The sequence below is a fragment of the Saccharothrix sabaoui genome (assembly GCF_051756985.1).
Taxonomy (GTDB): Bacteria; Actinomycetota; Actinomycetes; order Mycobacteriales; family Pseudonocardiaceae; genus Actinosynnema.
In genome coordinates, this window is sequence record NZ_JBPKJK010000029.1 from 1 (window position 1) to 57,337 (window position 57,337).

The following is a 57,337-nucleotide window of genomic DNA, read 5'->3' on the forward strand; positions in this document are numbered from 1 at the left end:
TCCCCGAGGGGACGCTTCATGCGAAGCGTCCCCTCGGGGCTTTTTTGCGTTGTCGTGGCTGCTTTACCGCCCGAGCCGGGCCGCGAGGGCCTCGCCGAGCAGGGTGCCGGACAGCCAGGCGGTCTCGACCTTCGGTGAGCCCCACGCGTCACCGGCGATGCCGACCAGGTCGTCGTCGAGGTGGAACGGGGCCGTGCCGGGGGCGGCGGGACGGGCGAACGTCCACCGGTGCACGTGGACGTTCACGGCGGCTTCCGGCAGGGAGAGCAGTTCGCGGACGGCGACCTCGACCTCGTCGGCCGCGGCGGGCGCGTCGGCCACGTACTGCCCGGCGAACGCGTCGTCGGTGTGCGCGACGAGCACGGGCGCGTCGTCGCCCCGGCGGCTGCCGTCGTCGAACAGCGTGGTGAGGACGGGGTGGTCGTTGACGAACGCCCCGTGGAACGGCGCCCAGCTCCGCGTCGGGTACTCCAGGGTCGCGACGAGGGACGGCAGCCAGTCTTGTACCCCGGCGGCGGTCCGGGTGCCGGCCAGGCGCGGGTCGAGCAGGCGCAGCGCCTGCGGTCCGGGCAGGGCCAGGACGACGGCGTCGGCGGGTTCGCCGTCGACGCGGGGGCCGGGTTCGACCCACTCGACGGTGTGCCCGGTCGTGACGTCCAGTCCGGACGCCACGTCCTCCACGAGGGACCGCAGTCCGCCGGGTGCGGCCCAGCGCATCGGGCCGGTGGTGTGCGAGACGCCGTCGGCGGAGTGCACGGCGAGCGTGTCCGTCCACTCGCGGGCCAGGCCGGCCCCCTGCCAGCGCGTCACGACGGCGGCGAAGCGGGCGTCCGACACGGTGAAGTACCCGGCGCCGATGTCCGCCCGCCGACCGTCGTAGCGCTTGCTCGCCATCCGGCCCCCGACGACCGGTGAGCGTTCGAGGACGCGCGTGTCGATCCCGGCGTCGGTCAGCGCTCGGGCGCAGGCCACCCCGGCGATGCCCGCACCGACCACGAGGACACCCACGGCGATCACATCCTTGACGAATCGTCACGTTCCGGCGAACGAGAGGGCTGACCGGGGGATGCCCCTGGCGCGTGCGGGTGACGCTGGGTCGGGTGCTTGTGGTCCTCCCTACGGTAGCGGCATGAACGGCGGCTAGCGGGGTGGGGAGGCAGCGGTGCCGTGGCGGTCGCGCAGGGGCAGACGCAGGGGCAGGCACGCCCGTGCCCGCCCGCCCACCGACCCGACGTGGGCCGCGGCGCTGTTCGCCCTGATCCTGCTGCTGTCCCTGTTCCTGCTGCTGCTGACCTACCTGTAGGTCATTCGACGGGTTCCAACGAGCTCGTGGGGAAGCGCCGCTCGTTGCGCTCGATCTTGGCGAACGCGGCCTCGACGAGGTCCACGTCGAGCTTGTCGGCCAGCCGCACGAGGTAGTGGACGACGTCGGCCAGTTCGTCGCGGACGTTCCAGGCCAGCTCGGGGTCCTCCATGGCGCGGGCGGCCTCCTCGGGGGTGAGCCACTGGAACAGGTCGGTCAGCTCGCCGACCTCGCCGGACAACGCCATGACGAGGTTCTTCGGCGTGTGGTACTGGTCCCAGTCGCGGGCGGCGGCGAAGCGGCGCAGCGCGTCACGCAGGGCGTCGAGGTTGTTCACGTTGTTCATGCCGCAGGGCTACCACACGGGAGCGGACAGGCCGAACACGCGTCGCGGGCGTTGAACGGGGCCGCGCACCGTCGTTCGAGGACTGCGTGACAGGTGGCTGTTCGCGGTGTCAGCGGCGGGGGACGGCGGTGAGGTGGCGCCCGCCCGGGAGGGCGGTGAGGACGAGGCCGAACAGCAGGCCGTTCAGCTCCTCCACGTCGAGGTGGAGGTGTCGTGCGACGTGGTGCGGGGTGGTGCCGCGGGCGCGCAGGGCGCCGAAGACCTTGGCGAGCAGCTGGGACGTCTCGTGCCGCCCGGGGTGGTGGTCGCGGGCCAGGTTGGCGCAGACCGTCGTGTGCTGGGTGGGGGTGAGCAGGCCGAGGTCGTGCAGGCGGTGGGCGAGGACGAGGGGGGTGACGCGCCAGGTGGCGGCGTGGGCGCGGACCTGCTCGGTGACCGGGTTGCGGGGTACCGCGGCGAGGAGCGCTGTTCTCGGCAGGAGGAAGGCGCGCGCGAACGCTTGCGGGTCACCGCTGCCGGTGAGGCGGCCGAGTTCGCGGGCGGCGTCGTCGCGGGCGTTCGCCGGGTCGAGGAACGCGAACGGCGTGCCGGCGTGGCGGAAGGAGAACGAGCCCGCGCCGGCGCAGTCGGGCGGCAGGGAGAAGACCCGCACGCCGTGCGCCTCCAGCAGGTGGACCATGGTGGGGGCCGGTCGGTGCGGCATGCCCCAGCGGGCGCGGAGCATCGTGGCCGCGGTCTCCGGGTCGGGGCGCTCCCAGGTCGGCACGTCCGGTTCGGGGAGCGCGAACTCCGCGTCGAGCCAGTCGGCGAAGCCGAGCGCGAGGCGTGCGGCGGCGGTGGCCCTCGTGCGGTCGGTCCGGGGGCCGGTGAAAGCCGGTTCGACGTGCGGGACGTCGTCTCCGCCGAGGAACGAGGGCGGGAACCCGAGCGCGGCGGCGAGCTTCAGCGTCGTCGCGGGCCTCGGGACCCGGCGGCCCCGCTCGTAGTCGGCGACGCCCGCCACGCCCGCCTTGCGCGCCAGCTCCGCCGCGGTGAGGCCGCGCCGGGTGCGGGCGAGGACGAGGCGGGAGGGCGTGAGCATGATCGGGTCATTCTCGCACCCTCACCGGGACGTCGACGTCGTGCGCCGTGTGGTCGGCCCTGGGTGTCGGCAGGGAGCCGAACTCCAGCGGCGGCAACGTGATCCGGTGGGCCCAGCGGTCGACGACCTGCCCCTGCGGGGTGGGTTCGGGCTGGGACACCTCGCGCAGGACGGTCGTCCGCTCGTCCTCCTGCACGACGTAGGTGACGAGGAACCACAGCTTCCACTCGTGCGCGTGGAACGAGTCGAACAGCGACAGCTGGTCGTGGTCGTTGCCGCGCATCATGGCCGCGATGGCCGGGCCCTTGGCGTAGTCGCTGCGCAGCGGGGCGTTGGCGTTGCCGGTGTTGCGGTTGCCCTGGAGCGTGCCCAGCACGACCGGCTTGGACGGGTGCTGCACGAGCCCCGCGTTCCACTTGTCGACCTTCGTCCACCCCTCGGCCACCAGCACCTCGCGCAGCCTGCCGACCCGGTGGACCCAGTCGAGCAGGCCGGCCCCGTTGGTGGGCCCGAGGGGCGGCGCGCTCAGCCTCGCGTCGACCCCGGCCCAGATCGCCTCGTCCAGGTGGTCGACGCGCAACCCCAACTCGGCGAGCCGCGCGTGGTGGTCCGCGGTGAGCTCCGTGGCGTTCGACATCGTCATACGTGCAGGTTAATCCCGGGCACCGACAATCCCGGCGGCCGTCGAGGGCGGCTCAGCGCGCGAGCTCCTCCAGGTACTCCTGGGTCTCGGCGTCGGTCGAGTAGACGCATACGCCGCGCATCCCGCGGGTCAGCAGCACCTTGTAGGTGTTCCTGATCAGGTTGTGGAAGTGCGCGCCCTCGGCCTTTTTCACCGCGGGGTCGTGGGAGTGCCCGGGGTGGGCCTCCCACCGGTCGCCCCGGCGGACGAAGTCGGGACCGAAGATCACTCCGGCCCAGTCGTACTCGAAGCCCTGCGCCGTGTAGACGCAGCCGACCTGGCCGAAGCCGCGCTCGTCGCTGGCCCAGTAGTGGGACTCGGGCGCGTCGGGCACCCGTTTGCCCGGCTTCGCGTTCCAGGGGCGCTGCCAGTCGCCGACGCGGACGTCCGGCACGAGCACCTTCGTGCCGTCCCGGGTGGTGGGGTCGCTCCACTTCCAGCAGTACCCGGCGGCGAGCCGGGCCGTCCCGCCGAACCGCGCCCGCTGCGCCAGGACCCATTCCTCGACCTCCGCCGGGGTGGCGGCGGCCCGGACGACGAAGTCCTTGTCGGCGCGGGTCACCAGGTCCGACCACGCGGTGGCGGGGCGTCGGCCGATGTCGAGCAGACCGGCGACCCAGGCGTCGAAGAACTCCGACCCGCCGCACCGGTACTGACCCGCCAGGTGCACGACTTCGACCTCGCACCCCAGTGCTCTGGCCGCGGCCTCGATTTCGCGCGTCGAGCCCATCTCGCCGGGCCGCACCACCTGGTGCTCGTCCAACAGGAAGACGGGAACCCAGGCCGCGTCGATCAACTCGGTCACCTGCCGCCGCGCCCGCTGCCGCGCTTCGGCCTTGGTGTAGCGGTTGACGCTGGTCTCCCGGATGCGGTGTGCCTCGTCGCAGATCAACACGTCCAGGCCGCGGGCCTCGGCGTCCATGAAGCTGTTGAAGTACTTGAACATGCTCTGTACGCGCGGTGCGCGTTTACCCGCCAGCTTGCGCAGCGTGCTGGTGAACGCGCTGGAGCCGGTGGCGTGGTAGGCGCGCCGGCCCAGCCGGGCCAGTTCGCCGAGCAGACTCAGCGCGATGACGCTCTTGCCCGAGCCCGGTCCGCCGAGCACGATCACCACAGTCTGCGTGCGGCTGGTGCGGGCGCGTTCGACGGCCTGCATGACAGCGCTGTAGGCCACCTGCTGCTCGTCGAGCAGCACGAACTGCTCCCGGTCCTGGATTTCGCGTGCCGCCAGGTCGAGCAGCGGCTTGGACGGCGCGTGTCGTGCGTTCAGCAGGTCCTCGGCGGCCCGCCCGGCCGCTTCTCTCGTCGCGGGGTCGGGGTCGAGCAGCGCCTTCAGGCGGTCGGTCATCAGCGACCGGGTGTCCATCGTGTACAGGCGGCCGTAGTCGTCCATCTCGTACCGGGACAGGCGCCAGACACCCGACTCCAGCGCGTTGTGCAGGTAGGCGAGGCCGTGGACCGCGCCAGGCTGCTCGGCCAGGGACGGGGTGGAGTCGACGAGGTACTCGCAGTACCGGCGCACCTGCTCCACGGGGTGCAGCACCGGCTCCGGGTAGTGCGGGACCTGTACCAGGTCGTCGCCCACCGGTTCGGCGCTGGACCACTGCTTCAACTCCACCAGCACGTAGGACGGGGTGCCGCGTCGGGGGTGGGTGCCGCACAGGACGACGTCGACCCGCTTGGGGTTGTGGGGCAGCTTGTGCTCCAGCAGCACTTCGACGTGCCCGAGGCCCGCGTCGACGACGTCGGTGAGGAACGCGGGCAGGCTGTTCCGCCACGACCGGACCTCGGCCTTGCCCACGCCCGAATCGAACTGGATGCGGGCCTGTTCTTCGAGCACGGTGTGCAGTCGGTCGGCCATGTCGAGCAGGTCCTGAGCGCTGCGGCGCACGAGAGCCACCGGTTGATCCCCCACCTGGGCACGCGGAATACACGTGCGGGTGGGGGCAACGACGAGCGTGCGCTCGGTGCCCGGCGGGCCGCAGGGGAGAGGTTAGCGCGCCCCGGTACGGCTACGTCACATCACCGCGATCGGGGTGACCGGGGCTTCACCGGGCGAGGGGTGTCAGCGGCCGCGCCAGACCGGGTGCATGTACCGACGGCGTTCGTCGGGGGCGGGTTCCGTGGTGAACAGGTTGTCGGCGTTCCGGTGGACGCAGTCGATGCCGAGTCGGTGCAGCAGGGCGACACCGTCGGCGCCGGGACGTTCCGGGAAGAGGGCCATCAGGCGGGTGACCGCGTCCGGGCTGTCCGCCGCGTAGTCGAGCAGTTGGGCGACCGCTTCCCGTACCTTGCTGTGCGTGGCCAGGCTCTTCGCCTCGATGACCACGACATCCGCGTCGTCGCGGTAGTACAGGTCGGCTCGCTTGCCACTCGGCGTGACGAAGCTGTGCATCTCGACGTCGGAGCGGAAATCCCGGTAGTGGGCGACCAGACGGGCTTCAACCCGTTCGTACGCGGTCTGCCGTTCCGCGATCCGGTGCCAGACGACGTCCACGTGGGTTCGTTCGACGGGGATCACGCGGGTGTCCAGCCCGATCCGGTCGGCGGTGGCGTTCAGCTTGGCGCTCAACTCCGCTTCCACGGTGCTTGGGGTGATGTCGAAAGCCGTGATCAGGCGGGACGACCTGGGCTCTTCGACGAGGCGTTGCCCGTACACGTAGTCGCCGGCGGTGAATCCTTCGATGCCCCAGAGATCGGTGATCGGGTAGTCGGTGAGCCGGACGTCGAGGACGCTGTACACGTTGGTGAAGCTCGAATCGTTGGCGTGCTGGTTCCAGAGCAGGTCGGCCAAGGGCTCGTTGCGGAACAGGTGTCCGATCTCGCCGGTGGCTTTGATTTTCTTCTCGCCGACGAACAGCACGACGCCGCCGGAGCGCAGCCGTTCCATGGGTTTGTCGTGCCGGGGGATCGCGCCCCAGAAGTGCGCCTCGCCGGAAGGGTACAACTCCTCCAATGGAACCCTCGATCGTGTCGTGGAAGCGCTTCCTCGTGTCGGGGTTGCCGTAGCAGAGGGCGAGAAGAGCGAGCGTCATGGACGGTCCCCACCGGTTGTCACCTGATCGTGTGGGGGTTGACCTTAGGTCCCGACGTGCTCTTCCGGTCGGCGGGAATCCGTCATGCGCGGATCAGCGGGAGAAAAGCGCACGTCCGGCGAAGAACAGGACACCGGCCAGGCCCGCCGGTGCGGTCACCAGCACCAGGTAGGCCCACGCGCCGACGGTGGAACCGGTCGGTATCAGGTCCTTGCTCACCCCGGCCACCAGTGCGGCCCAGGACAGCAGGGAGAACAAGGTCGAATTCAGCCAGCACACCGCCGATGCGGCCCTGGCCCGACGCGCGCCGGCGAGGTCGAGCTGCTCACCCCGGACGAAGGACCGTGACGAGATCAGGCTCAGGCAGGACAGCAGCAACCCCGACACCGAGCCGCACCCCGGGATCCACAGGACGGTCTCGAACGGGGGGTAGGTCGCGGGCAGGATCCCGCCGACGACCACGATCGCCAGTGCGAGGACCGCGCACACGGCCACACCCCCGACGCCAAGGCCGACGCACAGCCCGCGCACCTCCCGCACGCGCGTGGCCGGCATCCAGGCGTGGAGCGGTGGGGGTCCGACGGGCCTCACGGGCTGGGCCGCCGGTCCGAGCCGGCACCGTCCGCCGTGCTCGCGTCGGCCATGTCCCCGTTGTTCGGCATCGCCCACGTCGAGCCCAGGTCGCGGACCTTCTGCCGGATCGCGGCCTGTTCGACCTCGATCGTGTTGATGTGCGATTCCATCGCCACGATGGTCGCGCTGATGAGGCTGATCGTCACTCCCGCCGCGCCGATCAGCGCCACAACCGCCGCCGGGATACCCACGATCGTGACGGCGTGCCCACCGCGGTGAGGATGCGACCACGAACGTGGTCAGCGCGACCCCCATCGCGATCCAGAACGTGTCGGAGGTCCCGCAGCTTCTTGTGGAGCAGCGCCATGGCGCGTGCGATCGGGTCGACCAGGTGCTGCAACGGTGCGGGCGTCCAATTCATCGCGCTGTCGACCTCCCGCGTCCACTGGTCGGCCTCGCGGATGAGGGGGTTCACCGCTCACCGTCCCGCGCGTGGACGCCGTTCATGGCGCGCCGGCGCGCCGTCGGCTGCGAGGGAGGCGCGGAGGCCCACGAGGGTGGCTCCGGCATCCGGCTCATCGTGCCGCGGCCGGTGCGGCGGTCCGCTACACGGGGAACAGGCGCCTGCCGGTGACGACCGCCGCGGAGGTGGGGAGGATCGGGAGGACGTAGAGGGGGAGCAGGAGCCAGGCCGCGCCGGTGTCGCCGGTGGTCCTGACCAGGGCGTAGGTCTGGGCGAAGACGGCCAGCAGTGAGCCCAGGAGGCCGAACGCCCAGGAGAGGCCGATGGCGCTGCGGAGTTGGCGTGTTCGGCGCAGGACGAGGTGCGTGCCGTCCAGGGCTCGTCTGCCCAGCAGCACGGTGAGGCCGGCTGTCAGGACCGTGGCGACGGCGACGCCGTTCGACGTCCGGGCGAACTCGGCCAGGGGGCGGTAACCGCCCGCCAGCAGGGGGGACAGGGCCGTGGTGACCGCGCCGAGGACCAGGGCGGACGCTAAGAGGAGCCTGCCGCGGTTCAGGGAGCCGGTGGTGATCGCCTCGGCCTGCTCCTCGGTGACGGGGAGGTGCGTGGTCGGTTCGGGGGTGCGCGCGGTGGAGCGGGTGGTCACCGGGGATCGGTCCCTTTCACGTGCGGGTGGGAGGTCGATTCTGGACGAAGACGGCCCGCGAGTGGCCGTCTTCGCCCAGAATCGGGTCCTACGGCTCCCAGACCTGCACCGCCCGCACGACGAACGGGGCGTCGGGCACGTAGGTGCCCCGGCCCGGGTAGGTGGTGAAGTCGGACTCGGTCGAGCACGTCGCGCTCTGGAACACCGACGTGTCGCGGTTGAGGAGGTTGGCGAAGGAACGCGCCGTGAAGCCGTCCGGCAGGGGTATGCACTCGCGCGGGTTCGCGGTCTCCAGGTCCAGGCGGTGCGCCGTGCCGGTGTAGTCCTTCGCGGACCAGGCGCAGAACTCGCCGCGGTCGCAGGTCGGGCTGGCGGGCGCGGCGGCGGCGGTGCCGGTGGCGAGCAGGGACAGGGCGGCGGTGAGGGTGATGATCTTCATGTCACCCAGGTTGCACGCGGCTGGGCCGGTTGTCCCGGGCCGTCACCTGTTGGTGTGGTTCAACCGGCGCTGTTGGCCCGCCAGGTAGGGGCGGGCACGGCGTTGGCCGCCCCGGTCGGCGATGGCCTCGGCGAGGGAGTCGAGGACGCGCGCCACGCGGTCGGCGTCGGGGTGCCAGCCGCGGCGCTCGCACTCGGCCAGCCAGTCCACGGGGGACAGGTGGCCGCGTTCGCGGTTGCAGCGGCGGCAGGCGGCGACCTCGTTCTCCAGCCACGACGGGCCGCCCTTGACCTTGGGCACGAGGTGGTCGGTGGTGGGCGTGACGTGGCCGGTGAACGCCCGGCGGCACCACGTGCAGTCCGGGCCGTCGCGGGCGATGGCCAGGGCGAGGCGGGCGGCGCGGTCGAGGGCGGCGTCAGGCATGGGCCAGGCGGGCGGCGAGGCGGACCGCGTCGTGCGGGGCCGCCGCGTCGGTGTCGTTGTCGAAGTACGCGTACACGTCGTGGGTCGCCGACCACTCGCGGACGCGGTCCGCCCAGTGGTCGAGTTCGGCGTCGGTGTAGCTGCCCACGTAGAGGGCCTGGCTGCCGTGCAGGCGGAGGTAGGCGAAGTCGGCGGTGACGTCGTCGAGGTACGGGAACCGGCCGGCGCTGTGGGAGACGACCAGGGCGATGCCGTGCGCCCGCAGGAGGTCGTGGAACTCGTCGGTCAGGAACGTCTCGTGGCGGACCTCCAGGGCGTGCCGCAGGGGCAGGTCGACCTCGGTGGTCACGAGGGCGCGTTCGTCGGGCAGGCGTGCGTCGTGGTTCTCCGCGAGCTTGGCGGCTTCCCCGGTGGTGCGGGGGAGCAGGTCGAAGAACGTGGCCAGCCGGTCGGGGTCGTAGGTCATCCGCGGTGGCAGCTGCCACAGGAACGGGCCGAGCTTGTGCTCCAGCGCCAGCACGCCGGAGGCGAAGAAGTTCGCGAGCGGCACCTCCACGTCGCGCAGCTGCTTGAGGTGCGTGATGAACCGGCCGCCCTTGACCGCGAACACGAAGTCGTCGGGCGTCTGCTCGCCCCACGCCCGGTAGCTGGAGGGGCGTTGCAGCGAGTAGAACGAGCCGTTCAGCTCGACGGAGGTGGTCAGGCGCGAGATGTGCTCCAGCTCGCGGCGCTGCACGAGCCCCTCGGGGTAGAACGCGCCGCGCCGCCACGTCGGGTACACCCAGCCCGACGTGCCGATCCGCACCTGTCCCGCCATGGCCCCGGGGTACCCCTTCTTGACCTCCAGCGCACCTGAGGGTGGAAGGTGTCGACCATGGACGACCGCACGCTCGACGCCTACCTCGACCGCATCGGCGCGACCCGCGCCGATGGCGTCGTCGAACTGCACGAACGCCACCTGGCGACGGTGCCCTTCGAGAACCTGTCCATCCACCTCGGCGAGGAGATCAGCCTCGACGAGGACGCGCTGGTGGACAAGGTCGTGCACCGGCGGCGCGGCGGGTTCTGCTACGAGTTGAACGGGGCGTTCGCCGCGCTGCTCCGCGCGCTCGGGCACGACGTGGAGCTGCTGTCGGCGAAGGTGTTCACCGACGGCGCGTACGGTCCGCCGTTCGACCACCTGGCGCTGCGCGTCGGGAACCTGCTGGTCGACGTGGGGTTCGGCCGGTTCGCGCTGCGACCGCTGGACATCACGAGCCGGGAGGACCAGCACGACCCGACCGGGGTGTTCCGGCTCGTCGACACCCCCGAGGGCGACGTGGACGTGCTGTTCGACGGGGTGCCGCAGTACCGGTTCGAGCGGCGGCCCCGGGAGCTGGCGGAGTTCCGGGCCACGTGCTGGTACCAGCAGACGTGGCCGGGGTCGCCGTTCCGGCGCGGCGCGACCTGCTCGCTGCCCACCGCCGAGGGGCGGGTGACCGTCGCCGGCTCGAAGCTGATCACCACCAAGGGCGACGAGAGGCTCGTGGAGGACCTGGGCGACGACGCGCTGCTCGCCGCCTACGCGAAGCACTTCGGGATCGTGCTGGACCGGGTGCCTCAGTCGATCGCCAGCCGCTGAGCCAGGACCACGGCGTCGTGCGGCGCGGCGTTGTCCATGGTGTTGTCGAAGTAGACGTAGACGTCGCGGGTCTTCGACCACTCGCGGACGCGGGACGCCCACTTGTCCAGCGCCTCGTCGGAGTAGGCGCTCTTGTACAGCTCGCGGTCGCCGTGCAGGCGCACGTAGGCGAAGTCGGCGGTCGGCTCGACCGGTTCGGGGAAGCGGCCCGCCGACTCCGCCGCGCACAGCGCCACCCCGCGCTCGGTCAGCATCTCGACCAGCTCGGGGTTGTCCCAGGTGGGGTGGCGGATCTCCAGGGCGTGCCGGACGGGCGGGAGCTGGTCGAGGAACGCGGCCAGCCGCTCGGGCCGCCACGGCAGCATCGGCGGCAGCTGCCACAGCACGGGGCCGAGCTTGGGCCCCAGGTCCAGCACGCCGGAGTCGTAGAACTCGCGCAGCGCGTCCCCGACGTCGCGCAGGCGCTTGTGGTGGGTGACCTCGCGGTGGCCCTTCACGGCGAACACGAAGTCGTCGGGCGTGCGCTCGGACCACGACCGGTAGTCGGTCGGCTTGCGCAGGCCGTAGAACGAGCCGTTGACCTCCACGGTGCCGAACCGCCGGGACAGGAACTGGAGCTCCAGGCGCTGTTGCAGGCCGCGCGGGTAGAAGTCCCCGCGCCACTGCGGGTAGTGCCAGCCCGACGTGCCTATCCGGATCTCACCCACGGTGACCGAGTTGCCGCGAACCACACGCGTGAAACTCAGAACCCGGCGCCGTCGAGCGCCCCCCTGACGACGTGGTCCACGCGCGCCTGCTGCGGGTCGCGGGCCAGGGCCTCGGTGCACGGGCAGTGCGCCAGGTCGCTGCCGCACAGGTACACGCCGAGCACGCGCAGGCTGCGGGCGGTCTGGCGCAGGCGGGCGGCGCCGCGCAGCCTCACCTGGCCGTACACGGCCTTCGCGAGCTGGTAGGGGGCGCCGGGGCCGAGGTCGACGCACGCCTGGCTGTCGAGCTGCTCGGCGACGTGCGCGATGGGGCGGCACCCGCACGCGCGCACCGACCGCACGAGCCGCTGGTCGAGCCTGGCGACGAGGCGGCGGGCCACCTCGTCGCGCCAGCCCCGGTCGGACCGCAGGAACGCGACCAGCTCCTCCACCCGCACGGGGTCGGGGTGCGGTCGGCGGGCGCGGGCTCTTCGGCGTTGAGGGGTCATGCCACCAAGATCGGGTGCGGCGGCGGGTTCCGGCGCCCGCTCACCCGGCTGCGCGCCGGCGGTAACCGGGCGCAGCAACCGGCGACCACTCGGTGTCAGAGGCAGGTGGCCGGGGAGTCGCCGACCGGGCGTCGCGCGGTGACCGCCCACGCGACAGCGCACCCCCGCCACCCGGGAGGGCGACGGGGGTGCGCTGTGGTCAGGACCAGCCGGCCGGGACCAGGGCCGGGACCGGGGCTAGGCGGGGACGGAGGCGATGCCGGGGGCGAGGAAGCGCTTGCCCGTCACCTTCTCCGAGATGCCCGAGCGGTCCAGGTACGGGGTGATGCCGCCCAGCCAGAACGGCCAGCCCGCGCCCAGGACCATGCACAGGTCGATGTCCTGCGCCTCGGCCACCACGCCCTCGTCGAGCATGATGCGGATTTCCTCGGCCAGGGCCTCCAGGGCCCGGTTGAAGACCTCGTCGCCGGTGAGCGGCTTGTCGCCGAACTCCCACAGCGCCTGCACCTCGGGGTCCACGGTCTGCTTGCCGGTGGCGTCCCACTGCCAGACCGCGGTCTTGCCGGCCTCGACGAAGCGCTTCATGTTCTCCGACACGCCGAAGCGGTCGGGGAACGCGCCGTGCATCGTGCCGGCCACGTGCAGCGCCACGGCGGGGCCGACGAGCTGGAGCAGCACCAGCGGCGACATGGGCAGGCCCAGCGGCTCGGTGGCCTTGTCCGCCACCTCGAACGGGGTGCCCTCGTCGATGGACTTCACGACCTCGCCCATGAAGCGGGTCAGCAGCCGGTTCACCACGAACGCCGGGGCGTCCTTGACCAGCACCGACGACTTCTTCAGCTGCTTGCCCACGGCGAACGCGGTGGCCAGCGTCGCGTCGTCGGTGCGCTCGGCGCGCACGATCTCCAGCAGCGGCATGACCGCGACCGGGTTGAAGAAGTGGAAGCCGACGACCCGCTCGGGGTGCTTCAGGTCGGCCGCCATGTCGGTGATCGACAGCGACGACGTGTTGGTCGCCAGCACCGCCTCCGCCGAGACGTGCTCCTCGACCTCGGCGAACACCTTCTTCTTCACGCCGAGGTCCTCGAACACGGCCTCGATGACGAAGTCCGCGTCGGCGAACGCGGCCTTGTCCAGCGAGCCGGTGACCAGGGCCTTGAGCCGGTTCGCCTTGTCCGGCGACACGCGCTTCTTGCCGAGCAGCTTGTCGACCTCGGCGTGCACGTAGCCGACGCCCTTGTCCACGCGCGCCTGGTCGACGTCCGTCAGCACGACGGGCACCTCCAGCCGGCGGGCGAACAGCAGCGCCATCTGGGAGGCCATCAGGCCCGCGCCGACGATGCCGACCTTGGTGACCTTGCGCGCCAGGGACTTGTCCGGCGCGCCCGCCGGCCGCTTGGCCCGCTTCTGCACCAGGTTGAACGAGTACAGGCCGGCGCGCAGCTCGTCGCTCATCACGACGTCGGCCAGCGCCTCGGTCTCGGCCGCGTACCCGGCGTCGAGGTCGTTGGCGCGGGCCAGTTCCAGCAGCTCCAGCGCCTTGAGCGCACCGGGCGCCGCGCCCTTGGTCCTGCCCTCGACGATGGCGCGGGCCCGGGCGACGGCCGCGTCCCACGCCTCGCCGCGGTCGATCTCCCCGCGGTGGGGGACGACGTCGCCGCGCACCACGGACGCCAGCCACAGCAGCGACTGCTCCAGGTAGTCGGCCGAGTCGAACAGCACGTCGGCGATGCCCAGGTCGAGAGCCTGCTTGGGGTTGAGCATCTTGTTCTGGTTCAGCGCGTTCTCGAAGATCACGGTGACCGCGTCGTTCGCGCCGATCAGGTTCGGCAGCAGCTGCGTGCCGCCCCAGCCCGGGAACAGGCCGAGGAACACCTCGGGCAGCGCGATGGCCGCCGCGTTGGACGCCAGCGTCCGGTAGTGGCAGGACAGCGCCAGCTCCAGGCCGCCGCCCATGACCGCGCCGTTGACGAACGCGAAGGTCGGGACGGTCGACTCGGTGAACTTGCGGAACACGTCGTGCCCGAGCTGCCCGATGGTCACGGCCTGCTCGCGCCGCGACGCGCCCTCCACGGCGGTCAGGTCGGCGCCGACGGCGAACACGAACGGCTTGCCGGTGACCGCGATGGCCACCGGGTTCGCGGCCGCGGCCTCGTCGAACGCCGTGCCCAGGCTGACCAGCGACTGCGGGCCGAACGTGGACGGCCGGGTGTGGTCGTGGCCGTTGTCGATGGTGATCAGGGCGACCTGGCCGTCCACGCCGGGCACCTGGACGAACCGGGTGCGGGCGGTGGTGACGACCTCGTCGGGGAACAGGGCCTTCGCCTCGTCGGCGGTCAAAGCGGTCACTTGCTCTCCCCGTTCCAGTGCGGGTTCTCCCAGATGACGGTCCCGCCCATGCCGATGCCGATGCACATGGTGGTGATGCCGTAGCGCACGTCGGGGCGCTCGGCGAACTGCCGCGACAGCTGCGTCATCAGCCGCACGCCCGACGAGGCGAGCGGGTGGCCGGTGGCGATCGCGCCGCCCCACTGGTTGACGCGCGGGTCGTCGTCGGCGATGCCGAAGTGGTCGAGGAAGGCGAGCACCTGCACGGCGAACGCCTCGTTGATCTCGAACAGGCCGATGTCCTCGATGGACAGGCCGGCGCGCTTGAGGGCCTTCTCCGTCGCCGGGACCGGGCCGATGCCCATGACGTCGGGCTCGACGCCCAGGAACGAGTAGCCCACCATGCGCATGCCGACGGGCAGGCCCAGCTCGCGGGCGGTCTCCTCCTCGGCGAGGATGCAGCCGGTCGCGCCGTCGTTCAGGCCGGCCGCGTTGCCCGCGGTGACCCGGCCGTGCGGGCGGAACGGCGTCTTGAGCTTCGCCAGGTCCTCGACGGTGGTGCCGGGGCGGGGCGGCTCGTCGGCCGTGGCCAGGCCCCAGCCGTGCTCGGCGGAGCGGGTGGCGACCGGGACCAGCTCGGGGCCGATCTTGCCGTTCTTCACCGCGTCGGCGTACTTGGCCTGCGAGGCGGCCGCGTAGGCGTCGGTGCGCTCCTTGGTGATGTGCGGGAACCGGTCGTGCAGGTTCTCCGCCGTCGAGCCCATGACGAGCGCGGACGGGTCCACGATCCTGTCGGACAGGAACCGCGGGTTCGGGTCGACGCCCTCGCCCATCGGGTGACGGCCCATGTGCTCGACGCCGCCCGCGATGACCACGTCGTACGCGCCGAACGCGATGCCGCTGGCCGAGGTCGTCACGGCCGTCATGGCGCCCGCGCACATGCGGTCCACGGCGTAGCCGGGCACGGACTTCGGCAGGCCCGCGAGCAGCGCCGCGGTCCGGCCGATGGTCAGGCCCTGGTCGCCGATCTGCGTGGTGGCCGCGATGGCCACCTCGTCGACGCGCTCCGGGGGCAGCTCGGGGTGACGGCGCAGCAGCTCGCGGATGACCTTGACGACCAGGTCGTCGGCACGGGTCTCCGCGAAGATTCCCTTGGGGCCGGCCTTGCCGAACGGCGTGCGCACACCGTCCACGAAGACCACGTTGCGAACGCGTGCCGGCGCTACTGGTGCGGCCACGGCGTCTCCTCTCCTACCGATCGGTAACACAACTCTAGCCCCTGTTACTGACCGGTAACCACAGTGGTGCCCCTGTCGGCTCGGTCACAGGCGTACCTGATGGCGAGGAAGATCGCGAACCCGAAGGGGGAGAGGATGATCGTGAACACCAGCAGGGGGCCCATGAGCAGCGGGTGCAGGCCCAGTCGACGGCCCTCCCGGAACATCCACACCCCGACCAGCAGGTCCCACGCGAGGACCTGGGCCCAGATCGCCGCCGCACCCCACGACGAGCCGGCGAACTCGCGCAGCGAGCCCAGCTCGGGGCTGCTCATCGTGGCCCACAGCTCGGGCAGGTGCCCGGCGACCAGGGCCGTGTAGACCACCAGGGCCGGTACGGCGATCAGCGGCGATGACACGATCCGGTGAGTCCACGACCACTTCGGGGCGAACACCATCAACGCCCAGAACGGCGCGACCAACCAGAACGTGATCCCGAACAGGAACCCGGTCATGCCGGCACCGCCTCGCGCTCGGGCGTGGTCGGCACGGACTGGGCCGGCCGCCGGCGCAGGGCCCACGCCGTCGCGGCGCCCGTCCACACCAGCACGGCCAGCGTGCCCGCCAGCGTCGCCGCGTCCGGCCGCAGCAGCGGCTGACCGCGCAGCGCCTGCCACGTGACGAGGACCATCAACCCCGCGTAGCCGATCGCCGCGGCCCACACGAGGGCCGTGTTCGCGCGCCGGCGGAACAGCAGCACCACCAGCGGCAGCACCTGGAGGGCGTGGATGCCCACGAAGTGCGGCACGCGCAGGTCGCCGCCCGTCGTGCTCCAGCCCGTGGCCGCCATGTACGGGCCGCCGTCGGGCACGCCGACGCTGTGCGCGCCCACCACCCCGGCCGCCGGGTCCTGGCCGGGGGCCGGGCGCGTCATCAGGAAGCCCAGCGCGAGGCCGACCAGCGCCAGGCCCAGGCCGAGGCGGATCGCCAGGCCCGCGACGCGGTCCTCGAAGCGGGTGAGCAGCAGGGCGACCGCGATGACCGCGTGCAGCGCCCAGAGCGTCACGATCGTGCCGGCCATGATCGAGAACAGCGTCGCGTCCAGCGCCGTGGCGACGTTGAAGTGGCTCCGCCTGCCGCGCAGGACCTGTGTGACGATGATCGTCATCTCGACGCCGCCGGCGACGGCGATCGCGGTGCCCGCCCACCACGCGACCCGGCGGAAGCGGGTGACGAAGGTGAGCATCCAGGCCAGCGTCACGCCGTACAGGGCGAGCGAGACGGCGAACTTGAACGGCTTGAACCAGATGGGTGATCCGGTCAGGATGCGGTCGTCCAGGACCAGACCGCCCACCGAGACCAGCGTCAAGGCGGTCATGAGCAGGGAGAACAGCATCAGCGGTGGGTGCGGGCGCAGTAAGCGGGACATGGTCGGCTCCTCATATGGATAGTGGCGCTGTCTGCTATCGGATAGCGGTAGTATCCATACTTGGGGCCGTGTTGGGAAGGGGTGTCGAGACGTGCGCGTCGCCGAGTTGAGCAACCGCAGTGGTGTGCCGGTGCCGACGATCAAGTACTACCTGCGGGAAGGGCTGCTCCCGGCCGGCGAGCTGACCAGCCCGAACCAGGCCCGCTACGCGGAGGAGCACCTGCACCGGCTGCGGCTCGTGCGGGCGCTCGTGGAGGTGGGAGGGCTGTCGATCGCGGCCGTGCGGGACGTGCTGGGCGCGTTGGACGACCCGGAGAAGTCGCTCTACAAGGCCATGGGGACGGTCGAGAAGGCCGTCGGGGGGGTGGAGAGCGAACCGTCGCCCGACGAGGAGGCCCACGCGCGGGTGCGCGAGCTGGTCGAGCGGCGGGGCTGGGAGTGCGACGAGCGTTCGGACGCCTACCAGGCGCTCGTCACCGTGCTCACCAGGGCGCGCGAGGTCGGGCAGGGCGCGTTCGTCGAGCTGTTCGACGACTACGCGCGGGCGGGTGCCGAGCTGGCCGAGCGGGACCTGGACTGGGTCATGGCGGCGACGTCCGTGGACGCCGCCCTGGAGAGGGTGGCCGTGGGCACCGTGCTGGGTGACGCGGCCCTGGCGGCCGTGCGCAGGCTGGCCCGCCGGCACGCCTCCCACCGCCGCGCCGCCACCCCGCCCGACAAGACCTGACCGCAGGACTCACCGGCCGCGAACGCAGGACTCGCGGGTCGTGAGCGCATGACTCACCCGCCGCGAGCGCTGGACTCGCGGGTCGCGAGCGCAGGACTCGCGCGAGTCGTGCGTTCGTGTTGGGCGAGTCCAGCGCTCGTCGCCGGCGAGTCATGCGCTCGCGACCCTTGTGTCCTGCGTTCGCGGCCGGAGTGGGGGTGGGGGTGGGTCAGGTGGTGGGGGGTTGGGTCGCCAGCGCTTCGGCCAGGGCCGTCGCGGTCAGGTCGACCTGCCACGACCGGGCGCCGCCCTCGCGGAGGGTGGCCGCCACGCCGGTGGGGGAGAGGTCGGCCGGCGGCTGCCAGCAGGTGCGGCGCACCAGGTCCGGCAGCAGCAGGTTCTCCACCGGCAGGGTGTTGGCCTCGGCGATGGCGGTGAGCGCGGTGCGCGCGGCGGCGAGCCGGACGGCGGCGGCCGGGTCCTTGTCGGACCAGCGGTTGGCCGGCGGCGGGCCGTCGTGCTGCTGCGAGGGCTCGGGCAGTTCGGCGCGCGGCAGGGCCGCGGCCTTCTGGAGCGCGCCGAGCCACACCGACACCAGGCGCCGCTGCGCCCGACCCCGGAACACGGGGAGCGCGAGCAGCGCGGCCTCGTCGGCCGGACCGCGCACGGAAGCCTCGACGAGCGCGGTGTCGGGCAGCACCCGACCCGGCGCGATGTCGCGTTCCCGGGCCAGCGCGTCACGCGCCTCCCACAGCGCCCGCACCGCGGCGAGCTGCCGCGGGCTGCGGATGCGGTGGATGCCCGAGGTGCGGCGCCACGGCTCCGCGCGCGGACGCGGCAGGGGCGCCGTGCGGGCTGCCTCGAACTCCTCGAGGGCCCACTCCAGCTTCCCCTGCCGCTTCAGTTCCTGTTCGAGCACGTCGCGCAGCTCGACCAGCAGTTCCACGTCGAGCGCCGCGTAGTTGAGCCAGTCCGCGGGAAGGGGCCGGCGCGACCAGTCGGCCGCACCGTGCCCCTTCTCCAGCCGGTAGCCCAACAAGCGCTCGACGAGCGTGCCCAGCGCCACCCGCTCGAAACCGGCCAGCCTGCCCGCCAGCTCGGTGTCGAACAACGTGCTCGGCCGGAGCCCGAGTTCGGCGAGGCACGGCAGGTCTTGCGACGCTGCGTGCAGCACCCACTCGGTTCCGTCCAGCGCCTCGACCAGCGGGTCGAGCCGACCGCCCAGGGCGATCGGGTCGACCAGCACGGTCCCGGCACCTGCCCGGCGCAGTTGCACCAGGTAGGCCCGTTGCGAGTAGCGGTAGCCCGAGGCGCGCTCGGTGTCCACCGCGACCGGACCCGTCGCCCCGGCGAGCGCGTCAGCGGCACGCCGGAGCGACGGAGCGTCGGCGACGACGGGTGGAACCCCGTCAGCGGGTTCCACCAGCGGCACCGGATCAGCTCCGGTTGGTTCGGTTGGCTCGTCGGAGGGTACGTCCACGGCGGATGACCCTACGACGAACGCACCACTCGCGGGTGTGTTCGGTCGGTTCAGTGTGGCAACCGCCCTCAGCGGATCACGCCGGCACGCATGGCCAGCGCGACCATCTGAGCCCGATCCCCGGTGCCCAGCTTGCGCCCGATCCGCGACAGGTGGGACTTCACCGTCAGCGCGGAAAGGCTGAGCGCTTCGCCGATCTCCTTGTTGCTCTGGCCATCGGCGACCAGCTGGAGGACCTCGACCTCACGCGCGGAGAGCTCCCGCGGCGTGTTGTCGGTGCCCGGCACCCTCGTGCCCGCGGCGAGCACGGGCGCGACGCTCGGGTCTGCGTAGACGCCGCCGTCGAGGACCCTGCGCACCCCGTCGGTGACCACCATCGGCGAGGCGGACTTCAGGAGGTACGCCTGGGCGCCCGCCTGGAAGGCCGACCTGACCGCGTAGGGGTCGTCGGAGGACGCGAGGACCACGATGCGGGGCCAGCCCTGGGCACGGAGTTCCGTGACCAGGTCGATGCCGGTACCGTCCGGCAGACCCAGATCGAGGATCGCGAGGTCGCACGGTCCGGTCGCGAGTGCCCGCGCCCGAGCCTCCGCAACCGATGCCGCTTCATGCACTGTCCCGGCTCCCATCTGGGTGAGCCGAGCCGATATCGCCTCCCTCAGCAGTGGGTGGTCGTCGACCACCAGCACTGAAAAAAGCTCCTCCCGCGGGTGCGGGACCATGTTCGCCGGCAACGAGCCGGCTGGCGTGGTACGAACGGCCTGACCTAAGCCGACGGCAGCCACGTCACTACCTCCCTGGAGTCGGTCGTGCCCCCCGACCGGCACCGGGACTTTCGTCCAATCAGCCGCGCCACTGATCGACCGAAAGTGGTGTCGTCTGGGGCAGCGTAGCCGCCCAAGCGGGTCTACGGGACGATCAATCGGGTATCTATCGCGAACGAGTTGTCACTGATGGCCCCCGTTGTCACACGATCGGTGGACAACTGCGGAGGTCGTGTAACGCGAACCGTTCTCACGACGACATCTAGGAGTTGCCCGTGTCGAGCACCACGAGTCGGGGTCGGGCCGAGGAACTGCTGGCCCGCGTGCCACTGGTCGACGGCCACAACGACCTGCCGTGGGCCCTGCGCGATCTGGCCGACGGCGGGCAATTCGGTGAAAAGTCAACGGCGGGTCACCCCGCGGACAGCGTCGCGGTCGTCGACCTGACGACGCGCCAGCCCGCCCTCCAGACCGACCTGGTCCGCGCCCGCGAGGGCCGGTTGGGCGTGCAGTTCTGGTCCGTCTGGGTCCCGTGCCGGCTGGCGGGTGACGCAGCGGTGACCACCGTCCTGGAGCAGGTGGAGCTGGTCCACGAGCTGGCGGCCCGCTACCCCCGGCACCTGAGGATCGCCCGGACGGCCGACGAGGCCGAACGGGCGTTCGAGGACGGGCGGTTGGCCTCGCTGATCGGCGCGGAGGGCGGGCACTCCATCGGCGGGTCGCTGGGCGTCCTGCGGGCCCTGCGGCGGCTCGGCGTGCGCTACATGACCCTCACCCACAACGAGAACACGCCGTGGGCCGACTCGGCCACCGACGAGGCCGTGCACGGCGGGCTGACGGAGTTCGGGCGCGAGGTCGTGCGCGAGATGAACCGCATCGGCATGCTCGTCGACCTGTCGCACGTCGCCGCCACCACCATGCGCGACGCGCTGGACGTCACCACCAAACCGGTCCTGTTCAGCCACTCGTCGTGCCGCGCGGTCGCCGACCACCCGCGCAACGTGCCCGACGACGTGCTCGAACGCCTCGCCGGCAACGGCGGGGTGTGCATGGTGACGTTCGTGCCGCACTTCGTGTCGCAGCCCTACGTCGAGTGGGACGAGCGACTCAAGGAGGCCATGACGGCCGCCGGCGAGAACCACAACGACCTCGACGCCCGCCACCGCTTCGTCGACACGTGGCCCGAGCCGACGCCGCGCGTGACGATGGACGACGTGCTGGCGCACCTGGACCACGCCCGCGAGGTCGCCGGCGTCGACCACATCGGGTTGGGCGGCGACTACGACGGCACGCGGCACCTGCCGGAGGGCATGGAGGACGTCTCCTGCTACCCGGACCTGTTCGCCGCCCTGCTCGACCGCGGGTGGAGCGAGGACGACTGCGCCAAGCTCGCCGGCCGCAACGCCCTGCGCGTGCTCCGCGACAACGACTGACCGAGAGTCGTACGCCCAGGCCCCGAGAGTCGTACCCCCGGGTCGCGAGAGTCGTACGTCCGGGACCCCTGAGTTCTTCGTTCGCGGATGAAGAACTCACCGGGCCTGAGCGTACGACTCTCGGGACCCGGGCGTTGGACTCTCGGGGCCTGGGCGTTGGACTCTCGCGGTCAGCGGAGGGTGGTCACGCCTACGGGGGGGAGGCCCACGGCGGTGGCCATCAGGTCGTAGAACGCGGTGCCGTGGGCGGAGAGGTCGGCGTCGCGGGCCGTCCAGGAGGCGCGCAGCTCCAGGTCGTCGGTGCGGGCCGGGCCGGCGATGTCGCCGAAGCGGGCCGACGACGTCTGGGTCACGGTGCCGCCCAGCGCCAGGTAGGGGGCGCCGGCGACGTCGAGGGCCTCGGCGAGCCACGACCAGCCGACCTCGGGCAGCAGGGGGTCCGCCGCCAGCTCCGCGTCCAGCTCGACGCGCACGTAGGCGACCAGGCGGAACACGCCCGACCAGGCGTCGACGCCGTCGGGGTCGTGCAGCAGCACCAGGCGGCCGGTGGACAGCTCGTCGGCGGGCCCGGTCACCTCCGCGGTCAACGCGAAGGCCCAAGGCGCGAGCCGCTGCGGCGGCCGCACCTCGGTCAACTCCAGCTCCGGCCGGGTGCGCACCGACCGCAGCGTCGCCACCGCCCGCTGGAAGAGTTCGGGCTCCGTCACACCTCGGACCTTAGGCCCACGAACGCCCGGGAGCGCGTGCGGCACGCCGGACCCGCCGGCGCCGGCCGACCGACCGCCGCCGACCACCACGTGGGACGATGGAGCGCGAGATGAACGACATCACCGAAGCCCCGCTGCTCGTCGCCGCACGCGGCGGCCGGCCGTCCCGCACGCCGGTCTGGTTCATGCGCCAGGCGGGCCGCTCGCTGCCCGAGTACCGCAAGCTGCGCGAAGGCACCGCGATGCTGGACGCGTGCCTGGACCCGGAGATGGTCTGCGAGATCACGCTCCAGCCGGTCCGGCGCCACGACGTCGACGGCGCGATCCTGTTCTCCGACATCGTCGTGCCGCTCAAGGCCGCGGGCATCGACCTGGACATCGTGCCGGGCACCGGTCCGGTCGTCGCGAAGCCGGTCCGGACCAGGCAGGACGTGGACGCGCTCCCCGAGCTGCACGAGGAGCAGGTGCGCCCGGTGGCGCAGGCCGTCGGGCTGCTCAACGACGCCCTGGGCGACGTCCCGCTGATCGGGTTCGCGGGCGCGCCGTTCACGCTCGCCTCCTACCTGGTCGAGGGCGGCCCCAGCAAGAACCACGAGCGCACCAAGGCGCTCATGCACGGCGACCCCGACCTGTGGCACGCCCTGCTGGACAAGCTCGTGGGCATCACGGCCGAGTTCCTGCGCGTGCAGGTGGCGGCCGGCGTGAAGGCCGTGCAGCTGTTCGACTCGTGGGCGGGCGCGCTGTCCGAGCGGGACTACCGCGAGTTCGTGCTGCCCCACTCGACGCGGGTCCTGGGCGGCGTCACGTCGGTGCCGCGCATCCACTTCGGCGTCGGCACCTCCGAGCTGCTGCCCGCCATGCGCGAGGCCGGTGCGGACGTGGTGGGCGTCGACTGGCGCACCCCGCTGGACGTGGCCGTGCGCCGGCTCGAACGGGCCGCCCCGCACCTGCCCAAGCCGGTCGTGCAGGGCAACCTGGACCCGGCGCTGCTGTTCGCCGGCCTGCCCGCCCTGGAGCGCGAGGTCGAGCGGGTCAAGCGGGAGGGCGAGGCCGCCGCCGGGCACATCTTCAACCTGGGCCACGGCGTGCTGCCCGACACCGACCCGGACGTCATCACCCGGGCCGTCGAGATGGTGCACCGCGAGCGATGAGGGCACGCGGGTGAGGGCGCCGCGGGTGGCGGTGGTCGGCGGCGGGATCTCCGGCCTGGCCGCCGCGCACCGCCTGCGCCACCTGCTCGGCCCGACCGCCGAGATCACCGTCGTCGAGCAGGCGGACCGGCTGGGCGGCAAGCTGCGCACCGCCGAGGTCGCCGGCCGCGCCTACGACGTGGGCGCGGAGGCGTTCCTGCACCGCCGGCCCGAGGCGACCGGGCTGGTCGCCGAGCTGGGGCTCGCCGACCGGCTCGTGCACCCCACGGGCGCGCCCTCGGCCATCCACGCCGCCGGCCGCACCCGCCCGATCCCCGCGCGCACCCTGATGGGTGTCCCCGCGTCGGTGGAGGCGGTGCGGGAGGTGCTGTCCGAGGAGGGCGTGCGCCGGGTCGCCGCCGAACCGGACCTGCCGCCGGTCCGCCTCGACGGCGCGGACGTCGCGGTGGGCGCGCTGCTGGCCGAGCGGTTCGGCCCCGAGGTGGGCGACCGCCTGGTCGGGCCGCTGCTGGGCGGGGTGTACGCGGGCCGCGCCGACTCGCTGGGGCTGCGCGCGACCATGCCGCAGCTGGCCACCGCGCTCGACTCGGGCATCGGCTCGCTGCTGGCCGCCGCCGCGACGACGATGCCCGCCCCGCCACTGCCGGGTGTCCCCCGACCGCCGGTCTTCGGCACGCTCGGCGACGGCCTGGCGAGCCTGGTGCACCGCCTGGCCGAGGTGGCGGGCGTCCGCACGAGGCTCGGCCTGCCCGTCCGCGCGCTGCTGCGCCGCGAGCACGGCTGGCGCCTGGAGATCGGCACGCCCGCCGCGCCCGCGGTGCTCGACGTGGACGGCGTGGTGCTCGCCGTGCCCGCCCCCTCGGCCCGCAAGCTGCTCGCCGACGTCGTGCCCGCCGCGTCGCGCCGCTACGCCGAGGTGGAACTGGCGTCGATGGCCGTGGTGGCGCTGGCGCTGCCGCCGGGCACGGTGCTGCCCGAGCGGTCCGGCGTGCTGCTGGCCGAGGGCGAGCGCGGCCCGGACGGCGTCCCGTACGCGGCGAAGGCGTTCACCTTCTCCAGCCGCAAGTGGGCGCACCTGGCCGGCGAGCCGGTGCTCGTGCGCGGCAGCGTCGGCCGGCACGGCGAGGAGCACCTGCTCCGGCGCGACGACGAGGACCTGGTCGCCGCGGTCCGGCACGACCTGGCCCGGTTGACCGGCGTCACGGCCGAGCCCGTCGACACCCTCGTCACCCGGTGGGGTGGTGGTCTGCCGCAGTACGGCGTGGGCCACCTCGACCTGGTGCGGGACGTCGAGGACGCCGTGGCGGGGGTGCCCGGCCTGGCCGTGGCCGGTGCCGCGCTGCACGGCGTGGGCATCCCGGCGTGCGTCGCCACCGCCGGCGCCGCGGCGGCCCGTGTCGCCGCTCACGTGCTCGGCCGGGTTCGCTGACCACCCGCAGTGAGAGGATTGACGGCATGTCCCGCTTGAACTACGCCGAGCTCAACGACACCATCCGCTACACCATGTGGTCGGTCTTCCGGGTGGAGCCCGGTCGCCTGCCCGACGACCGCGGTCCGGCCGCGGCGGAGGCCCAGGAGTACCTGGACGGCCTGGAGGCCAAGGGCGTCGTGGTGCGCGGTGTGTACGACGTGGCCGGTCTGCGCGCGGACGCCGACTACCTGATCTGGTGGCACGCCGAGGAGATCGAGCAGGTCCAGCAGGCGTACACCGGGTTCCGCCGCACCGCGGTGGGCCGCGTCTCGACGCCGGTGTGGAGCCAGGTGGCGCTGCACCGGCCCGCCGAGTTCAACCGCAGCCACATCCCGGCGTTCCTGGCCGGCGAGGACCCCCGCAAGTACGTCTGCGTGTACCCGTTCGTGCGGTCCTACGAGTGGTACCTGCTGCCCGACGAGGACCGGCGCCGCATGCTCGCCGACCACGGCAAGGAGGCCCGGGACTACCCGGACGTGCGGGCGAACACGGTCGCGTCGTTCGCGCTGGGCGACTACGAGTGGATCCTGGCGTTCGAGGCGGACGAGCTGCACCGCATCGTGGACCTGATGCGGCACCTGCGCGGCACCGAGGCACGCCGCCACGTGCGCGAGGAGGTGCCGTTCTACACCGGTACCCGGGTGCCGGCGGCGGAGCTGGTCGCGAACCTGCCGTGACGGGCGGGGGAGGGGCGGCCGTGCGCGACGCCCCTCCCCGTGCTCAGCCGGTGACCCGGTAGGCACGCAGCACGGTCTGCTCGAACCCGTTGCCCCTGCTGTCGGAGCCCTTGGCGCGCAGCGACGCGAACCCCGCCGCGCCGGGGTTGCGCACGAACGCGGCGTTCCCGACGACGGGGACCGCCGCCCACGACTTCCCGTCGTCGAACGACACCTCGACCCCGACCCGGCGGACGCGGCCGTTGTCGGCCCCCCGCTGCTGCTCGACGGTCAGCGGGACGCGCAGCACCCGCCCGGCGGGCGTGCCGCCGGTGGCGTCCAGCGCCGGCGTGAACCGCACCACCGACAGCGGCAGCGGTCGCGCCCGCTCGCCCGGCACGGTGCCCGAGCGGAACGTCCACCGGCCGGCGACCGACGTGCTGGACCCCGAGACGCCCGGCGCGCGGGTGGCGTCGACCTCGACCCGGTAGTCCGCCCGGCCCGCCGGCACGGTGAACCGGGCGTCGGGCCGGGCGACCGAGCCGACCTCGACGCCGTCGCGGAACAGCGCGGTCCGCGCGGAGGCGAGGAGGGAGCCGCCGAGGTTGCCGGCGCCGTCGTCGAACAGCGGCACGTCGAACCGGACCTCGTCGCCGAGGCGGCTGAGGTGGGGGTAGCCGGTGTCGGGCGCGCCGGGGCCGAACACGGGGAACAGGAACCGCTCCCGGTGGGTGCGGCCCGGCCGGTAGGTCTTGGCGGCGGGGGACCGGTGGTCGGCCTCGACGTCGAACCCGCCCCCGTCCTGGAGCACCAGCCACGTCCAGTCGAAGTCGCGGGTGGTGACGTGGTCGACCACCTCGCCGCCGGGCCGCACCGGCATCAGGGCGGCCCAGCCGCCGCCGCTGTCGTCGTTGAGCCCGATGCCGCCGTGCAGCACGCGCTTGCCCTCGGGCACGGGCCCGAACGAGGTGCGCACCTCGGCCAGCTCGCGCCCGGCGGGGGAGCGGACGAATCCGGTGGGCACCTTCCCGTGCTCGATCCAGGCGAACCGGTAGTGCACCGGCGTGGCGCCGACCGGGGTGCCCCGGTACTGCGCGCCGATCGTCGTGTTCAGCTGGTCGGCGGGCAGCCCGGGACCGGTGTGGGCGAGGGTGAGCGAGTCCGGGAAGCCGCCCGTGAACGCCGAGCCGACGCTGATCCTGCGGTCGCCGAGGCTGCGGGTGACGCCGATGTCGGCGATGGCCGGGGTGGCGCCGGGGTCGGGCGTGGTGATCCTGACGGGTCTCGCGTCGCGCGCGTCGAACACCAGGGTCTCCGCCCGGGTGACGGACAGGGCCGGGCGCGGCATCAGCGCGTACGCCGGGTCGTCGGCGTCGCCGCTGACCACGGTGGCCTGCACGGTGTACTCGCCCCGGGGCAGGCGGGTGGTGACGGTGCCGCTGTCGCCGTCCAGGAACGTGAACACGTCGTTGTCGAGGCCGATGACGACGCCGGAGTGGGCGAACGGCGTGCCGCCCGCCGCGTCGAGGAACGTCGCGGTGACGTCGTGGCTCTCGGCTTCGAGGTCGACGCCGACCGGCACCCGCGTCGCGTCGCCGACGACGACCGCGCCCGAGTGCGCGCCGTCGAGCGCGCCCGCGCGGGTGTCGGCGGTGACGGTGACGGTGGCCTCGCCGCCCGCGGGGACGGTGACGTCGGCGGGTGCGGCGGTGAACAGGCCGGCCGGTGCGGGCGCGCCGTCGGGGCCGGTGGCCCGGACGGTGACGGGCGCGGTGACCGCCTCGTCGCCGCTGTTGCGCAGCGTCAGCCGCCGGGTGACGGGGGTGTCGTCGTCGTGCGGCCACGCCTGGGAGCCGAACGCCAGCGACGGCGGGTCGGCGGTGATCGTCGCGCCGATGGCCCGGGTCAGGTCGACGCGGCCGGCGCCCTGGTCGAAGGCGGTGAGCGCCGGGTTGGGCTTCGCGGTCGCCATGAGCGCGGCTTTGATGCGTTCGCCGTCCCAGTCGGGGTGTTGCTGGGCGATCAGCGCCGCCGCGCCGGCGACGTGCGGGGTGGCCATGGACGTGCCGGACAGGGCGACGTGGCCGTCGCCGACCGGGGTGCCGATGGTGCCCCGCGCGGCCTTGGCCGCGACGATGTCCACGCCGGGCGCGGTGATGTCGGGCTTGACGCCGCCGTCGCCGACCCGCGGGCCCCGGCTGGAGAACGGCGCGATGCCGTCGTCGCGGTCGACCGCCCCCACGGTGAGGGCGGCGTCCGCGCTGCCGGGCGAGCCGATCGTGCCCGGCCCGCCGGAGTTGCCGGCGGCGACCACGAAGAGGGTGCCGCTGCTCGCGGACAGCGCGTCGACGGCCTCCTCCAACGGGTCGGGCCCGGGGGTGTCGGTGCCGCCGAGGCTGAGGTTGACGACGTCGGCGCCCTGGTCGACGGCCCACTGCAGGCCGGCGAGTATCCAGGACTCGGCGCAGCCGCCCCGCGAGCACACCTTGCCGTCGAGGACCCGCGCGTCCGGCGCGACGCCCCGGTACCCGGTGCCGGAACCGGCGACGGTGGCGGCGACGTGCGTGCCGTGGCCGTCGAGGTCGGTGGCGTCGGGGTCGGTGGTGAAGTTCCGCTCGGCGACCTCGCTGCCGGCCAGGTCGGGGTGGTCGCCGTCGACGCCGCCGTCGAGCACGGCGACCTCGACGCCCGCGCCGGTGTACCCGGCGGCCCACGCGGTGGGCGCGCCGACCTGCGCGGTGGAGCGGTCGAGGTCCCGGGTGCGCAGGCCGTCGAGCCAGACCGCGCGCACGGTCGGGTCGTCGACGAGGGCCCGGTGGGCGGTGGCGGCCTCGGCCTTGACGGCGTGGGCGGCGACCGCGCCGGCGGCGGGCAGGTCGAGGGTCACCCGGACGCCGGCCGCGGCGAGCGGTCGTGCGCCGCCCGTGCGGGTGACGACGAGGGGCAGGGTGTCGCGCCGGGCGTCGTCGTAGCCGGCGTCGCGCAGGCCGGTGACGTCGAACAGGCGCGGGTCGAGCCGGCCCGAGGCCAGGGCGCGCTGGGCGTCGGCGGGCACGACGTGCAGGTGCCCGTCGCGTTCGAAGGTGGTGAACGCGGTGCCCGCGCGGCCGGGTCCGGCCTCGACCGCGCGGCTGCCGTCGCCGTTCACCACGACCCGGTCGCCGGTGAGGAGCGTGACGGCGAACGCGGTGTCCCGCCGGTCGCGCGCCGGCTGCTGCGGCTGGGTCGGCTGCTGGGCCTGCTCTCGGCCCGGCTGCCGCGGTGGCGCCGCGCCGGCCGCCCCCGCGGCCGGGACCGCGACGAGCCCGGCGGCCAGGACCGCGACGGCCCCCCGGGCCATGCCCCGCGTACGTGTTCTCGGCACGGATACCTCCCTGTCCGGTCGTGCGCGTCGTGGGACGCGCAGCCGGAAGGCGGCGTTGACCTGCGGCCGTGGCGTGAACCGGAAGTGACGAAGCCCCCCAACCCACTCGACGCTATCCACCCGTCAGGGTGAGGTCAGCATCTCTTCGAGGGGTGTTCGTCCCCTCAACGAGTCCTTCTGGTGGTTACTTACCGTTTGTCGTTGGTACGGAAGAGGCACCCACCGCCGGGTGGGTGCCTCTCCGCCCGGTGTGCGCCTAGGAGATCTTGTAGGCGCGGACGAGGGTGTGCTCGAACCCGTTGCCCGCCCGGTCCGCGCCGCGGACGCGCAGCGAGGCGAAGCCGGCCGCGCCGGGGTTGCGCACGAGCGCCGTGCGGCCCGCGACGGGCACCTTCGACCACGACCCGCCGTCGTCGAACGACACCTCGACGGTCAGCCGGCCCACCCCGGCCGCGGCCTGCTGCTCGACCACGAGCGGCACCCGCAGCAGGCGACCGCGCGGCGCGGAGCCGGTGGCGTCGTCGAGGTTGGGGGCGAACCGCACGACGGTCAGCGGCAGCGCCTCCGGCTCGTCGCCGGGCACGGTGCCGGAGCGGAACGTCCACGACGAGCGCAGCGACGTGGTGAACTCCGAGACGCCCGGCGCGCGCTCGGCCTCGGTGTCGACGCGGTACCGGGCGGTGCCCGGCGGCACGGTGAACAACCCGCCGCCCGCGTACGGCACCTCGCCGACGAGCACCCCGTCGCGGTGCAGGGTGGTGCGGGCCGAGGCGGTGAGCGCGTCGCCGCTGTGCCCCTCGCCGTCGCCGAACACCGGCACCGAGAAGCCGATCTCGTCGCCGAGGCGGGACAGGTGCCCCCCGTCCGGCGACGGCAGCGCGGGCCCGAACACCGCGTGGTTGAACCGCTCGCGGTGCACGCGGCCGGCGCGCAGCTCCAGCGGCTCCGAGTACTGCACGGCCACGCCCGCCCCGTCGCGCACCTCGTAGGGCGTGAACACCCAGCGCAGGCCGTCGCCGGTGGTGGTGTAGTCGATCGACCGGGTGTCGACGTCGGCGTCCCACAGGAGGCCGCCGATGCCCTCGGGGAGCGTCGGGACCGCCCCGAACACCAGGTCCGCGCCCGCCGGCACGGGCCCGAACGAGGTGCGCACCTCGGCCAGCTCGCGCCGGGCGGGGGAGCGGACGAGGCCGGTGGGCGCCTTGCCGCGCTCGCGCCAGGAGAACCGGTAGTTCACCGGTGTCCCGCCGACGGGCGTGCCGCTCGCCTGCTCCCCGACGAGCACGTCCACCTCGTCGGCGGGCAGCTCCGGGCCGAGGTGCCCGATGGCGGTGTCGCCGAACCCGCCCGGGAAGGCGGTGCCGACGCCGTTGAGGACGCCGCCGTACCGGCGGACGACGAGCAGGTCGCCGACCCGCGGCGTCGCACCGGCGTCGGGGTAGCCGACCCGGACGGGCCGCGCGACCCGCGCGTCGGCGGTGACGGTGGTGTCGGCGGTGACGCCGAGGGACGGTTGCGGCAGCACGGCCCGCCGGGTGCCGGTCAGCACGTCGGTGACCACCAGGTACTCGCCCTTGGGCAGCCGCACGGACCGCCCGCCCGGCTGGCCGCCGATGATCGTGACGACGTCGAGGTCCAGGCCGATGACGAACGCGGCGTAGTCGGCGGCGGGCGCGCCGTCGGCGTCGACCACGTCGAACCGGACCTCGTAGCTCTCCACCTCGCGGTCCACGCCGAGCGGCACGCGCAGCTCCGCGCCGCCGCCGCGCGCGACGAGCGTGCCGCTGTAGGCGCCGTCGGCGGTGGCGACCCGCGTGTCGGCGGTGACGGTGACGGTGGCCTCGCCGCCCGCGGGCACGGTGATGTTCGCCGGCGTGGCGGTGAACAGCGCCGCGGGCGCGGAGCCGTCCGGGTCGACGGCCAGGTCGAGGGTGACCGGCGCGGCGCCCGGGTTGCGCACCGACACCTCGCGGGTGACGGGGGTGTCGTCGTCGTGCGGCCACGCCTGGGAGCCGAACGCCAGCGACGGCGGGTCGGCGGTGATCGTCGCGCCGATGGCCCGGGTCAGGTCGACGCGGCCCGCGCCCTGGTCGAACGCGGTGAGCGCCGGGTTGGGCTTGGCGGTCGCCATGAGCGCGGCCTTGATGCGCTCGCCGTCCCAGTCGGGGTGCTGCTGGGCGATCAGCGCCGCCGCGCCGGCGACGTGCGGGCTGGACATGGACGTGCCGGACGCGGCGAAGTGGTCGCCGCCGCTGTTCGCCTCGGCGGCCACGATGCCCACGCCGGGCGCGGTGACGTCCGGTTTGGGCGCGCCGTCGCCGACCCGCGGGCCCCGGCTGGAGAACGGCGCGATGGTGTCGTCGCGGTCGACCGCACCCACGGTGAGGGCGGCGTCCGCGCTGCCCGGCGAGCCGATCGTGCCGGGCCGGCCGGAGTTGCCCGCCGAGATGACGAAGAGGGCGCCGCTGCTCGCGGACAGCGCGTCGACGGCCTCCTCCAACGGGTCCAGGCCGGGGGAGTCCGTGCCGCCGAGGCTCATGTTGACCACGTCGGCGCCCTGCTCGACCGCCCACGCCATGCCCTCGGCGATCCACGACTCCCGGCAGTCCGACACCGAGCACACCTTGGCGTCGATGATCCCCGCGTCGGGGGCGACGCCCCGGTACGGCGCGCGACCGCTCGCGATGGTCGAGGCGACGTGCGTGCCGTGGCCCACGAGGTCGGTCACGTCGGGGTCCTCGGTGAAGTTCCGCTCGGCGACCTGCTTCCCCGCCAGGTCCGGGTGGTCCTGGTCGACGCCGCTGTCCACCACGGCGACCCTGGTGCCCGCGCCGGTGTACCCGGCGGCCCACGCGGTGGGCGCGCCGACCTGCGCGGTGGAGCGGTCCAGCGACGTCCGCCGCTTGCCGTCCAGCCACACCTTGACGACGCCGGGGTCGGCGAGCAGCGCGGGCAGCGCGGCCGCGGACTTGGGCGCCTCGGCGGCCACCGCGCCCAGCGCGGCCAGCGGGCGGGTGACCCGCGCGCCGGGCGCGGAGGACCCGGTGACGATCAGCGGCACGGTGTCGCGCCGCGCGTCGTCGTAGCCCGCCGCCACGAGGCCGGTCACGTCGAACAGGCGCGGGTCGAGCCGGTCCGCGGCGAGCGGCGCGGCGGCGTCGCGCGGCACCACGTGCAGGTGCCCGTCGCGCCGGAACCGGTGGAACGACAGGTGTTCCCGGCCCGGGCCGGGGGTCACCGACAGGACCCGGTCGCCCGCGACGACGACCCGGTCGCCGGTGACGAGGGTGACGGCGTGCGTGCGGTGGTCCGACGGGGCGTCCCCCGCGAGCGGTGGCGGTAACGGCGGCGGCGCGGCGGTGGCGGTCGACGCGCCCCCCGCCACGAGCGCCACGACGGCCAGTGCGGCCCCCCAGCGCGTGCGTGCTCCGGACATCAACACAGATACCTCCCTGATCTGGTTGCGTGGGTCCGACGCTAACCAGGTGGGAGGACCGGTTCAGCCGCTGGAACGCGGCGGGGCCCGCCGCCGTGCGGCCCAGCCGGCGTTGCTTCGCCCCACGTGGGGGCACCCACTGCGGCGGGCGCCCCCACGTGCCGCGTCAGGCGACCTTGAAGGCCCGGACCACGGTGTGCTCCACCGCGTTCCCGGCGCTGTCGACGGCCTTGACCCGCACCGAGCCGAACCCGGCGGCGGCGGGCGTGGTGACGGTGGCCGCCCCGCCGGACACCGGGGCCGCGGTCCACGTCGCGCCGTCGTCGAACGACACCTCGACGTCGATCCGCTCCACCCGGCCGTTGGCCGCGCCCTCCTGCTGCTGCACGGTCAGCGGCACCCGCAGCGCCCGCCCGCGCGGCGCGGACCCGGAGGCGTCCAGCTCCGGCGTGAACCGCACCACCGACAGCGGCAGCGGCGCGTACCCGTCACCGGAGGTGGTGCCCGACCGGAACGTCCACGCCGAGGCCACCCGCGTCGCGAAGTCCGACGACCCCGCCGCGCGCACCGCCTCGGTCTCCACCCGGAAGCCCGCCTCGCCCGCCGGCACCGGGAACAGCCCGTTGCCCGCGTACGGCGTCTCGCCGACCTCGACCCCGTCGCGCAGCAACGTGGTGCGCGCCGACGACACCGCCGCCGTGCCGCCGTTGCCGGAGGCGTCGGTGAACAGCGGCACCGCGAACGCCACGTCGTCGCCCATGCGCCCCAGGTACGGCGACCGCGACGGCGGCAGCGCGGGGGAGAACACCGGGTCGTTGGCCTCCTCGGCGGCCCGCGCGCCCCTCGTGTAGGCGCGTTCCGGCGAGGTCAGCGTGGCCTCCACACCGCCGTCCGGGCCGAACTGGAGGAAACCCCACGACCACGCCAGGTCGGTGGTGACCCGGTTGACGGCCTGGCCGGGGGAGGTGACGTCCGGCAGCCACGCCCAGCCGCCCACGCCGCCCGGCGTCATCGGGTTGCCGCCGTGGCCGAACGCGCGACCCGCCGGACCCGGCCCGAACGTCGTGCGCACCTCGGCGAGGTCGGCGGCGGCCGGGGCCTTCACGAACCCGGTGGGCAGCACGCCCCGTTGGCTCCAGGCGAACCGGTACGTCACCGGCGTGCCGCCCTCCGGCGTGCCGCGCAGCTGCGACCCGATCAGCGACACCACCCCGTCGCCGGGCAGCTCCGGGCCGGCGTGCGCGATCGACACGTCCGCGCCGAACCCGCCCAGGAACGCGGTGCTGGTGCTGGCCTGCCGGTCGCCGTGCCGGCGCACCACCGTGATGTCGCCCAGCGCCTCCTGCGCGGCCGCGTCCGGCGCGGTGATCCTCAACGGCCGGGCGGTGCGCGCGTCGGACACCACCCGCTGGTCCCGGTCCACGGTGAGGGACGGCCGGGGCAGCAGCGCGAGCTTCCCGCCCTCGCTCTGCACGTCGGTGCCGGTGAAGTACTCGCCCCGGGGCAGCCGCAGCGCGAACGACCCGTCCGCGTCGTAGGGGAACGCGAACGTGTCGGTGTCCAGGCCGATGACCGACGAGTAGTAGTCGACCGCGGGCGCGCCCGCCGCGTCCACGAACTCGAACTCCACGTCGTAGCTCTCCACCTCGCGGTTCACGCTCACCGCGGTCCGCAGCGGTGCCGGGCCGCCGGTGGCCACCACGGAGCCGACGTACAGGCCGTCCACCGACCCGAGCCGGGTGTCCGCGGTGACCGTCGCGGTCGCCTCGCCGCCCGCCGGGACGGTCAGCTTCGCGGGCGCGACGCCCAGCAGGCCGCCGGGCGCGGCCGACCCGTCCGGCCCCCGCACGTCCACCGACAGGGCCAGCGTCACCGGGGCCGTGCCGGTGTTGCGGTAGGCGACGGTCCGGCCGACCGGCGCGTCGTCGTCGTGCGGCCACCTTTGGAGGCCCATCGCGAGGCTCGCCGGTTCGGCGGTGACCGTCGTCGTGATCGCCTTCGCCAGGTCGAGGCGGCCCGCGCCCTGGTCGAACGCGGTCAGCTCCGGGTTGTTCCGCGCCGACGCCACCAGCGCCGCCTTGACCTGCGCGCCCGTCCAGTCCGGGTGCTGCTGCGCGAGCAGCGCCGCCGCGCCCGCCACGTGCGGCGTCGCCATCGACGTGCCGGACATGGCCACGTGGCCCTCGCCCACCGGGGTGCCGACCGTGCCGCGGGCGGCCCTCGCGGCCACGACGTCCACGCCCGGCGCGGTCAGGTCCGGTTTCACGCCGCCGTCACCGGTGCGCGGCCCTCGGCTGGAGAACGGCGCGATGCCGTCCAGCCGGTCCACCGCGCCCACGGTCAGCGCGGCGTCGGCGCTGCCCGGCGAGCTGATCGTCCCCGGTCGCGCGTTGTTGCCCGCCGCCACCACGAACAGCGTCCCGGTCCGCTCCGACAGCCGTTGCACGGCCTCCTCCAGCGGGTCCAGCTCCGCCGTGTCGTCGCCGCCCAGGCTGAGGTTCACCACGTCCGCGCCCCGCGCCGCCGCCCACTCCATGCCGGCCACGATCGCCGACTCCTGGCAGCCCGCCGCCACGCACACCTTGCCGTCCAGCAGGTCCGCCTCCGGCGCGACGCCCCGGTACGGCGCGACGCCACCCGCGATCGTGGCGGCGACGTGCGTGCCGTGGCCGACGCCGTCGGTGCCGTCCGGGTCCTCGGTGAAGTTCTCCGCCTCGACGACGTGCCCGGCCAGGTCCGGGTGGGCGGCGTCCACGCCGGTGTCCAGCACGGCCACCTTCACGCCCTTGCCGGTGTACCCGGCGGCCCACGCGGCGGGCGCGCCGACCTGCGCCGTCGAGCGGTCCAGGCTCAGCTCGCGCAGCCCGTCCAGCCACACCTTGCGCACGCTCGCCCTCGACACGAGCGTTCGCCAGGTCTCGGCGGCCTGCGACTTCACGACCCGCGCGGAGTACGAGCCGACCACCGGCAGCGACCGGGTGACGTGCAGGCCCGCCGCCGCGGGCTCCTCGTCGCCGGCCACGATCAGCGGCACGGTGTCGCGCCGTGCGTCGTCGTACCCGGACTCGACGAGCCCCGTGACGTCGAACAGCCGCGGGTCGAGCCGGCCCTGGGAGATCAGCCTCGCCGCGTCGCGCGGCACCACGTGCAGGTGCCCGTCCCTCTCGTAGGTGTGGAAGACGGTGCGCTCGCGGCCGGGGGCGGCGACGAACGCGCGCACCCCGTCACCGGCCAGCACGACCCGGTCGCCGGTGACGAGGGTGACCGCGTGGTGCTCCGCGCCGATGCCTGTGTCCGTGTTCGCGATCCGGTCCTGCTGGGTGCCGTCCTGTTGGGTGCCGGCCCGCGCGGGCCCGGTGCCCGGCGCCAGGCCGCTCGCCGCCAGGGTCGCCGCGACCAGCGCGGCCCCCCACGTCGTGCCGCGCCAACGTGTGCTCTTCACTCGCCGTACCTCCCGATGGGGTGCCGCGCGCCGCGGGGCGCGTGGCCGGAAGGGCGGTGTTACCCGCGGTCGCGGCAGTTGTACCGGGAGTGACGTCGCCCTTGACCTCACCGACGGTAAAGGGCTCGGCAGACGGGGGCAGCCGCTGATTGGTCGGTATGTTCTTCACCGGTTCAGCGGAGTAAACGGTTACCTACTTGTCGGTAACTGAGCCGTCGGCACCAATCGAGATACCTGCGTGCGGCCCACCCACTGGGCGGTCCGGACTGTTCGGGTAGGCCGTTTCGGGGCTGACGTCGAGTGCGCGGTCGACCAGCGCAGATCCGGATTGGTCCAGCAGGCGCATGTCGTCCCCGCGACCAGGCTCGCCGGGTGCGGCTCCACCACCGGGGTTGCACGGGGACCGCTGCGGCAAACCTCGGCCCGCGCGACGCGCCTCAGGTCGCCCGCCGCCACCACCGGCGCCTCGGCGGCGGGGCCAGCTCGCCCCGTTCGGCGGCCCACGCGGCGAACGCGGCGGCGTCGTCCCGGAACCGGCTGCCCGCCCGCCGGGGGTTGCCCGCCGCGTACTCGTCGAACAGCGGCCGGAACCGCTCGCCCAGCTCCGCGGCGACGTCCGGGCGCAGCGACCCCACGATCCCGCGCCGCTTGTCCAGCAGCGCCCGCCGCTCCACCCGCACCATCCGCTCGTCGAACCCCGCCGGGGGCGTGCCGCCCGCGAGCAGGGCGTCGAGCAGCTCGGCCTGCGCCGCCCCCAACCGCTCCCGCTGCGGCCCCGTCACCCCGGCACCCCCACCACCGCGCGGATCGCGGCCAGCTCGGCGCGCAGCTCGTCGTCGGACGGGTAGTCGTCGTCGCGCTCCAGCAGCACACCGGGCGGGTCGGCCCGCTCGCACAGCCGGGCCAGGACGTCCAGCACCTCCGGGAGCACGGCGTGGGCGTGCGTGTCGTGGTAGACGCCCCGCTGCTCCACACCGCCCGCGACGTGCACGTACGCGAGGCGCTCCAGCGGCACCTCGTCGAGGAAGCGGTCCACGTCGGTGCCGAGGTTGCGGGCGTTGGCGTAGAGGTTGGCGACGTCCACCAGCAGGTGGCAGTCGGTGCGCTCGACCAGCTCGGCGAGGAACCGCCCCTCGGACAGCTCGCCGCCCGGCCACTCCAGCAGGGCGGCCACGTTCTCCAGCGCCAGCGGCACCGGCAGGTCCGCCTGGGCGGACCTCACGTTGGCCACCAGCACGTCGAGCGCGTCACGGGTGCGCGGCAGCGGCATCAGGTGACCCGAGTCCAGGCCGCCCGCGCGCACGAAGCACACGTGGTCGCTCACGAAGGGCGCGTCGAGCGCCTCGGCCAGCGCGCCCAGGTGCGCCACCCTGGCCGGGTCGACGGGCTCCGCGCCGCCCAGCGACAGCGACACGGCGTGCGGCAGGACCGGCACGCCGCGTTCCCGCAGCAGCCGGATCGACTCCGGCAGCCCCCCGACGTGCAGGTTCTCCGCCACGACCTCCACGAAGTCCACCGGCAGCGCCTCGACGGTCAAGTCGATCTCCGCCCGCCACCCGATCCCGACGCCCAGTCCCCGCACCCGCCCCACCCGCCCTTCGGTCGTCCCCGCCGCCCACGTCCCCGGAGCCCACGTCCCCGGAGCCCGCCGCGCGTCAGTCCCCGCCACCGCCACCACAACCGCCACCACCGCCGCAGCTGCTGCCGCCACCACCGCCGCACGACGACCCGGAGCTCGACCCCGACCCGCAGCTCCCGCACCCGGTCGTGCCGCAGGACGACCCGCCCGTGCCGCCGGACCCGCGCTTCCGCTTCCGGCGCCGCAACGTCGCCGCCGCGGCCGGCGCGATGTCCAGCCACCCGGACCACACGACCCGCCCGTGCGCGCGGCCCAGCAGCCCGTAGCACGCCACCAGCCCCACCGGGTCCGACGTGGAGGTCCGCACGAACAGCCGCCGCACCGCCGCCCGGCCCGCGCGCGTCAACGGCCGCCGCCCCACCGCCGCGCCGACGTTCACCGCCGCGAACAGCACACCGGCCGCGATCACCACCAGCGCGGACCACCCGGTCAGGCCGACCGCGAACAGCGCCCCCAGGACCAGCGCGACGCTCACCACGCGCGCCACCCGCCACGCCGAGCGCCGCCCCGGCGACGTGGTGAACCCGCGCGCCGCCAGCTCCCGCCGCAGCACGTCCGCCTCGGCGCTGCCCGCGACCGTCGAGATCACGTCCCCGAGCCGCATCGGCACCGCGCGCAGCACCACGCGCTGCAACGGGCTCCACGCGCGCTCCGGCCCCCGCACCGCGCTGACCAGGCCGTCGCGCGAGATCCGCACCGCGCCCGCCTCGACCAGCGAGATCACCGCCACCTCGGCCGCCCGCCCCGGGCCACCGGCCAGGAACGCCAGCTCCTCGGGCCGCGGCTCAGGCGTCGAACCCGCCGAACCCGCCGTGGTCGCCGTCCAGGAACCCGCCATCGTCACCCTCCAACCACTGCGCGGCCAACCACCCGCCCGCGAACCACCCACCGGCCACCAACCACCCGTTGCGGCGCTGCCAGCGCCGCGGCTCGACCACCACGGCGCGCCCGCGCCGCGGACGTGGTCCCTGGGACGTTTCCGCAGGTGCGATCGGTTCCGCGCGTTCGCCGTCGAACACCGCCGTCTCCGCCCGCGCCGCCCCCTCGCGCGGCGCGGACGGGACGACGGCGGCCCGCGCGAGGCCGTACCGCGCGGTCACCTCGGCCGGGTCGACCGGCGCGAGACCCGCGGTGGCCCCCGCGAACGCCCGCGCACCCCACCTGGTCAGGACGGGCGGCGGACCCAGCAGCAGCAGGACCGCGAGCGCGCCGGCGACGGACAGCGCGACGACCGACTCCCACCCGCCCGGCCCCGCGACCACGACCAGCAGCGCGACCAGCGCCACCGGCGCGAGGGCCAGCAGCGCCCGCGCCAGCCGCCGCCTCGGCGCCACCAGCAGCCCCTCCGCGACCAGCCGCCGCCCGATCCGCCGGACCGGCCCGCCGGTCGACGCCGACACCACCAGCTCGTCCAGGTCGCGCGGCCCCCGCAACCCCTCCAGCAACGCCCCCTGCAACGCCGACGCGGGCCGCTCCGCCGGCCCCGGGACCGCGCTGACCACCGTCCCCGACACGCGGGCCCGGTTGTCGGCCACCAACCCCGACACCGCCACCTCCACCGCCCGCACCGGCCCACCCCCGAGGTAGCCGATCTCCTCGAACGACAGCACCCGGGACGGCGCGGCGCCGGTCACCCGCTTCACCCGCAGACCCACGACCACCGCGGCCACGAGCGCCGCGCCGCACCACCACAGGAAACCCATGGCCGCCAACCTAGACCGGCCCCGGCCGCCCCGGGCGGGACTCAGCCGCCGCCACCACCGCCGCCGCAGCCACCCCCGCCGCCGCCGCCACCGCCGCCGCCGCCGCAGCTCGACCCGCCGCCACCGCCGTCCGACGAGGAACCCCCGCACCCCCCGGACGAACCCGTCACCGCGTACCCCGCCAGGAAGGGCCCGCCCGACCCCCGCCGCGACGCCGCCCGCGCCGGGCGCACCGCCGCCCGCAGCACCACGTCCGGGTGGGCGGCGAACCCGTCGAGCGCGACCCGCTCCTCGGCACGACCCGACCAGTTCGCCCGCGCCGCCGCCACCGCCGCGTCACCCCGGGCGGTGCGCGTCACCCCGCGCGCCCTGAGCAGCAGCCACCCCAGCACCCCGGTCAGCACCAGCTGCAACGTCAACCAGCCCACGGGCGCGCCGATCGCCACCCCGTTCACCCACCGCGCCACGCCGACCGCGAACAGCAGCGCCAACGGCACGACACCCAGCCGCAACCGGGACCGCACCACCGCCGGCGGCACCACGTAGTCCTCTTCGGACAGTCGACGGCCCACCGCGTGCGGCGCGTCCTGCCCGGACACCGAGGTCACGAGCAACACCATCGTCCGGTACCGGTAGCGCGCCGCGTCGGCCAGCACCGCCCGGTCCACCGGGTGCTCCGCCGTCGGCGCCCCGTTCACCCGCACCGCCCCGTTGCGCGCCGCCACCAGGGCACCCGACGCCAGCAGACCGGCCAACGACGCCTCCACCGCGCGCCGCGGACCACCGGTCAGGTAAGCCACCTCCACCAACCCGAGCACACCCGCTGGGACGCCTCCCCGCGTCCGCCGCAGGCGCACTCGGACCAGGATCGCGAACGCCGGCGACAACGCCAGCCCGATCCAGTACAACTCCAGGAACTCCGGGCCCGAAAGCCCCCACGGTCGCTCCACGGTCCACCCCCTGTGGGCCTCGGTGGGACCGGGTCCCACCAGCCAGGAACCCATGGTGTGCTCCGGGCCACACCCCGGCAAGGGGGCTTGGGCAAGCCTTAGGGTTCAGCCGCCGCCCAAGCCCCCGCCGGCACCTCCGTCAGGAGGACGAAGCGCCGTCGACGCCGCCGGAGCCCTCGCCGTCCGTGCCCTTGACCACGCGCATGTTCCCTCCAGGTGTGGACAACATCATCGACCACCGCGGTCGATCGCCATCGTCGATCGTCGTGCGGGAAAGCGCCTTCAGCCTGCCCGACCGGTGCCGTCCTCGACCAGGCGCAGGCTGATCGAGTTGATGCAGTACCGCTGGTCCGTCGGGGTCTGGTAGCCCTCACCCTCGAAAACGTGCCCCAGGTGGCTGTGGCACGTGGCGCACAACACCTCCGTGCGCACCATGCCGAGCGTCCGGTCCTCGCGCAGGATCACCGCGTCACCCGCCAGCGGCGAGAAGAACGACGGCCAACCGCAGTGCGAGTCGAACTTCGTGTCGCTGCGGAACAACTCCGCGCCGCACGCGCGGCACTCGTACACGCCCTCGCTCTTGGTCTCGGTGTACTCGCCCGTCCACGCGGGCTCCGTGCCCGCACCGCGCAGCACCGCGAACTCCTTGGGCGTGAGGATCTCCCGCCACTCGAGCTCGGAGCGGACCACCTTCGGGGTGGCGCCGACGACAGGTTCCATGCCTTCCACGGTAGTCGAAACTAATCGAAGAAGACGGTCAGCAGGTCGCCCAGGTAGTACCACACGCTCACACCCGCGCCCAGCAGGATCAGCGCCACCACGACCACGGCCGTGAGCCGGCGCAACCCGCCCGCCCGGTTCGCCGAGTCCGCGAAGTGCTCCACCCCTGCCAACGACCCCTCGATCGTGAAGTTCGGCTGCCGCCGCTGCATCCGGTCCAGGTGCTCGGCGAACGCCCGCGTCTCCGGGTCGTCGGGGTCGAGCCCGATCAGCTCGTCGTCGAGGTCGGCGAGGTCGTCGTCACCGTCGCGCGGACGGTCGTCCGGGAGGTCTGCGGCACCGGCACTGGCCATGCCGAAAGCGTAATGGGCGGTTCAACCCACCAGCACGGCAGAAGGCCGGACCGACCCCACCACCCGACCGTGCCCCAGCACCGGGAACGTCGCCAGTTCGTCCAACCCGCCCGCCGCGTCCCCGGCCACCGCGCTCGCGGCTGCCGCGTCCCCGGCCGCCGCGCTCCCGGCCACGGCGTCCCCGGCCGCCGCGCTCCCGGCCACCGCGTCCCCGCCGCCCACACCCGCGGCACCCAGCCGGCGCAGCGCGGCCACCAGCACCACCGCCCGCGCCCGGCTCGACCCGTCGGCGATCTTGCACGCCACCGCCTCACCCGACGGCAGGCCGATCGCGTACACGCCCTCCGCCCCGTCCTTCGCCACCGCCCCCGGGACCGCCCGCATCAGCTTCGTGACGTCGCGGCCCGTGCCGCCCACCCACTCCGGGTGGGCGCCCATCGCCCGCGCGATCCGCGCCTCGTGACCGTCGCGCGCGCTCGCGATCCTGCCGAACGCCCTGGCCAGCCCCGTGAGGCTGATGCCGAGCAGCGGCGCGCCGCACCCGTCCACGCCCTCCGCGCCGATCCGCTCCCCGGCCAGGTCCTCCAGCGTGTCGCGGATCGCGCCCTGGAGCGGGTGCGCCGGGTCCAGGTAGTCGTGCGTCGACCAGCCGTTGACCGCGCAGGTCGCCAGCATCGCCGCGTGCTTGCCCGAGCAGTTCATGTACTGGGGCGCCTTGCCCCGACCGCGCGCCAGGTGGGCCCTGAGGGCCTCCTCGCCGATCGGCAGGTCGGGCGTGCACCGCAGCGCGGAGAGCGGCAGGCCGTGCCGTTCGAGGATCGCGGTCACGCCCTCGACGTGGAAGTCCTCGCCGGAGTGGCTCGCGCAGGCCAGCGCCAGCAGCTCGCCGTCCAGGTCCAGGCCGTGGCGCAGCATGGCCAACGCCTGCACCGGCTTGTTCGACGAGCGCGGGTAGGTCGTGTCCTGCGGGCGGCCCACCGTGAACGCCACGCGGCCGGCGGCGTCGAGCGCGACGACCGAACCGTGGTGCACCGACTCCAGGAACCCGCCCCGCCACACCTCGGCGACCAGTTCGTGCGCCATGCCGCGCGCCCCTCTCAGCATCCCTGTTGACTGTCGACAGTTAACATGAGGCCCGTCGGGTGTGCTAGGAGACGTTCGTGACACCACCCCTGCACATGAGCCTGGCCGGCCAGGCCGTCGACGCACTGCGCGAACTGGTGCTGACGGGTGACATCCCGGCGGGCGCGCGCGTGAACGAGGTCGAGGTGGCCGCACGGCTCGGCATCTCCCGCGGGCCGCTGCGCGAGGCCATCCGGCAACTCGCGTCCGAAGGGCTCCTCGTCCTGGTGCCCCACCGCGGCGCGTCCGTGCCCACCGCCGACGCGGCCGAGGTGCAAGCGCTGTTCGAACTGAGGGCCGCCCTGGAGTGCGCGGCGGCCGAACTCGCGGCCACCCGCCGCACCGAGCGCGACGTCGTGCGCCTGCGCGCAGTGTGCGACGAATCGCGCCGCGCCTACTCGGCCGGCGAACGCTTCCCGTACCGACTGGACCTGGCCTTCCACCAGGCCATGCTGGACGCCGCGCGCAGTCCCCGGATCGCCGAACAGGTCAGGCTGGTGCAGCAGCGCGTGGTGCTGCTGCGGAGCGGGCTGCGCGATGACCCGCCGCACCAGCACGCGTCACTGGACGACCACGACAACCTGGTGGCCGCCGTGGCGGCGGGAGAGCCGCGCAAGGCCGGGGACGTGATGCGCAAACACCTGGCCAGGGTGTGCGCACAAATGCTCACCAGCCTGGGGTGAGAGGTGGGTTTGTGGCATAATGGCAGGTCAGTGAGCCTGTACCGGTAGGCCCTCGGTCGACGGAATTCACCGGTACGAGTTAACGCCCTGCCGGCCGGCAACTTTCCGGGAGATAATTTCGTTGCCGGAAAAGAAGGAGGCGGCGCGGCGGGAGTCACCCGGTTACCCGAGTCGCCCGAGTCGCCCGGATCGCCAACCGCGAATGCGATACGCGACGCCACGCATCCTTCTCACTTCACGCGGAGCGGGTGGAGTCCCCCGCTCGCCTGGCTAGTGTCGCCGGTAGCGGTGCGACAACCGCTCGGTGCCGGGAACGACGTAGCCAGGGAGGTCCCGTGCGACGTGCGGGAACGCTGACGGGGCGCATGGTCGACGGCGTCAACGGCCGGGTCGTGGCGCTGTGGTCGTCCCCGCGCTGGGGGCGGTACGTCAGCCGGTACATCACCGTTGTCACCTACACCGGTCGCCGGTCGGGGCGGACCTTCAGCACGCCGGTCGCCTACCGGCGTGCGGGTGACACCGTCGCGATCAGGGTGGTCATGCCCGACGCCAAGACGTGGTGGCGCAACTTCACCGGCGACGGCGGGCCGCTGTCGCTGCGGCTGGGTGGCGCCGATCGCGCGGGGCACGCCGTCGCGCGGCGTGACGGCAAGGGACGGGTCACGGTCGTGGTGCGGCTGGACGGCGAGCGCGGCTGACCTGGGACGGTCGGCTGGCTTGGAACGACTGGCACGGGGTGGCCGGTCCGGGTGCCCGGCACGGGGGTGGCTTGTCCGGGGCGGCTGACCTGCGGGAACGTGCTTGGAGCAGTTGGGCGGGCGCCTGGTGGTCGGGGTGGGCCCGAGGTGGCGAGGTCCGAACGCCCGGCTGGGTGAACGCCCGGCTGGGTGTGGGCCGCGCCCCGACCGGCGCGGGGCGGGCGTCGGTCGGGGCTGGCGCGCTGGTCGGGGCTGGCGCGCGGGTCGGGTGCCGGGTGGCCGCCGGCCTGGAGCGGTGGGGGTCAGCCCAGGGTGCCGGTGACCTTCGCGTGCCCCTTGAGCAGGTTGCGGGCGATGGTGCGGCGCTGGATCTCGTCCGTGCCCTCGTAGATGCGCAGCAGGCGGAGTTCGCGGTACCAGCGCTCGATCGGCAGCTCACGGGTGTAGCCCATGCCGCCGTGGATCTGGAGCACCCGGTCGACGATCTCGTTGGCCTTGATGCCGCCGTAGAGCTTGGCCATCGACTGGGCCTGCCGCGAGTCGGCGCCCTGGTCGACCAGCCACGCGGCGTGCAGGACCAGCCAGCGCAGCGCCTCGATCTCGACCGCCGAGTCGGCGAGCATCCACTGGATGGCCTGGTACTCGGCGATGGGCTGCCCGAACGTCACCCGGTTCTTGGCCTGCTCGACGGCCATCTCGACCAGCCGCTCGCACGACCCGAGGGCGCGCGCCGGGAGCAGGTAGCGGCCCTGGCCGATCCACTGCATGGCGAGGGTGAAGCCGTGCCCGACCTCGCCGAGGACGTTCTCCTCGGGGACGCGCACGTCGTCGAACACGAGCGCGGCGGGCCCCCACTGGCCCATGGTGGGGATGGGCTCGGACTTCCAGCCCATGTCGCGGTCGACGAGGAAGCAGGTCACGCCGCCGTCGGCGCCCTTCTCGCGGTCGGTCACGGCGAACACCATCACGAAGTCGGCCTCGTTGCCCTGCGTGATGAACGTCTTCTCGCCGTTGATGACCCAGTCGCCGCCGTCCTTGCGGGCGGACGTGCGGATCGCCTTGGCGTCGGACCCGGCGCCGGGTTCGGTGATGGCGAAGCACGACACGCGCTCACCGGAGATGGTGGGCAGCAGGTACCGCTGCTTCTGCTCCTCGTTGCCGTGGAACAGGATGTTGTCGGCGTACCCGCCGAAGCGGAACGGCACGAAGCTGCGGCCGAGCTCGGCCTCGACGAGCGCCGTCATGAGCGCGCCGAGGCCCATGCCGCCGTACTCCTGGGGGGTGAGGACGCCGAAGAACCCGGCGGCCTTGGCCTTGTCCTGGAGTTCCTTGAGCTCGTCGCGCGCGAGCCCGGGCTGCCCGGCGCGTTCGCGGCGCAGCACCTCGGGTTCGAGCGGGGCGACCTCCTTGCGCACGAAGGTCCGCACCCACTCGCGGATCTCCTTCTGCTCGTCGTCGAGCGTGAAGTCCATGTCCGTGTCCTCCCTCTGAACCGCGAGCCGCGAGCCGCGGACCGCACATCGCGAGCCGCGGGCTACGTGAACGCGTTGACGCCGGTCAGCGCCCGGCCGATGAGCAACTTCTGGATCTGGCTGGTGCCCTCGTAGAGGGTGGTGACGCGGGTGTCGCGCAGGTACTTGCCGACGGGGTACTCGTCGACGTAGCCGTACCCGCCGAACACCTGGATGGCGTTGTTCGCGACGCGCACGGCGGCTTCGGAGGCGTACAGCTTCGCCATGGACGCCTCGGTGCGGAACGGTTCGCCGCGGTCGGCGAGGTCGGCGCAGCGCCAGGTGAGCAGGCGCGCGGCGTCGGTCTCGACGGCCATGTCGGCGAGCAGTTCCTGGACGAGCTGGAAGCCGGCGATGGGTTTGCCGAACTGCTCGCGTTCGCCGGCGTACTCCACGGCGGCCTCCAGGGCGCCGCGGGCCGCGCCGACGCACCCGGCGGCCACCGACATGCGGCCGCGGTCGAGGGCGGCCATGGCGAGCCTGAACCCGCCGCCGAGGTCGCCGAGGCGCGCGGAGTCGGGGACGCGGACGCCGTCGAGCGCGAGGGAGGCGGTGGCCTGGCCGCGCATGCCGAGCTTGCCGCGGATCTCGGTGGCGGTGAAGCCGGGTGTGCCGGTGGGGACGAGGAACGCGGTGATGCCGCGCGGTCCGGGACCACCCGTTCGTGCGAAGATCAGGGCGACGTCGGCCCAGGTGCCGTTGGTGATGAAGACCTTGGCGCCGGTGATGAGCCAGTCGTCGCCGGAGCGTTCGGCGCGGGTGGCGAGGGACGCGGCGTCGGAGCCGGTGCCGGGTTCGGTGAGGCCGAAGCAGCCGATCAGGCGCCCGGAGCACAGGCCGGGCAGCCACCGCTGTTTCTGCTCGTCGGAGCCGTGCTTGGCGATGGTCTTGCCGACGAGCCCGAGGGAGACGGAGATGATGCCGCGCACGGCCGAGTCGCCGCGGGCGACCTCTTCGAGGACGAGGCAGTACGCGAGGTTGTCGCCGCCGGAGCCGCCGTGCTCCTCGTCGACGCCGAGGCCGAGGAAGCCGACGTCGCCGAGGGCGGGCACGAGGTCGCGGTCGATGGCCTCGTCGCGGTCCCAGCGCGCGGCGTGCGGGACGATCCGCTCCTCGGTGAACCTGTGGGCCAGCTCCTGGAGCTGCCGGTGTTCGTCGGAGATGCGCAGATCCACCGGGACGACCTCCTAACCGAACGCTGTTAGGTTATCTAACCTAGGCGCGGACTCGACCACAGGCAAGGGGAGCGACATGCCGAGGAACCCGATCCTGAGTGCCTCGCGCATCCGGACCGTCGCCCTGCACATCATCGACCGCGACGGCCTCGACGGCCTGTCGATGCGCAAGCTGGCCGCTGAGCTGGGCGTTCAGGCCGCCTCGCTGTACGGGCACGTGGCCACGAAGGACGACCTGCTGCACGAGGTGGCCGCCGAGATCCTGTCCGGGGTCGACGTGTCCGGCTTCGAGGGCGGCGACTGGCGGCACGGCCTGGTCAGCGCGGCGCGCTCCTACCGGGCGGCGCTGGCGGCGCACCCGAACATCGTGCCGTTCCTCGCCTACGGCCCCGCGCACCGCGAGGCGTCGCTGCGGCGGCTGGACGTCGTGCACGGCGGCCTGGTGTCGGCCGGGTGGTCGCGGCGCGAGGCCACGATGATCGCCGCGTCCCTGATGTACCTGGTGTTCGGCGCGGCGCTCACCTCGTTCTCCAGCGGGTTCTCCGAGGACCAGGCGCTCTACCGCGACCGGTACCCGAACCTGGACAAGGCGCACCTGCTGCCGTCGGTGGCGCGGGAGCTGGACCACGACAGCTTCGAGCTGGCGCTGGAGGCGTTCGTCACCGGCCTGGCCGTGCGGGTGCCGGGCTGACGACCCCGTCGGGGGACCGGTCACGGGTCGTGGCGTTCCCGGCGCAGCGCGCAGCTGCGCCGCAGCTGGTCCTCCAGGTCCCGCAGCGCCCGGTCGAGGCCGGGCACGACGTCGGCGCCGACCAGCCCGCAGATCTCCGGTCCGGCCTCGTCGAGCGCGACCCGCACGTCGCCGAGCTTGCGGGCCATCGACTCGACCACGGCCGGGTCGACGCGCGGCTCGCGGGCGTCGTTCGCGGCGGCCAGCGCCCTCGTGGCGGCGACCAGGTCGACCACCCCGGCCCCGAAGAGGCTCCACCACCCGGAGCCCGGCAGGGCGAACCCCTCCGCGTCCCCGCCGGGCGCGTCCCCACCGAGCACGTCCTCGCCGGGCGCGTCGTCGTCGACCACGGGCGTACCCTCCCCCGGTGCGCTGCGCGTATCGATCAAGAACCCTAGCGCAGCGCCGTGACCGGGGGAGATCCGCGCGACGACTCCAACCCATCGGAGCAACACCGGTTAGGCTCGCCGCGTGGCCGAAGCGGTGGAACTCACGGTGGGCGAACGCGCGGTGCGGGTGTCGAACCCGAACAAGGTCTACTTCCCGGAGCGGGGGATCACCAAGCTCCAGGTCGTCGAGTACTACCTGGCGGTCGCCGAGCCGCTGCTGCGCGTGCTGCGGGACCGGCCGACCACGTTGAAGCGGTACGTCGACGGCGTCACCGGTGAGGCGTTCTACCAGAAGCGGCTGCCCAAGGGCGCGCCCGAGTGGGTGGGCACGGCGCGGGTGAGGTTCCCGTCGGGGCGGCCCGCGGACGAGGTGTGCCCCACGGAGCCCGCGGTGCTGGCGTGGGCGGCGAACCTCGGCACGTTCGACTTCCACCCGTGGCCCGTGCGGCGGGCCGACACCGACCGCCCCGACGAGCTGCGCGTCGACCTGGACCCGCAGCCGGGCACCGACTTCCGCGACGCCGTCGAGGTGGCGCTGGTGCTGCGCGAGGTCCTTGACGAGCTGGGCATGACCGGCTACCCGAAGACGTCGGGCGGGCGGGGCGTGCACGTCGCCGTCCGCGTCCGCCCGGAGTGGGACTTCGTGGACGTGCGGCACGCGGTGATCGCCCTGGCCCGCGAGGTGGAGCGGCGCGTGCCGGACCGGGCGACCACGTCGTGGTGGAAGGAGGAGCGCGGCGAGCGCGTGTTCCTCGACTTCAACCAGGCCGCCCGCGACCGCACCATCGCGTCCGCCTGGTCGGTCCGCGGCACGCCGCGCGCGACCGTGTCCACGCCGGTCACGTGGGAGCGGCTGTCCACCGTGGACCCGGACGACTTCGACGTGCTGACCGTGCCGGGGTACCTGGCCGAGCACGGCGACCCGCACGCCGGCCTTGACGGCGAGGCGTTCGGCCTGGAGGCGCTGCTCGACTGGTACGCGAACGACGAGCGGGGCGAGCTGCCCTACCCGCCGGACTACCCGAAGATGCCCGGCGAGCCGCCGCGCGTGCAGCCGTCGCGGAAGAAGGGTTAGAGCTGCGGAAACGGCGCGTGGCGGTCCTGTGTGGATGCCCGGCGGGGTCACGAACGGGTGGCGGCACCCTCACGGGCGACGAGGAGTTCGAGCTGCCGCGCCGTGTGCCGGGCGATCCGGGTCTGCTCGCGCAGGCTGCGGGCGATCGAGTTCAAGGTGGTGACGAACCAGATCAGGAACGCGAGGCCGATCAACGGGCCCGCGACCCACGAGACGACCAGCAGGTCGACTGCGGCGACGTCCACCCGGCCGTTCGCGATCAGCGTCGCGATCGCGACCAGTACGAGGAACCCGGCGGCGGCGAGCACGTACCGGAGCGGCTTCACGGTGCGGTCGTCGATCTTGGCGGGCATGGCTCCTCCTCGGGGTCGCCCGTACCTCGTGCGGGTCTCGGCGTGCGCTGCACCGTTGGGCGCGGGTCGGAACGCCGGCGACGGGGCCGGCCGATGATAACGGCTGGTGGTCGACGGAATTGTGGGCGGAAAGCGGGGGTGGTGCGATCTGGTGCCCCTTGCTGCTGCCGCCGCCTCCTTCGCCTCCGATTCTTTGTGTCGTCCCTGCGCATACCGGCTGTCGGAAAACCGTTGCCCCGATGAAGGGCTGATCGGGCGGTGAGCACCAAACCGGCCGACAAGGCGGTGCCGATGACGGCGATTGTTGTCGTGAGCAGGTCGGCACGGTGGAAACCTGTTCTTCCCGTTCGTTCCTCCGGGGTTGTGCGACGACCGCGCTGGTGCAACCGGCTGGTCCGGGCGCCGGATCGGCCGCGAACCCGCTGCTCTGCTCGTACCATGGGAGGAGCGCCGACACGAGGGAGGCAGGCCGATGACCCAGGCGTACGTGGTGCGGTTCGTCGGTGGTCCCCTCGACGGGAGGGTCGACTCCCACGCGCGCGCCCCCGAGGCGCCCAGGCCGACCGTCACCCACGTGCACCTGCACAGCGGTCCCAAGATCGTGCACCACTACGACCTCCAGTACGCCGTCGAGTACGGCTGCGAGTACCACCTGCGCGTCGAGGGCGGCTCGTAGCGGGCGGTTCTTGACAGGGTCAGAAGCCCTCACCCGTAGACATCCGGGCGATGTCCGGTTTACCGTTTGCGTGAGAGCGCTCTCACACTGCTGTGAGTCCCTGCTGGAGGTCCCTGTGCGTTCCATCCGACCCCACCTGGCGGCCGCCGCGGTCGCCGTGGCCGCGGTCGCCGCGATACCGCTCGCCCTGCCCGGGACGGCCAACGCCGTCACGGTCGGCGCGGGCAGCTACGCCGCCACCCGCCCCGCCGGCACCGTCGGCCCGTCCGACCAGAACGGCGCGCCCCTGACGCCCAAGGTCACCTCCCGGATGGCCGGCAAGCCGGTCCCGTCCAACGACTGGTGGTCCTCGCTGGTCTTCCAGCGCTACCCCGGCAACCCGTACTCCGAGAACATGTACGCCCACCCGCTGACGTTCCACGCGGCGGCGCAGGGCCTCGGCGTCGGCTACCCGACCAGCCCGAACATCACGCCCGACGGCCGGTTCTACGAGTTCATGCACACCGACGACCTGTTCGTCGGCGTCAGCGGCCTGAACGCGCCGCGCACCCAGGTCGACGGCTGGTCCGACTGGACGGTCAGTCCCCTGTGGACCGACGGGACGCGCACCCTGCGCACGACCATCGGCCACGGCTCGCCCTACGTCTACGCGGAGGCGACCGGCGGCGCGGCGCGCGTCGGGTTCAACGGCGCCACCACGATCTGGAGCAACACGGGCACCACGCTGGGCGTGTCGGTCAACGGCCGCGACTACGCCCTGTTCTCGCCGAGCGCCTGGAACGTCGTGGGCACCGCCGAGGCGACGTCGAACGCCGCGTTCTTCTCGGTGGCGGTCCTGCCGAGCCGCGACGCGCTGGGCCTGTTCCAGAAGTACGCGTTCTCGTTCGTCACGGACACGAAGGTCTCCTGGACCTACAACGCGGGCAGCGCCCAGCTCGTCGCCACCTACACGGCGACCACGACCGCCCGCCAGGGCACGCAGACCGGCACCCTCCAGGCGCTGTACCGGCACCAGTGGCTCACCTCGCCGGACGCCACCACCGCCTACCGCTACACCTCGCCGCGCGGCGAGATGCGGTTGCGCGAGGGCGCGTCGTTCACCACGCGCAGCGCGTTCAACGGCGTGCTGCCGGCCCTGCCCCTGTCGCCGTCGGCGGACCGGAACCGGCTGCGCGCCGAGATCGACCAGGAGCTGAACGCGGCCGACCCGTGGAAGGGCGCGAACGACACGTACTGGACCGGCAAGGCCCTGTGGCGGCTCGCCGCGCTGGCCCGCGTCGCCAACCAGATCGGCTACACCGCGGGCCGCGACCGGCTGATCACCCTGGTCCGCGACCGGCTCAGCGACTGGCTCACCGCGTCGCCGGGCGAGGCCGGCCGGCACTTCGCCTACGACTCGACGTGGGGCGCGCTCACCGGCTACCCGGCGGGCTACGGCACCGACGCCGAGCTGAACGACCACCACTTCCACTACGGCTACTACGTGCTGGCCGCCGCGATCGTCGCCCAGCACGACCAGGCGTGGGCGTCGGACGCCCGCTACGGCGGCATGGTGAAGCTGCTCGTCAAGGACGCCAACAACTACGACCGCGGCGAGACGCGGTTCCCGTTCCTGCGCAACTTCGACGCCTACGCGGGCCAGGGCTGGGCCTCGGGCCACGCGGGCTTCGCGCACGGCAACAACGAGGAGTCCTCGTCCGAGGGCATGATGTTCGCCACCGCCGCCGTGCTGTTCGGCCAGGCCACCGGTGACACCGCGATGCGCGACCTCGGCATCTACCTGCACACCACGCAGGAGACCGCGATCGCCCAGTACTGGTTCGACAAGGACAACGCGGTGTTCCCGGCGAACTTCCGGCACGACACCGTCGGCATGGTGTGGGGCGCGGGCGCCAGCTACAGCACGTGGTGGACCGCGAACCCGGAGGAGATCCACGGCATCAACATGCTGCCGATCACCGGCGGGTCGCTCTACCACGCCGACTACAAGGCCGACATCCTCCAGAACATCGCCGAGCTGCGGGCCAACAACGGCGGCACCGAGGTCGAGTGGAAGGACGTCATCACCCAGTTCCTGGCGCTGGCCGACCCGGCGCAGGCGCTCGCCCAGTACGGCTCCGGCCTGGAGCCGGAGAGCGGCGACTCCCGCGCCCACGCCTACCACTGGATCACCTCGCTCGACGCGTTCGGCACGCCCGACACGTCGGTGACGGCGAACGTGCCCACGCACGCCGTGCTGAGCAAGAACGGCGCGCGCACCTACGTCGCCTACAACGCCGGTGCGGCGGCGACCACCGTCACGTTCTCCGACGGCCAGTCGCTGAGCGTCCCGGCGTCGTCCACGGCGTGGCGCGGCCCGGCGGGCAGCGGCGTCGACTCCGGTTCCGGCGGCGTGACGCCCACGTCGACCACCACCACGTCGACGACCACGACCACCACGACGACCACCACCACGACGACCGCGCCGCCGACCAGCCGCGACGCGTTCTCCACCATCCAGGCCGAGTCCCACGACCAGCAGAACGGCCTGATCAAGGAGACCACCACCGACACCGGCGGCGGGCAGAACATCGCGGCCATCGCCAACGGCGACTGGGCGCTGTTCCGGGGCGTGGACTTCGGCAGCCGCACCGGCCGCCAGTTCTCCGCCCGGGTCGCCGGCGGCGCCGCCGGCGGTGTCAGCGGCCTGGTCGAGGTCCGCGTCGGCAGCCCCACCGCCACCCCGGTGGGCAGCTTCGCCATCGCCAACACCGGCGGCTGGCAGTCGTGGCGCACCGTGCCCGCCAACATCACCGGCCTCACCGGCCGCCAGGACGTCTACCTGACGTTCACCAGCGGCCAGCCCGCCGACTTCGTCAACGTCAACTGGATCACCTTCGGTTCCTAGTGCCCCACCGCCGCACCACGCCGGTCTCACCACCGGTGCGGTGCGGCGTCCACCCCGAGCAGCGGACGCGCCGGTTCCCCCGGCGACCACGACGCCGGGCGGCGGTCCACCCGCCGCCCGGCGTTCGTCCTTTGTGGACGTCGTCGCGCTGGCCGTGGCGCCCGTCGCGCCGCCCGCCGGCCGACCGGGAGCCCCGGGACGTGGCCGCCGGAGGTCGTGCCCGGCCCTTCCCCGCGGTCGGTGCCCGCGGCGAGTTCGTCGAGCGGGCGTGCGCACGACCGGCGGCTCGCGGGATTGTCGGTGCCGTAGGGCAAGCTTCACCCCGACAGGTCTTGTGCAAGTCGTGGAGGTAACCGAGATGGCGAAGCCGAAGAACTCGTTGTCCGAGGAGGACATCGGCTTTCTGCGCGGGGAGTTGGCCGCGGGTCGCCCGGCCCAGGTCTGGTTCACCTCCGCCGCGGTCGGCGTGGAAGCGGGGCGCTCGGCGAAGGTCGTGGCCTTCACCGACCCCGCCGAGGGCGACTTCATCCAGGTGCGGCCCACGGGGGAGAAGGACGACCTGTCGTTCTCGCCCGCCGAGCTGACCGTGGAGAAGCCCGCGCCGCGCAAGCGGACCGTGCCGGCGGCGAAGGAACCCGAACCGGCCGCGCCCGCCCCCGTCGAGCACATCTACACGCCCGCGCCGCCGCCCGCGAAGCCCAAGCCCGCGCCCGCGCCGCCGCCCCCGGCCGCCAAGCCCGCGGCCAAGCCGGCGGCGTCGCGCAAGCAGGCCAAGCCGGCCGAGGTGACGGTGACGCTGGTGTCGACGGCCGAGGGCGAGTGGACGGTCGACGTGCAGTGGGGCGCTAAGCGGACGCTCAAGGCGGCGCCCGTGGCGGCGTCCGCGGTGGCCGCGGCGGCGAAGCTGCTGCCCGCCGAGGTCGACGAGGCGGTCGACAGCGTGCTCACCGCGGCGCGGGAACGCCACCTCGCCCGCGTCGAGCAGCTCCGCGCGGAACTGGAGGCCGCGCAACGCGCGCTGGACGAACTCACGGGCTGATGAACACGTATTGCAACATAATGATGATTGGCGTTCCGCGATCGGGTGAGGGTACTTCCCACGCCCAGCGGTAGGGCGGACGGTGGGGGCGACCTACGTTCGGTCCGGATGTCCGCGTTCGATCACGGGGAGGCCACCATGACAGTCGAGATCACGACGGCCGAGCAGGTCCGGCTCGACGGGTGCGGCTGCTGCACCGGGTGCACGGGTCCCGGCTGCGGCTGCTGTTCGAGCTGTTAGACCTCGTCGGTCGCCCCGGTCCCGGCCGCCCCGGCGCGCCGGGAACGGGGACACCTCCGCCACCCGGTCCCGGGTCCTCCCGCGCCCCCGGTTCCTCCTGCGCTCCCGGGTCCTGCCGCGCGGTCGCCGATCAGGGCGGGCAGACCGTGCCGGACGTCGGGACCTTCGCGTCCACCAGGAAGTCCCGCGCCGCCGTCGTCGCGCACGACGAGTTGCCCAGCGCGCCGTGCCCCGCGCCCTGCCAGCCGATGAGCACGCCCGCCGGCAGCGCCTGCGCCGCGCGCTCGCCACCCGCCGCCGGTGTCACCGGGTCGGCGGCCGACGTGAGCACCACGACCGGGGGAGCCCCGACGAGCTTCGGCACCGTCGCCGGCTGCGGCACCGGGAACGGGCCGCAGGTGAGCAGCTTCCGGGCGAAGTAGGCGCCGAACAGCGGGTGCTTGTCGCGCCAGTCCTCGGTCAGCCCCGCCACCCGCTCGGGCGGGATGCGGGTCGCCGTGTCGTTGCAGCCCGTGACGATGCCGGCGTCCAACCGCGGCGGGTTGTCGGCGGAGTCCAGCAGCACCGGCTCGACGAACGCCGTCAGCTTCGCGCCGTCACCGTCCTCCGCCGCCACCAGCGCGTCGGCCAGCGCGGGCCACCGCGAGCGGTCCGCGAGACCCGCCAGCACGGCCACCGTCGCGGTGCCCGGCGTCAGGTCGACGTCCTCACCGCGGATCGGGGCGTCGCGCAACGTCCCCAGCAGGGCGGTGAACCGGTCCTTCGCCGACGCGCCCAACGGGCAGCCGCGCACCGCGCAGTCGTCCTGGAACGCGGTGAACGCCGCCTCGGCCGCCACCGCGCGCGCCTCGGTCACGCCCTGCACGTCCAGCGTCGGGTCCGGCGCGCCGTCGAACACCATCCGGCCGATCCGGTCCGGGAAGCGGCTCGCGTACAGGGTCAGCACCTTCGAGCCGTCGCCGACGCCGATCGCGTTGAGGTGCGGCACGCCCAGCGCCTCGCGCAACTGCTCCAGGTCGGCCGACGCGCGCCACGAGTCGACCGCCGGCAGCCGGTTCTCCAGGTCGAGCACGCACTCCTGGCTGGCCCGGCCGATGGCCTCCAGCAGGTCGTCCTGCGTCTCCTCGGCCGGGTCGGACTCGACGATCCCGGCCCGCGCCGCCTCCGGCACGCACTGCACGCCGTCGGACTGCCCGGTGCCGCGCCGGTCCACGCCGATCAGCGTGAACGTGCTCAGCAGGTCCGCCGGCAGCGACGCGGCCAGCCGCGCCGCCTTCAGGCTGCCCGGCTCGCCCTCGGCGTCACCGACCACCACCAGCGGGCTGCCGCCCGTGCCGACGCGCAGCAGCCCCAGGCCGAGGCTGCCCCGACCGGGCCGGTTCGGCGCGTCGAGGCGGACGGTCAGCTGCGCGCACTCGTACTCCTGGCCGCCGGCGGGGGCCGTGTCGCCCATCCGGTCGCGGACCGTGTCCGTGCAGCCGCTCCACGACAGGCCGACCTCGTCGCCCTCGGCGAGCGGAGGCACCTCGCGGGGACCGGAGGGGACCACGACGGGCGACTCGTCGCCGCCGTCGCCGTGCACGGCGATCACGGGTCTCGTCGACGGGCCCGCGCTGCACGCGGCCAGCGCGCTCAGAGCCACCAGCATCAAGGCGGCGTGACGCCGACGCGGCACAGCGGTCCCTCGCTCTCTCCCAACAGCGTTGGCCCAGCCTCACACAGTCCAGGTGAGACTTCGGTGAGCGGGAGTGTCGGTGGTGGCCGGCAAGATGAAAAGCAGGGGACCCCCTGGCGGGGACCCCTGCGCAGCGTGCGGCGTCGCTACCCTGCCGGGCGGGCTGCCGGGCGACCCAGCCGGGCGGGGTATCGCGCGCGGACGGACAACTGTGGTCTGGCGGGCAGCGAGGGCGGGCGCTGCGGCACGCGGGTGGGCGCTGTGGTCTGGCGGGCGCTGCGGCACGCGGGCGGACGCTGTGGCTCGGCGGGCGCTGTGGTCCGGCGGGCGCTGTGGTCCGGCGGCGCTCCGTGTCGTCTGGCGGCGGTCCGTGGAGGGCGGCGCGGGGGAGTGGCCCCGCCTGCGCGGCACCGGTGAGACGTGGGTCACCGGGAGGCGTCCGCTGTGCGGGTCGTGGGACGACCGGCGTGCAGGATGGACCCCGTGGTGATGGTGCACGTCGAGGGCCTTCCGGAACGCCGCTACGACCGCCCCGGCCCGTTCGCGGCCGCGGCGCGGGCTTTCAGGGCGGTGCCGCCGCCCGCGCTGGTGCTGCTGGGCGTCGTCAGCGTGCAGGTGGGCGCGGCGGTCGCGAAGCAGTTGTTCAGCCTGGTCGGGGCCTCGGGCACGGTGACGCTGCGGCTCGTCCTCGCCTCCGCCGTGCTGCTGCTGGTGTGGCGGCCCTCGCTGCGGATGGACGCGCGCACCTGGCTCGTCGTCGCCGGCTACGGCCTCGTGCTGGGCGCGATGAACCTCACCTTCTACCAGTCGATCAAGCACATCCCGCTGGGCGCGGCCGTCACGATCGAGTTCCTCGGGCCGCTGGCGGTGGCCGTGCTCGGCTCGCGCCGGTGGCTGGACGGCCTGTGGGCGCTGCTCGCGGCGGCCGGGGTGCTGCTGCTGACCAGGGTCGACGGCGGCCTCGCGCTGCCCGGCGTGCTGTTCGCGCTGTGCGCGGCGGCGTGCTGGGCCGGGTACATCCTGATGGCGGCGGCCCTGGGCAGCCGCACGTCCGACGGCGGCGGCCTCGCGCTGGCGATGGTGTTCGGCTCGGCGCTCGTGCTGCCGTTCGGCGTGGCCGAGGCGGGCACGGCGCTGCTCGACCCGGTGGTGCTGCTCGCGGGGGCCGCGGTGGCGCTGCTGTCCTCGGTGATCCCCTACTCGCTGGAGCTGGAGGCGCTGCGCAGCATCCCGCCGCGCGTGTTCGGCATCCTGATGAGCCTGGAACCGGCGGTCGCCGCGCTGGCCGGTCTGGTGGTGCTCCACGAGGCCCTGCACCCCGCGCAGTGGGTCGCGGTGTTCTGCGTGGTCCTCGCGTCGGTCGGGGCCACCTGCACGGCGAGACCGGACGTGTAGCGGGGGCGCCGAGCGACGTGGCCGCGTGCGGACTTCCCGGAGGAGGTCAGGGCCGCTCGGGCGGGGACTTCGCGGGTTCCTCCACGCCGAGCGTGCCGTCGAGCAGCTCCCCGCCGCGCTTCTCGAACTCCGCGGCGTAGGCGGCCGAGTACCGGCGGTACGCGCCGAGCACGTCGTCGCCCGCCGCGACCTCGGCGCGGAACTCGTCGCGCATCAGCCGCACCGCGTTCACGTCGTTGCGGCGCTTGCGGCTGTGCAGGTACGGCTTGAACGTCACGTTCAGCCCGCCCACGACGGCCGCCGCGAGCAGCAGCACCTTGCCGAGCACCGTCTCCGACGAGGTGAACCCCACCGCCAGCACGGCGGGCACCAGGATCAGCACGACCGTGTAGGCCATGCCGGTGCTGCGGTGCACCACCCGCCACAGCGACAGCCGCTTGCAGTCGCGCAGCATCCGGTCGTCCAGCTCCTGGACCAGCTTCTCCACGTCCCCCACGACCGAGCAGGTTACGCGGGTCGCACCTCGCCGCGCAGCACCGATTCGACGTCGTAGCGGGCGGGCTGCTCCAGCTGGTCGTAGCCGCACGAGCCGGGTTCGCGGTCGGGCCGCCACCGCCGGAACTGGCCGTTGTGCCGCAGCCTCGCGGGCGCCGCGCCCTCGGTCTGCGAGTAGGCGATCTCCAGGACGCGTTCCGGGCGCAGCGGCACCCACTCGGCGTGCTTGCCGCGCCACCGGTTGACCTCGCCGGGCAGGCGGCGGCCGTCCGGCTCCACCAGCCACGGGTGGTCGTCGGAGGTGATCAGCCCGGCCAGCTCCCCGGCCAGCTCGCGCCGCTCGGCGGCCTTGAACGAGCCGACGACGCCCACGTGGTGCAGCACGCCCGCCGCGTCGTGCAGGCCGAGCAGCAGCGAACCGACGGCGGTGCCGGGCTC

The 57,337-nt window shown here is 73.8% G+C and carries 54 protein-coding genes (1 of these 54 cut by a window edge); 15 read left to right on the forward strand and 39 right to left on the reverse strand.

Translation table 11 applies throughout. The features are described 5' to 3' along the window. Positions 1–63 precede the first annotated feature (63 nt). On the reverse strand, positions 64–1,008 hold the full coding sequence (locus tag ACR807_RS11590) for an NAD(P)/FAD-dependent oxidoreductase (RefSeq protein WP_438921260.1): 945 nt from the start codon (positions 1,006–1,008) through the stop codon (positions 64–66). A gap of 154 nt (positions 1,009–1,162) precedes the next feature. On the opposite strand from ACR807_RS11590, the gene ACR807_RS11595 reads away from it, so the two are divergent. Next, positions 1,163–1,303, forward strand: a complete 141-nt coding sequence (locus ACR807_RS11595) for a hypothetical protein (protein ID WP_438921261.1) — start codon at positions 1,163–1,165, stop codon at positions 1,301–1,303. A gap of 1 nt (position 1,304) precedes the next feature. On the opposite strand, the gene ACR807_RS11600 is transcribed toward ACR807_RS11595, so the two are convergent. From ACR807_RS11600 to ACR807_RS11650, 11 genes are all read right to left on the reverse strand, one after another. Beyond that, the gene (locus tag ACR807_RS11600; protein WP_438921262.1) at positions 1,305–1,649 is read right to left on the reverse strand and encodes a nucleotide pyrophosphohydrolase; all 345 of its coding nucleotides are present in this window, start codon (positions 1,647–1,649) and stop codon (positions 1,305–1,307) included. 109 nt (positions 1,650–1,758) lie between these two features. Continuing rightward, complete coding sequence (locus ACR807_RS11605; RefSeq protein ID WP_438921263.1) at positions 1,759–2,730, reverse strand: helix-turn-helix domain-containing protein; 972 nt, start codon at positions 2,728–2,730, stop codon at positions 1,759–1,761. Positions 2,731–2,737: 7 nt separating this feature from the next. Further along, positions 2,738–3,373, reverse strand: coding sequence for a hypothetical protein (locus tag ACR807_RS11610; protein ID WP_438921264.1), 636 nt, complete (start codon positions 3,371–3,373; stop codon positions 2,738–2,740). 52 nt (positions 3,374–3,425) lie between these two features. Next, positions 3,426–5,312, reverse strand: coding sequence for a DNA/RNA helicase domain-containing protein (locus ACR807_RS11615; protein ID WP_438921265.1), 1,887 nt, complete (start codon positions 5,310–5,312; stop codon positions 3,426–3,428). A 165-nt stretch (positions 5,313–5,477) separates the two neighbouring features. Beyond that, on the reverse strand, positions 5,478–6,302 hold the full coding sequence (locus tag ACR807_RS11620; protein ID WP_438921266.1) for a hypothetical protein: 825 nt from the start codon (positions 6,300–6,302) through the stop codon (positions 5,478–5,480). 238 nt (positions 6,303–6,540) lie between these two features. Further along, positions 6,541–7,002, reverse strand: a complete 462-nt coding sequence (locus tag ACR807_RS11625) for a hypothetical protein (RefSeq protein WP_438921267.1) — start codon at positions 7,000–7,002, stop codon at positions 6,541–6,543. A gap of 32 nt (positions 7,003–7,034) precedes the next feature. Next, on the reverse strand, positions 7,035–7,250 hold the full coding sequence (locus tag ACR807_RS11630) for a hypothetical protein (protein WP_438921268.1): 216 nt from the start codon (positions 7,248–7,250) through the stop codon (positions 7,035–7,037). Positions 7,251–7,625: 375 nt separating this feature from the next. Then, positions 7,626–8,129, reverse strand: coding sequence for a hypothetical protein (locus ACR807_RS11635; protein WP_438921269.1), 504 nt, complete (start codon positions 8,127–8,129; stop codon positions 7,626–7,628). Between the two features lie 88 nt (positions 8,130–8,217). After that, positions 8,218–8,568, reverse strand: a complete 351-nt coding sequence (locus ACR807_RS11640; protein WP_438921270.1) for a peptidase inhibitor family I36 protein — start codon at positions 8,566–8,568, stop codon at positions 8,218–8,220. A 42-nt stretch (positions 8,569–8,610) separates the two neighbouring features. Beyond that, positions 8,611–8,991 (reverse strand): HNH endonuclease, encoded by a 381-nt coding sequence (locus ACR807_RS11645; protein ID WP_438921271.1) that lies wholly within the window; start codon positions 8,989–8,991, stop codon positions 8,611–8,613. Beyond that, positions 8,984–9,808: a DUF72 domain-containing protein gene (locus tag ACR807_RS11650; RefSeq protein WP_438921272.1), complete on the reverse strand. Its 825-nt coding sequence runs from the start codon at positions 9,806–9,808 to the stop codon at positions 8,984–8,986. Before ACR807_RS11650 ends, ACR807_RS11645 begins: the two co-directional genes overlap by 8 nt. A 57-nt stretch (positions 9,809–9,865) precedes the next feature. Between ACR807_RS11650 and ACR807_RS11655 the strand changes: the two genes are divergently transcribed. Next, positions 9,866–10,612, forward strand: a complete 747-nt coding sequence (locus ACR807_RS11655) for an arylamine N-acetyltransferase family protein (protein WP_438921273.1) — start codon at positions 9,866–9,868, stop codon at positions 10,610–10,612. Here the strand turns inward: ACR807_RS11655 and ACR807_RS11660 are convergent. The 6 genes from ACR807_RS11660 to ACR807_RS11685 form a co-directional block, all read right to left on the reverse strand. After that, complete coding sequence (locus ACR807_RS11660; protein ID WP_438921274.1) at positions 10,591–11,319, reverse strand: DUF72 domain-containing protein; 729 nt, start codon at positions 11,317–11,319, stop codon at positions 10,591–10,593. The genes ACR807_RS11655 and ACR807_RS11660 overlap by 22 nt on opposite strands. 35 nt (positions 11,320–11,354) lie before the next feature. Then, positions 11,355–11,807: a hypothetical protein gene (locus ACR807_RS11665; protein WP_438921275.1), complete on the reverse strand. Its 453-nt coding sequence runs from the start codon at positions 11,805–11,807 to the stop codon at positions 11,355–11,357. Positions 11,808–12,044: 237 nt separating this feature from the next. After that, positions 12,045–14,156, reverse strand: coding sequence for a 3-hydroxyacyl-CoA dehydrogenase NAD-binding domain-containing protein (locus ACR807_RS11670; protein WP_438921276.1), 2,112 nt, complete (start codon positions 14,154–14,156; stop codon positions 12,045–12,047). After that, positions 14,153–15,373 (reverse strand): thiolase family protein, encoded by a 1,221-nt coding sequence (locus ACR807_RS11675; RefSeq protein ID WP_438921277.1) that lies wholly within the window; start codon positions 15,371–15,373, stop codon positions 14,153–14,155. The genes ACR807_RS11670 and ACR807_RS11675 overlap by 4 nt, the downstream gene beginning before the upstream one ends. Before the next feature lie 44 nt (positions 15,374–15,417). Then, positions 15,418–15,867, reverse strand: a complete 450-nt coding sequence (locus ACR807_RS11680) for an ABA4-like family protein (protein WP_438921278.1) — start codon at positions 15,865–15,867, stop codon at positions 15,418–15,420. Next, a complete protein-coding gene (locus ACR807_RS11685) occupies positions 15,864–16,781 on the reverse strand; it encodes a hypothetical protein (RefSeq protein WP_438921279.1) in 918 nt (305 codons plus the stop codon). The genes ACR807_RS11680 and ACR807_RS11685 overlap by 4 nt, the downstream gene beginning before the upstream one ends. Positions 16,782–16,872: 91 nt before the next feature. Between ACR807_RS11685 and ACR807_RS11690 the strand changes: the two genes are divergently transcribed. Continuing rightward, positions 16,873–17,508: a MerR family transcriptional regulator gene (locus ACR807_RS11690; RefSeq protein WP_438921280.1), complete on the forward strand. Its 636-nt coding sequence runs from the start codon at positions 16,873–16,875 to the stop codon at positions 17,506–17,508. Positions 17,509–17,716: 208 nt separating this feature from the next. Here ACR807_RS11690 and ACR807_RS11695 read toward each other — a convergent pair whose 3' ends face one another. Then, entirely contained in the window at positions 17,717–18,967 is a 1,251-nt protein-coding gene (locus ACR807_RS11695; RefSeq protein WP_438921281.1) for an HRDC domain-containing protein, read from the reverse strand. A 68-nt stretch (positions 18,968–19,035) separates the two neighbouring features. Then, the gene (locus ACR807_RS11700) at positions 19,036–19,752 is read right to left on the reverse strand and encodes a response regulator (RefSeq protein ID WP_015099292.1); all 717 of its coding nucleotides are present in this window, start codon (positions 19,750–19,752) and stop codon (positions 19,036–19,038) included. A 254-nt stretch (positions 19,753–20,006) separates the two neighbouring features. Between ACR807_RS11700 and ACR807_RS11705 the strand changes: the two genes are divergently transcribed. Continuing rightward, a complete protein-coding gene (locus tag ACR807_RS11705) occupies positions 20,007–21,164 on the forward strand; it encodes a dipeptidase (RefSeq protein ID WP_438921282.1) in 1,158 nt (385 codons plus the stop codon). Between the two features lie 170 nt (positions 21,165–21,334). Here the strand turns inward: ACR807_RS11705 and ACR807_RS11710 are convergent, their stop codons facing one another. Next, positions 21,335–21,871: a DUF3000 domain-containing protein gene (locus ACR807_RS11710; RefSeq protein ID WP_438921283.1), complete on the reverse strand. Its 537-nt coding sequence runs from the start codon at positions 21,869–21,871 to the stop codon at positions 21,335–21,337. A 98-nt stretch (positions 21,872–21,969) separates the two neighbouring features. Between ACR807_RS11710 and hemE the strand changes: the two genes are divergently transcribed. The 3 genes from hemE to hemQ are packed head-to-tail and all read left to right on the forward strand — an operon-like array spanning position 21,970 to position 25,170. After that, entirely contained in the window at positions 21,970–23,022 is a 1,053-nt protein-coding gene (hemE, locus tag ACR807_RS11715) for a uroporphyrinogen decarboxylase (RefSeq protein WP_438921284.1), read from the forward strand. 10 nt (positions 23,023–23,032) lie between these two features. Further along, entirely contained in the window at positions 23,033–24,451 is a 1,419-nt protein-coding gene (hemG, locus tag ACR807_RS11720; protein ID WP_438921285.1) for a protoporphyrinogen oxidase, read from the forward strand. Between the two features lie 26 nt (positions 24,452–24,477). Then, complete coding sequence (gene hemQ / locus ACR807_RS11725) at positions 24,478–25,170, forward strand: hydrogen peroxide-dependent heme synthase (RefSeq protein ID WP_438921286.1); 693 nt, start codon at positions 24,478–24,480, stop codon at positions 25,168–25,170. A gap of 43 nt (positions 25,171–25,213) precedes the next feature. Here the strand turns inward: hemQ and ACR807_RS11730 are convergent, their stop codons facing one another. The 11 genes from ACR807_RS11730 to ACR807_RS11780 form a co-directional block, all read right to left on the reverse strand. Next, complete coding sequence (locus ACR807_RS11730; RefSeq protein ID WP_438921287.1) at positions 25,214–28,513, reverse strand: S8 family serine peptidase; 3,300 nt, start codon at positions 28,511–28,513, stop codon at positions 25,214–25,216. Positions 28,514–28,769: 256 nt separating this feature from the next. After that, complete coding sequence (locus ACR807_RS11735; RefSeq protein ID WP_438921288.1) at positions 28,770–31,949, reverse strand: S8 family serine peptidase; 3,180 nt, start codon at positions 31,947–31,949, stop codon at positions 28,770–28,772. 166 nt (positions 31,950–32,115) lie between these two features. Then, on the reverse strand, positions 32,116–35,391 hold the full coding sequence (locus ACR807_RS11740; protein WP_438921289.1) for a S8 family serine peptidase: 3,276 nt from the start codon (positions 35,389–35,391) through the stop codon (positions 32,116–32,118). Between the two features lie 437 nt (positions 35,392–35,828). Continuing rightward, complete coding sequence (locus ACR807_RS11745; RefSeq protein ID WP_438921290.1) at positions 35,829–36,173, reverse strand: SCO6045 C-terminal-like domain-containing protein; 345 nt, start codon at positions 36,171–36,173, stop codon at positions 35,829–35,831. Continuing rightward, positions 36,170–36,973: an MbnB/TglH/ChrH family RiPP precursor modification enzyme gene (locus tag ACR807_RS11750; protein ID WP_438921291.1), complete on the reverse strand. Its 804-nt coding sequence runs from the start codon at positions 36,971–36,973 to the stop codon at positions 36,170–36,172. The genes ACR807_RS11745 and ACR807_RS11750 overlap by 4 nt, the downstream gene beginning before the upstream one ends. 73 nt (positions 36,974–37,046) lie before the next feature. Then, positions 37,047–37,868 carry a TIGR04222 domain-containing membrane protein gene (locus ACR807_RS11755; protein WP_438921292.1) on the reverse strand — a complete coding sequence of 274 codons (822 nt, stop codon included), beginning with the start codon at positions 37,866–37,868 and terminating at the stop codon, positions 37,047–37,049. Beyond that, a complete protein-coding gene (locus ACR807_RS11760) occupies positions 37,816–38,733 on the reverse strand; it encodes a TIGR04222 domain-containing membrane protein (RefSeq protein ID WP_438921293.1) in 918 nt (305 codons plus the stop codon). The genes ACR807_RS11755 and ACR807_RS11760 overlap by 53 nt, the downstream gene beginning before the upstream one ends. A 41-nt stretch (positions 38,734–38,774) precedes the next feature. Then, positions 38,775–39,683, reverse strand: a complete 909-nt coding sequence (locus ACR807_RS11765) for a TIGR04222 domain-containing membrane protein (RefSeq protein ID WP_438921294.1) — start codon at positions 39,681–39,683, stop codon at positions 38,775–38,777. A gap of 282 nt (positions 39,684–39,965) precedes the next feature. Then, positions 39,966–40,403, reverse strand: coding sequence for a peptide-methionine (R)-S-oxide reductase MsrB (gene msrB, locus ACR807_RS11770; protein WP_438921295.1), 438 nt, complete (start codon positions 40,401–40,403; stop codon positions 39,966–39,968). Between the two features lie 20 nt (positions 40,404–40,423). Next, positions 40,424–40,756 (reverse strand): hypothetical protein, encoded by a 333-nt coding sequence (locus ACR807_RS11775; protein WP_438921296.1) that lies wholly within the window; start codon positions 40,754–40,756, stop codon positions 40,424–40,426. A 21-nt stretch (positions 40,757–40,777) separates the two neighbouring features. After that, the gene (locus ACR807_RS11780) at positions 40,778–41,860 is read right to left on the reverse strand and encodes an asparaginase (protein ID WP_438921297.1); all 1,083 of its coding nucleotides are present in this window, start codon (positions 41,858–41,860) and stop codon (positions 40,778–40,780) included. A 56-nt stretch (positions 41,861–41,916) separates the two neighbouring features. Between ACR807_RS11780 and ACR807_RS11785 the strand changes: the two genes are divergently transcribed. After that, a complete protein-coding gene (locus tag ACR807_RS11785) occupies positions 41,917–42,561 on the forward strand; it encodes a GntR family transcriptional regulator (RefSeq protein WP_438921298.1) in 645 nt (214 codons plus the stop codon). A gap of 365 nt (positions 42,562–42,926) precedes the next feature. Continuing rightward, positions 42,927–43,259, forward strand: a complete 333-nt coding sequence (locus ACR807_RS11790) for a hypothetical protein (protein ID WP_438921325.1) — start codon at positions 42,927–42,929, stop codon at positions 43,257–43,259. Between the two features lie 302 nt (positions 43,260–43,561). On the opposite strand, the gene ACR807_RS11795 is transcribed toward ACR807_RS11790, so the two are convergent. Beyond that, positions 43,562–44,731 carry an acyl-CoA dehydrogenase family protein gene (locus ACR807_RS11795; protein WP_438921299.1) on the reverse strand — a complete coding sequence of 390 codons (1,170 nt, stop codon included), beginning with the start codon at positions 44,729–44,731 and terminating at the stop codon, positions 43,562–43,564. 62 nt (positions 44,732–44,793) lie between these two features. Continuing rightward, the gene (locus ACR807_RS11800; protein ID WP_438921300.1) at positions 44,794–45,945 is read right to left on the reverse strand and encodes an acyl-CoA dehydrogenase family protein; all 1,152 of its coding nucleotides are present in this window, start codon (positions 45,943–45,945) and stop codon (positions 44,794–44,796) included. Between the two features lie 76 nt (positions 45,946–46,021). On the opposite strand from ACR807_RS11800, the gene ACR807_RS11805 reads away from it, so the two are divergent. Beyond that, complete coding sequence (locus ACR807_RS11805; RefSeq protein WP_438921301.1) at positions 46,022–46,636, forward strand: TetR/AcrR family transcriptional regulator C-terminal domain-containing protein; 615 nt, start codon at positions 46,022–46,024, stop codon at positions 46,634–46,636. A 20-nt stretch (positions 46,637–46,656) separates the two neighbouring features. Here ACR807_RS11805 and ACR807_RS11810 read toward each other — a convergent pair whose 3' ends face one another. Beyond that, entirely contained in the window at positions 46,657–47,025 is a 369-nt protein-coding gene (locus ACR807_RS11810; protein WP_438921302.1) for a hypothetical protein, read from the reverse strand. 121 nt (positions 47,026–47,146) lie between these two features. On the opposite strand from ACR807_RS11810, the gene ligD reads away from it, so the two are divergent. Continuing rightward, entirely contained in the window at positions 47,147–48,139 is a 993-nt protein-coding gene (gene ligD, locus ACR807_RS11815; RefSeq protein ID WP_438921303.1) for a non-homologous end-joining DNA ligase, read from the forward strand. Positions 48,140–48,186: 47 nt separating this feature from the next. Here ligD and ACR807_RS11820 read toward each other — a convergent pair whose 3' ends face one another. Continuing rightward, on the reverse strand, positions 48,187–48,492 hold the full coding sequence (locus ACR807_RS11820; RefSeq protein ID WP_438921304.1) for a hypothetical protein: 306 nt from the start codon (positions 48,490–48,492) through the stop codon (positions 48,187–48,189). A 472-nt stretch (positions 48,493–48,964) separates the two neighbouring features. Here ACR807_RS11820 and ACR807_RS11825 point away from each other — a divergent pair, with 472 nt between their 5' ends. The 3 genes from ACR807_RS11825 (at position 48,965) to ACR807_RS11835 (ending at position 53,094) form a co-directional block, all read left to right on the forward strand. Continuing rightward, positions 48,965–49,168: a DUF8847 domain-containing protein gene (locus ACR807_RS11825; protein WP_438921305.1), complete on the forward strand. Its 204-nt coding sequence runs from the start codon at positions 48,965–48,967 to the stop codon at positions 49,166–49,168. A 115-nt stretch (positions 49,169–49,283) separates the two neighbouring features. Further along, on the forward strand, positions 49,284–52,055 hold the full coding sequence (locus ACR807_RS11830) for a glycosyl hydrolase (RefSeq protein WP_438921306.1): 2,772 nt from the start codon (positions 49,284–49,286) through the stop codon (positions 52,053–52,055). Between the two features lie 358 nt (positions 52,056–52,413). Next, positions 52,414–53,094: a DUF6319 family protein gene (locus tag ACR807_RS11835; protein ID WP_438921307.1), complete on the forward strand. Its 681-nt coding sequence runs from the start codon at positions 52,414–52,416 to the stop codon at positions 53,092–53,094. A 370-nt stretch (positions 53,095–53,464) separates the two neighbouring features. Here the strand turns inward: ACR807_RS11835 and ACR807_RS11840 are convergent, their stop codons facing one another. Continuing rightward, on the reverse strand, positions 53,465–54,982 hold the full coding sequence (locus tag ACR807_RS11840) for an alpha/beta hydrolase (RefSeq protein ID WP_438921308.1): 1,518 nt from the start codon (positions 54,980–54,982) through the stop codon (positions 53,465–53,467). A gap of 501 nt (positions 54,983–55,483) precedes the next feature. Here ACR807_RS11840 and ACR807_RS11845 point away from each other — a divergent pair. Continuing rightward, a complete protein-coding gene (locus ACR807_RS11845) occupies positions 55,484–56,404 on the forward strand; it encodes an EamA family transporter (protein ID WP_438921309.1) in 921 nt (306 codons plus the stop codon). A 46-nt stretch (positions 56,405–56,450) separates the two neighbouring features. Here ACR807_RS11845 and ACR807_RS11850 read toward each other — a convergent pair whose 3' ends face one another. Further along, positions 56,451–56,900, reverse strand: coding sequence for a hypothetical protein (locus ACR807_RS11850; protein WP_438921310.1), 450 nt, complete (start codon positions 56,898–56,900; stop codon positions 56,451–56,453). A gap of 11 nt (positions 56,901–56,911) precedes the next feature. Next, on the reverse strand, positions 56,912–57,337 hold the 3' end of the coding sequence (locus ACR807_RS11855) for an ATP-dependent DNA ligase (protein ID WP_438921311.1). The gene runs 648 nt beyond the window's last position; the window shows 426 of its 1,074 coding nt (coding positions 649–1,074); its start codon lies beyond the right edge, outside the window — the gene reads right to left on this strand; its stop codon occupies positions 56,912–56,914.

Excerpts from the sequence above, each read along its gene's own strand:
- ACR807_RS11820 (WP_438921304.1), bottom strand. The coding sequence starts at position 48,492 with ATGCCCGCCAAGATCGACGACCGCACCGTGAAGCCGCTCCGGTACGTG.
- ACR807_RS11755 (WP_438921292.1), bottom strand. The coding sequence starts at position 37,868 with ATGGCGGGTTCCTGGACGGCGACCACGGCGGGTTCGGCGGGTTCGACG.
- ACR807_RS11605 (WP_438921263.1), bottom strand. The coding sequence starts at position 2,730 with ATGCTCACGCCCTCCCGCCTCGTCCTCGCCCGCACCCGGCGCGGCCTC.
- ACR807_RS11840 (WP_438921308.1), bottom strand. The coding sequence starts at position 54,982 with ATGCTGGTGGCTCTGAGCGCGCTGGCCGCGTGCAGCGCGGGCCCGTCG.
- ACR807_RS11620 (WP_438921266.1), bottom strand. The coding sequence starts at position 6,302 with ATGGAACGGCTGCGCTCCGGCGGCGTCGTGCTGTTCGTCGGCGAGAAG.
- msrB (WP_438921295.1), bottom strand. The coding sequence starts at position 40,403 with ATGGAACCTGTCGTCGGCGCCACCCCGAAGGTGGTCCGCTCCGAGCTC.
- ACR807_RS11790 (WP_438921325.1), top strand. The coding sequence starts at position 42,927 with ATGGTCGACGGCGTCAACGGCCGGGTCGTGGCGCTGTGGTCGTCCCCG.
- ACR807_RS11735 (WP_438921288.1), bottom strand. The coding sequence starts at position 31,949 with ATGTCCGGAGCACGCACGCGCTGGGGGGCCGCACTGGCCGTCGTGGCG.
- hemQ (WP_438921286.1), top strand. The coding sequence starts at position 24,478 with ATGTCCCGCTTGAACTACGCCGAGCTCAACGACACCATCCGCTACACC.
- ACR807_RS11610 (WP_438921264.1), bottom strand. The coding sequence starts at position 3,373 with ATGACGATGTCGAACGCCACGGAGCTCACCGCGGACCACCACGCGCGG.
- ACR807_RS11640 (WP_438921270.1), bottom strand. The coding sequence starts at position 8,568 with ATGAAGATCATCACCCTCACCGCCGCCCTGTCCCTGCTCGCCACCGGC.
- ACR807_RS11685 (WP_438921279.1), bottom strand. The coding sequence starts at position 16,781 with ATGTCCCGCTTACTGCGCCCGCACCCACCGCTGATGCTGTTCTCCCTG.
- ACR807_RS11835 (WP_438921307.1), top strand. The coding sequence starts at position 52,414 with ATGGCGAAGCCGAAGAACTCGTTGTCCGAGGAGGACATCGGCTTTCTG.
- ACR807_RS11680 (WP_438921278.1), bottom strand. The coding sequence starts at position 15,867 with ATGACCGGGTTCCTGTTCGGGATCACGTTCTGGTTGGTCGCGCCGTTC.
- ACR807_RS11845 (WP_438921309.1), top strand. The coding sequence starts at position 55,484 with ATGGACCCCGTGGTGATGGTGCACGTCGAGGGCCTTCCGGAACGCCGC.
- ACR807_RS11760 (WP_438921293.1), bottom strand. The coding sequence starts at position 38,733 with ATGGGTTTCCTGTGGTGGTGCGGCGCGGCGCTCGTGGCCGCGGTGGTC.
- ACR807_RS11825 (WP_438921305.1), top strand. The coding sequence starts at position 48,965 with ATGACCCAGGCGTACGTGGTGCGGTTCGTCGGTGGTCCCCTCGACGGG.
- ACR807_RS11795 (WP_438921299.1), bottom strand. The coding sequence starts at position 44,731 with ATGGACTTCACGCTCGACGACGAGCAGAAGGAGATCCGCGAGTGGGTG.
- ACR807_RS11775 (WP_438921296.1), bottom strand. The coding sequence starts at position 40,756 with ATGGCCAGTGCCGGTGCCGCAGACCTCCCGGACGACCGTCCGCGCGAC.
- ACR807_RS11805 (WP_438921301.1), top strand. The coding sequence starts at position 46,022 with ATGCCGAGGAACCCGATCCTGAGTGCCTCGCGCATCCGGACCGTCGCC.
- ACR807_RS11600 (WP_438921262.1), bottom strand. The coding sequence starts at position 1,649 with ATGAACAACGTGAACAACCTCGACGCCCTGCGTGACGCGCTGCGCCGC.
- ACR807_RS11645 (WP_438921271.1), bottom strand. The coding sequence starts at position 8,991 with ATGCCTGACGCCGCCCTCGACCGCGCCGCCCGCCTCGCCCTGGCCATC.
- ACR807_RS11625 (WP_438921267.1), bottom strand. The coding sequence starts at position 7,002 with ATGCCGGCCACGCGCGTGCGGGAGGTGCGCGGGCTGTGCGTCGGCCTT.
- ACR807_RS11780 (WP_438921297.1), bottom strand. The coding sequence starts at position 41,860 with ATGCTGAGAGGGGCGCGCGGCATGGCGCACGAACTGGTCGCCGAGGTG.
- hemE (WP_438921284.1), top strand. The coding sequence starts at position 21,970 with ATGGAGCGCGAGATGAACGACATCACCGAAGCCCCGCTGCTCGTCGCC.
- ACR807_RS11650 (WP_438921272.1), bottom strand. The coding sequence starts at position 9,808 with ATGGCGGGACAGGTGCGGATCGGCACGTCGGGCTGGGTGTACCCGACG.
- ACR807_RS11665 (WP_438921275.1), bottom strand. The coding sequence starts at position 11,807 with ATGACCCCTCAACGCCGAAGAGCCCGCGCCCGCCGACCGCACCCCGAC.
- ACR807_RS11655 (WP_438921273.1), top strand. The coding sequence starts at position 9,866 with ATGGACGACCGCACGCTCGACGCCTACCTCGACCGCATCGGCGCGACC.